This window comes from Geomonas edaphica (assembly GCF_004917075.1).
Taxonomy (GTDB): Bacteria; Desulfobacterota; Desulfuromonadia; order Geobacterales; family Geobacteraceae; genus Geomonas; species Geomonas edaphica.
Map to the genome: position 1 here is coordinate 1 of NZ_SSYB01000007.1, position 56333 is coordinate 56333.

Below are 56333 nucleotides of genomic sequence, written 5' to 3' on the forward strand. Positions count from 1 at the left end.
CAGGAAAGGTAGCTTTCCTGCTGGGAATAAACTGGGGGATGCGACCCGCATCCCCCTCAACTCACGACCCAAAATTCCATAGGTAGAGTGGATCAGTCTTGGGTGCCGCTTTCTCCTTCTTTAGAGTCGGCATTTTCTGCCATCCGGGCTGCGGCTGCTGCCTTTACCCTGGAGCCACCTCTTCTCTCCTTGATCATGTCGAAGCCGGAGGCGAGGAGGATCTCCGGATCGCGCACGGCAGCCATTTCCAGAAAAGATACGATCTGATCCAAAAGCGTGACGAGCTGTGCCTGGAGTATGTCCCGTTGCGAGATCACCAGTCTGCTGCCGTACTTGGCCTCGTGGTACACGGCATCATGCTTATCGGATACCGTGAAATACGCTTGGATCAGCCCCAGTTTCTCCCCCCAGAACGTGTCGGGAAATCTGGTTTTGTCCGCCAAGGCGGTCCTTGTCCTCTGGTTGGCCTCGTGAAATCTTGTCGGCGCTTGGTTGCGGTAGTTTCGCTGTATTCGGGGACTCTGACTTGTCACATCGCACCTCCTTTCTTCCGTGGACTAAGATTTGACTGTGGTGGTTTTTGTTAATGTGCCGAAATTAACAATACTGTGGGGTGCACGGAAATCAAGCGGGAGAAATTGGTATGTGACGCGGGGGGGGGAGGGTGAAGCTGCCGCATGAACAGCGGTTCGGCGAGCCTTGACGACGCGAACTGCGACCGGAGGCGCGCCTCTGGAGAGACGCGCCCTGATCTGATGCTTCCGGAAATTACTGCAGAAAGGTTTCCTCGATGAAGTCGGCGACGGCGCTGGGGTCGTTCAGGTCCAATACCGGCACATCGAGCGCCAAATCGGCGTCGCTTGCGACCGCCACGAGGGTGGGGTCGTGATTTTCGCCGCGGCAGAGCAGTTCCGTGCTTCTCTCTTGACGGTTCACCTCGATCTTGGGCATGCCGCTCTTCTTGAACCCTTCAGTCAGGACGATGTCCAGGTCCGCAAAGTAGGTCTCGATCAGCTCCTCGATGGGGGGGGACTGGGTGTGTTTCTTCACGATGGCAAGCTTCTCCGGCGACGAGATCAGCATGGTGTCGGCGCCAGCCGCGGTGAGGCGGTAGCTGTCCTTGCCGGGATGGTCGATGTCGAAGCGGTGCGCGTCATGCTTTATGACCCCCACCTTGTAACCGCGCTCTTTCAGGTGGGCGATGACCTTTTCCAGCAGGGTGGTCTTTCCGGTGTTCGATTTTGCCACGAAGGATACTGCCTTTACTGTCATTGGGTCTCTCCTGTCTTTTCTATGTCTTCCGGCGTGTTCAGATTGATGAAGGCGATCCCGGCAGGATCGAGTGCGGCGATCTCTTCGGGGCCCACTTCCCTGACCCTCACCTTGGGATACCAGGCGTAGGCGCAGCAATCGCCGCTTTGCAACAGCTCGTCGATCGGCTGCAGGCAGCGGCGCGAGTAAAGCGCGAAGAGCGGTTCATAGCCGTGTTCGGTTCTGGGGACGACGGCGTCGCATCCTTCCGAGAGCGAGCAGAGATGATGCAGGACCGCTCGGCTCGGGAAGGGTAGGTCGCACGACGCCACGAAAACCCACTCGGTCTGCACGGAGGCGAGCGCCGTGTAGATCCCGCCTAGCGAGCTGCCGGGGGCGAGGTCGGGAAGGACGTGAACCCCGTACCCTTCAAAGCGCTCCCCCTGGTTCCCAACAAGCACGACCTGCGGAAACGACTCCCGGAAGAGATCAAGAACGCGCTCGAAGAGCGGCCTGCCGCGAAACTCCAGGAGCGCCTTGTCGCGCCCCATTCGGCGACTCTTTCCGCCGACGAGGATCGCCCCCGTAATATCCAAAGCCCCGGTCTCCGGCATCGTCCTTCCCCTGCATTCCTTATCGTTCTCGTCGATCATTACCAAAGTACATCCGTTTATACCATAAGTACCCTCCGGCTCGACCACAAATTAAATCCCGTCCCGCTGCTTGCTAAAAATAAATTTATGCTAATCTTTTGCCTTGTCGCGGGCAGGGGATCCGAAATCATCCTTGCCCCATCCTACTGGCGCGGGGTGGCCTATGCACAAGTACAACCTGGTCATCGCGGTAATGGCTGGCTGTCTTACCGCCGCGTGTTCACCGCAGGTGCGGGGAGAGGGGGAGGGTAGCGGAAGCACGATGATCCGCCTCAGGGTGAATGCGGACCCGCAGTTGAACCGCTACGAAAAGACCAGCCACGCCCTGATGCTATGCCTCTACCAGCTAAGGGAGCCGGAGGGATTCAGGCAGCTTGTCCAGGCACGAGACGGCTTGCCGAGGCTCCTTGAGTGCGGCCGTTTCGACGCATCGGTGATCAGTGCGCGCCAGATTGTAGTGCAACCCGGACAGACGGTGTCCCAGAATTGCGACAAGGTGGAGGGAGCCCGTTACCTGGGCCTTGCCACCGGCTATTACCACCAGGGGAAGAAGGCGACGGAGCTTGTGCCCCTGCCGACCGAATCAAGGGGCGGGCGACTCCGCGTCGATCTGGGCGCGCTGGAGATCGCCGGGGCGAGGGTGGAATGACCATGCCACACGGACCTGTCTTCTGGCACCAGGGTATGTTCCTGCAGCCGCAGCATTTCCAGCTCGCCGAACGGAGCGCGGAACTCCGCTTCACTCCCTTCCGTCAATGGACCACGCCGCATCTTTGGGGCGTCTGCCGGGCCGACGTCGAGCTTGCCGCGTCAGGCATGCGTTCGCTTTCCGTTACCGCCGGAGAATTCCTCTTCCCTGACGGAACCTTCCTCAAATTTCCGGGAAACGCCGTGATCGAACCGCGGCTGCTGCCGGAAACCATGGAGGCGGCCGGCGGTGCGCTGATCGCCTATCTCGGGCTGAGGAAGTGGCAGGAGCAGGGTGAGAACGTGACGGTCGTCGAGCAAGGGGAGCCGCTCGGACGGCTGGCGAGTCGTTTCGTGACGGATGAGGTGGGGATGAGCCGTCCGGACCTATACGGTGCAGGCCCGGCAGCGGAGGTCCGACAGTTGAGCCACCTTGCGAGGATCTTCTGGGAAGACGAGCTCGACCTCCTGGGCGACTACCTGCTCATCCCCTTTGCAAGGCTGGAACTGCGCAACGAAACGGTCGAGCTCTCCCGTGATTTCATTCCTCCTTCGGTGAGCATCGCGTCCTCACAGCCCCTCTTGGCGGTGGTGCGTGAAATACGGGATCTGGTTTCCGCGCGTTGCCGTGCTCTCGAGGCGGGCAAGAAGCAGCGCGGCGTTCAGGACGCCGAGTTCGGCTCCAAGGATCTCGTCTATCTTCTCGCTCTTAGAACGCTGAACCGTCACCTGGCGCAGCTCGATCACCTGTTGGCGGGAGAGGCCCACCCGTGGCTGGTCTACGGGGCGCTGGCGCAGCTAGCCGCGGAACTTTCCTCCTTTTCCGAAACCGTTTCATATGCAGGGGAAGAGCGTCTTCTGCCTGAATACCGCCATCTTGACCTGGCACGATGCTTCTCCCAGGCTCACGACCTCATCCTCACGCTCCTGCAGCAGATCACCGCAGGCCCCGATTACTCCCTCTCCATGACCTATGACGGCAACTATTTCAGCTCCGAGCTGGCGCCCTCCCACTTCCAGGGGCGGGGCCGCTTCTTCCTGGTTCTTTCCACGGACGAAGAGGCCGAGTCCGTGCTCGTTTCCCTGTCCGGGGTCGCGAAGTTGAGTGCCCGCGAACGGCTTCCGCTTCTGATCTCCCAGGCGCTGCCCGGCATCCCACTGCACCACCTCCCGACTCCTCCCCAGGAACTGCCGCGGCGCACCCGTTCCATCTACTTCGCCATCGACAGCCGTAGCGACCAATGGGAACAGGTGCAGAAGTGGAACAACCTCGCGCTCTTTTGGGACCAGGCCCCTGCCGACCTCACGGCCGAAATCATGATAGTGAGCAGACCATGAGAGTGATCGACTGCTTCATGCCTCTTATCGCCCGGATCGTCGATTTCCGCGACGCATTGCCTGCGTGCCCCCCGTATGAACAGGTGAAAGGTGAGATCCGACAGCTCCTGGCGCAGTCGGAGACGATGAGCAGGGGAGGCGCCCTCGACCCGGAACAGTACGACGCGGCCCGCTTCATCGTGTGCGCCTGGGTGGACGAGACCCTGCTCGGTTCGCAGTGGTGCGACACGCACCGTTGGCAGCATGAGCAGTTGCAGCGTCACTTCTACCAGACCACCGACGCAGGTGTGGAGGCCTTCGAGCGGTTGCAGGCCTTGGGGCAGAAACAGCAGGCGCGCGAGGTCTTCTGCCTTTGCCTCGCCCTCGGTTTCAGGGGGCGCTACCTCGGCCCGGAAGGAGAGCTCCAACTGGAGCAGGTCAGAAGCGCGCAACGGAAGCTTCTCTTCGACGCCCCGCAGGGAGTTCCCGATATCGACGGGATGGAGTTATTCCCCGGCGCCCTCGTGCCCGACTGCCAGCCTCGTGCGGCGGAAAAGGTGACATGGTTCCCGCTGCGACCGCTCCCCGCGATGCTGATCACATCCCCGTTCATCCTGTTTGCCGTTTTGTACCTCGTCTATCGCTACGTGTTAAGCGGGCTGGTCCTTCCGGACCCCTAGCCTGGGAGGTGCATCGTGAAGATGTACACCTTGCTCAACTGCTGCAAGTACGTGCTTTTCATCGCGGCGCTGCTGCCGATGACGGTGATCGTTCTCGTGATGTTCCCGGTCCTCACCTGGCCATGGCGCATCGCCATCCTCATGCCGTTCATCGCACTTTTCCTGTGGGGTGTGCTCGAAGCGATCAGGAAGGTGCTGCAAAAGAAATCCGAGGAGGCTCCAAAGGAGCCGCCGCACACTCTGCCGGGCGAACTGACCCAGGCGGGGAGGGACCGCTTCTGGGGGCTGCAGCAGAACTGGCGGAGCGCCATCGGCGTGCTTAAAAGCTCGAGCCTCAAGCAGGAGGGGGACCCGCTGCACGTTCTCCCCTGGTATCTCGTCCTCGGCGAGAGCGGTTCCGGAAAGACAAGCGCCGTGCGTTCCGCGCACCTCTTCTCACCTTTCACAGAAGCCCAGGGGGAAGACGCCGCGACGGCGAACTGCACATGGCATTTCTACGACCAGGGGATCGTCGTCGACACGGCGGGGCGCTATGCTGTGCCGCTCGATACGGCGGACCGCGAAGAGTGGCTGGCATTTCTCGCTCTTTTGAAAAAGTACCGTCGTGCCGAGGCGGTGAACGGCGTCATCATCACCGTTGCGGCTGACAAACTTGCGGCAGGGGCCGGCGACGACCTGGAGGACCAGGGGCGCGAGCTGCGTTGCCGCTTGGACGAGATGATCCGTCTGCTGGGTATCACCTTCCCCGTCTACCTACTCATCACCAGGTGCGACCTCATCGACGGCATGAGCGAGTTCTGCGGAAAGCTCCCGGACGCGAGCCTGTTCCAGCCGATGGGGCTTGCGAAGCTCAATCCGGGAGAAGAACCTTCCGCCTTCGTCGACCGGCTTCTCGTAACGCTGGATGAACGCCTGCGTGCGTTGCGCCTGCTGCTTTTACAGGGCGGCAGCGCGTCAGGCTGGAACGGGCGACAGCTCCTGTTCCCGGACCGGTTGCGCGGTCTCCGTTCCGGGCTCGACATCTTCATGCGCGCTGCCTTCGCGAGCAACCACTACCAGGAGACCCCCCGCTTGCGTGGCATCTACCTGTGCAGCGCGCGGCATGGCGCGGACGGTGCCGGTGTCTTGCCGTCTGCGGCAGGCGACGCGCAAGGGGGCTACTCCGGGTGTCGGCGAGGGTTCTTCCTGCGCGACTTTTTCGAAAAGGTTCTCCCGCGGGACCGTGGCCTTTGGGCGCCTAGTGCGCGGAGCGCGAAGTGGCGCCATACCTCGGACAACCTGGTTCTTGCCTGCTGCCTCGTTTTCGGCGTTTCCCTCTGTCTGCTGCTGACCGGCTCCTTCATGAAAAACCTGACCGTACTGCGAAACGCCGCGCCCCTTGCCGTCACCGCGCCACAATTACGGGGCGAACCTGCTGCGGACAGCGCCGTCCTGGAGAGAATGCGCCGCGCCATCGTCGAGGTGGAGCAGGAGAACCGTGGGTGGTGGGTACCCCGCTTCGGTCTCACCCGCAGCCTCGACGCGGAACAAACCCTCAAAAGCCTTTATTGCCGCAGCTTCCGCGATCACATCCTGAACGGCGCCGATGCGGGGCTGGTCGCCGCCGTCGCGAGCCTCTCACCAAATACCCCGGATGAGGTCGTCGGGACCTGCATCATCCACCTATGCCGACGTTGCAACCTTCTGAAGGAGCGTCTGGAGAGCGAGGAGGACGAAACTGCGGATGTTGCGTCGCAGCGCCCGCCCCTGGCATGGCCGCAGCGCTTTGCGCCACCGGATGCCGAGAAGCTCTACCTCGCCTACGTCGCGTGGCGCACCGACCAGGGCGGCATTACCCATGAACGGCAGTGGCTGCAGCAGCTGTTGAAGCAGGCGGCTATCGCGAGGAACAACGAATTCTCCTGGCTCTTGGACTACGTGAACCGGGAGGAGGCGGGGGCGGCGCTTTCGCTCAAGGAGTTCTGGCACGGATCGCGGACGGCGGCAGGGGAGCCGGGCATCATGCCTGTCTTCACCCGTCGCGGGAGTGAAACGCTCCGCCGCCTCCTGGACGAGATCTGCACCGCGTATCCGGATGCCGGGGCGCTCGACGCGATGCGTACCGATTTCCTGCACCGTCACCGCCAGGCTTCCTTCCAGGCCTGGCAGGACTTCGCCGTTTCACTTCCTTTGGGAGAACAGCGCCTGCTCGCCCCGGGCGAGTGGCAGAGCACCGCGGCGGTCATGGCGGGGGAGCAGGGACCGTATTTCAGTTTCATGCGCAGGGTGCTGAACGAAATCGAGCCGCTCGGCAACGAGGCGCTGCCGTCATGGGTCACAGAGCTGTACCGATTCCAGGCACTTCGTTCGGCAGGCCCTGCCGGGGTCGCCTCCTTCACCGGGCAGGTGAGCCGGGTGGCTGGCGCCATGGGCCGCTCCGGGGATAAGATCAGTGGCTTCTCCGGCAATAACGAAGGGGTGAACCTCGCGAAGGAGTATCTGAACGCGGTGGCACAGGTCGCACCGGTGGCAAAATCACGGGCGCTCGCCCACAAGATGGCGCTGCAGGCCTTCACCGACGCTTCGGAAACGGGAAAATCACCATTATTTCAGGCAGCGGACGCGGCGCAGAAATTAAACAGGCTGCTGATGCAGGGAGGCGACGACGACACCTTCTACCGGCTTCTTTTCGGCCCGATCACCTTCTACGGCACTTACATAAGGATGGAGACCGCCTGCGTGCTGCAGTCGCAGTGGGAGCAGACGGTGTTGAAGGAAGTGCAGGGGAGCGCGGGCGCACAGACCCTGCAGTACCTGCTCGGAAAGGACGGGCCGGTATGGAAGTATGTCGGCGATTACGCCAACCCCTTCATCGGCTGGAGCCCGGCGCGCGGCTACTATCCGAAGTCGGCCCTCGGCGGATCCATCCCGTTTCGGCCCGAGTTCTATTCCTTCCTGGCGAGAGGAGGGAAGGTCAGGCTCGCCTCCATCGCCCCCCCGCCGAAAGCGGTCTACCAGGTCACCATCAAGGGGCTCCCCACCGATGCGAATCCCGAAGCACGCATAAAACCGCAGGGAACCAGGCTGGAGCTTAACTGCGCCACCGGCTCCCAGGTCATTTCCAATATGAATTACCCCGTGAGCAAGCCCTTCATCTGGACTCCGGAAGCCTGCGGCGAAGTCGTTTTCCAGATCGAGGTGGGAGACACCGTTCTCACCAGGAGGTATCCGGGAAGCGATGGTTTCGCAGCGTTTCTTCGGGACTTCCCCGGGGGCAGGCACACCTTCCGTCCACGCGATTTCCCGCACGATAAGGCGGCACTGGAACGGATGGGGATACGGTTCATCCGCGTGAACTACCGTTTATTCGGGGCCGACGGCATCGCATCGCCTAAGGAGGACTCGCTGCCGGCCAGAGTTCCGGCAAGGATCGCGGAATGCTGGGATTAGGGGAGGCACCATGACGCAAGGAATAGTCATCGACGAGCTGCTATTGCCCATATCCGGGACGGACCCGGCAGGAACAGACCTGCGCTACACGACCTGCTACGAGGAGATCATGGAGGCGAGGCGCTGCGAGGATGACATCTCCATGGGGGACTGGCGGCATTCGGTGAAGACGGCGAACTGGGAGAAGGCGGTTTCCCTCACCGTATCGGCGCTGAGCACGCGGAGCAAGGACCTGCAAATTGCCGTCTGGCTTGCCGAGGCCCTCACCGTGCTGCACGGCTTCCGCGGCCTTGAACAGGGGGTGCGGCTGGTTGTGGGGCTCGTGGAGCGCTTCTGGGAAGGAATCTACCCCCAGCCCGAAGGCGGCGACCTGGAGTACCGTGCAGCCCCGTTTCAGTTCCTGAACGAAAAGGTCGCGCTGCACGTAAGGCACATACCTCTCACCGACCCCGAGGTCACGCACGGATACTCATGGCTCAAGTGGCAGCAGTCCCGCCAGGTCGGCAGTGAGGCGGAGACGAAGAACCGTTACGGCGAGATCGACGAGGAGAAAAAGAACAGGCGGGAGGCGCTCCTCGCCGAGGATGCTGTGAGTGCCGAGGCGTTCGATGCCGCCGCCGAGCAGTCGAAGGGGCGCTTTGCCAGGGAGACCCGCGCACAGCTCTCCGGCTGCCGCGAGAGCCTCGAGCGACTCGTGCTCCTTCTTGAAGAGAAGTTCGGCGGCGCTGCGCCCAGCCTGTCCGATCTGATCGGGGTGATCGACGCCTGCAGCGCACTCCTCGACCGGGTTTACGGTGGAGCTCCCGCCGCTCATGCGGACCCGGTCGCCCCGGTGCTCGAGTCGGCAGTGCACCGTGAACAGAACCCCGCCGGAGGCACCGCCCATGCGCCGGTAGCCGCCGTATCCGAGGTTGTAACTGCCGCGCCCGCCGCCGATGCGCTCTGGGAAGAGGCTCTAGTCATGCTGGTGGCGGGACGCTTTCAGGAAGCGCTCGCCATGCTCTTGTACGCGGGCAACGCAGCCGGTTCGGTACGCGACAGAAACCGCGTGCGGCTCATGATTGGGCGGCTTTGCCTGGAAGCCGGACGCCCGGACCTCGCGCGCCCGATCGTCGAGGAGTTGCACGGCATCATCGAAGAGCTGCACCTGGAGCGCTGGGAGTCGCCGCTTTGGATCGCCGAGGTGCTGGAAACCTACTACCGCTGTCTCCTGGCCGGAGGACCGCGGGAGAGCGATCTGGACCTCGCGCAACTGCTTTTGCGACGTATCTGCTCGTTCGACGTGACGAAGGCAATGCAGTACCGCATCTGATCGAAAAGGAAAAGGGAGGAACCATGGTCACTTCGGAAAGTCTGCAGCACAAGCTGGAGCGTGTGAGGGCACCGCGGGTCCGCATCACCTACGACGTAGAGCTGGGAGACGGGGTCGAGGTGAAGGAAATCCCGTTCGTGGTGGGAGTCCTCGCCGACCTGTCGGGAGCGCCGCTCGCGCCCCTTCCGAGGCTGAAGGAGAGGAGGTTCGTGGAACTCGACAGGGACAATTTCAACCACGTGATGGAAGGGATGAAGCCGAGGCTCGCCTTCCGGGTCGCCAACACGCTCTGCGGCGACGGTTCTGAGTTCGGCGTACAGCTTCGCTTTGGAGCCCTCGAAGACTTCCGTCCTGAACGCGTGGCGCAGCAGGTCGAGCCGCTGCGGAAGCTGGTTGAGGCAAGGCGCAGGCTCGCGGACCTGTTGAACCGGCTGGACGGCAACGACCGCCTGGAGGAACTGCTGCGGGAGCTGCTGGAGAGCGGCGATGCCCTGAAGGCGATCTGTCACCGCCCCGGTGAGGGCGAACTCGGGAACGGGGACGGTGCCTGATAAAGGAGGATGGCATGGAAGAACAAGAGAGAGAAGTGGTGCAGTGCGCCGTGCCGCGGCCAGGCGGCCCGTTGTTCGACCTGATCGTGAGCGAAGGGCGTCTTGCGCGTTGCGAAGAGCAGAAGGAATACGCGCACGAGATGCTGACCGAGCTGGTGCGGCAGGTCGTCGATGGAGAGATCGCGGTCACCGGGGACACCTCCCGGATGATTCACGCGAGGATCGCCCAGATCGACCGGCTGATCAGCGACCAGGTGAACGAGATCATGCACCATCAGGAATTCCAGAAGCTGGAGGCTTCGTGGCGCGGGCTCTGGTCCCTCGTGAGTCGGAGCGAGACGGGGAGCAACCTTAAGGTTCGCGTCCTGAACGCTTCCAAGCGGGAACTCGCCGGCGACATGGAGAAGGCGGCGGAGTTTGACCAGTCGACCCTTTTCAAAAAGGTGTACGAGGAGGAATTCGGCAGCTTCGGCGGCTCATCCTACGGCTGCCTCGTGGGAGACTACGAGTTCGGCAACACACCCCAGGACCTGACCCTTCTGACGCGCATGTCCGAGGTGGCGGCAGCGGCGCACGCACCGCTTCTCACTTCCGCCTCTTCCACCATGTTCGGGCTGGACAGCTTCACGGATATGGACGCCCCGCGCGATCTGGCGAAGATCTTCCAGGGGGCCGAGTACACCAGGTGGCGCTCCTTCCGGATGTCCGAGGACGCGAAGTACGTGGCGCTTTGTCTGCCGCACGTGCTGATGCGGCTTCCCTACACGCCGGAAAGCGACGCGGCGGAATCGTTCCAGTTCGAGGAGGAGACGGCCGATCACGGCAGCTATCTCTGGGGTAACGCTGCCTACTGCCTCGCCGGGCGCGTCACCGACGCCTTTTCCCGCTACGGCTGGACCGCCGCCATACGCGGTGTCGAGGGGGGCGGAGCGGTTGCCGACCTTCCCATCCACACCTTCGACACCGGCGAGGGTGAGCTGGCCGCGAAGTGTCCGACCGAGACCTCCATCACGGACCGGCGCGAAAAGGAGCTTGCCGATCTGGGGTTCGTTCCGCTCGTGCACTGCAAGGGAACCGACACGGCCGCCTTCTTCAGCGTGCAGAGCGCGCACAAACCGAAACTCTACGACACCGACCTCGCCAATGCTAACGCCAGACTCTCCGGACAGTTGCCGTACATCCTCGCGGTGTCGCGCTTCGCTCACTACCTGAAGGCGATGATGCGCGACAAGGTCGGGAGCTTCGAGACCAGGAAGAACGTCGAGGATTACCTGAACCGTTGGATCTCCCGGTACGTGCTTCTCGACGACGATGCCGGGCAGGAGATGAAGGCGCGCTTTCCGCTCCGGGAGGCACGTGTGGAGGTGTACGACCAGCCGGGGCGGCCGGGATGCTACCGCGCCGTCGCCTTCCTGAAACCCCATTACCAGCTCGACGAACTCACCATCTCTCTGAGGCTCGTCGCCAACCTCCCTTCGCCCCAAAACGGCTGAAGGGTGAACGCGCAAAGGAGGACGCACCATGGCCTTTGATGCCTTCCTAAAGATAGAAGGGATCCCCGGGGAGAGCAGCGACGACAAGCACAGGGACTGGATCGAGGTGCTCTCGTACAACTTCTCCGTCACCCAGCCCACTTCCGGCACCGCAAGCAGCGCAGGAGGAGCGTCGGCGGAGCGGGCGAGCTTTTCCGACTTCAGCGTCGTGAAGGTACTGGACAAGTCGAGCCCCAAGCTCTTCGAGGCCTGCGCCAACGGGAAACACATCCCGAGCGTGACTCTGGAGATCTGCCGCGCCGGCGGGGACAAGCTGAAGTACATGGAGTACAAACTCTCCAACGTCATTATCAGCCTGGACCGCCCCGGCGGCAGCGCCCACGCAGGCGAGGCCATCCCGGTTGAGGAGATCGCCTTCAACTTCGGCAAGATCGAAATCGCCTACACCCAGCAGATGCGCGCCGATGGCTCCGGCGGCGGACAGGTTGCGGCGGGGTGGAACCTCGAGACGAACAAGAAGGTGTAGCGGGACAGGCATCCAGATCGGGAGGGACAATGCGATACCAGCCGGAACCGGCAAAGTCGTTACTGGACAGGCTCATGGACCAACAGCCGGAAAGCCCCGATGAGCCTGTCCAGTGTTCACGCACCGGCATCAACGCGCAGGTCTCGTCGGTACTGCGCGACTTGGAGAACCTCTTCAACACCAGGTCATGCACGGGCCTCACCTCGAACCTCGGACTCGCTCCGCACGTCATCAACTCAATCCTCACCTACGGCAGCCGCGATTTCAGTCTGGAGAACCCGCGTTCGCAGGCGGTGCGACAGGCGATACGCCTCGAGATCATCAGGCTCCTGTCTTCCTTCGAGCCACGGCTTAAAGACGTGACGGTCCGCTTTGCTCCGGCGCCGGAGGAGCGCACCCTGAGTTTCCGAATCGAGGCCGTGCTGCACATCGAACCGGTGGCACTTCCCATGGCCTTCGATACCCACCTCGACATCAACAGCGGCTCCTACACCATTCTCTCGTGACCTGCCATGCCCGATGACATCCTCGACTACTTCGAAAGAGAACTGAGCTTCCTACGCGATATGGGGAGCGACTTCGCCAGGAAATATCCCAAAATCGCTGGTAGGCTCCTGCTCGAGCCGGGCAAGTGCGAGGACCCGCACACCGAGCGCCTCATCGAGGCATGCGCCTTCCTGTGCGGACGCATTCAGCGCAAGATCGATGACGGCCTGCCGGAGATCACCCAGTCGCTGTTGGAGGTTCTCTACCCGCAACTGACCGCTCCGATCCCGTCGCTCTCCGTGGTGCGCTTCGCACCGCTTTTCAGGAACGTTCCAGAGGCGGGTTATCATGTCGCAAGCGGGACAGAGCTCTTCTCCAGACCGATTGACGGCACTTCCTGCCGGTTCAGGACGGCATATCCCGTTACCCTCTGGCCCATAGAGGTGACCGACGCACGCCTGGAGGCACCGGGAAAATTGGTCAAGGGTGCGCAGCGGATGGTGAGGATCAGGTTGTCCTTTCACAACGGCCTCGACTTTTCCCGCTTCCAGGGCGATACCCTGCGCTTTTATCTGGACGGACAGTCACAGGTCGTCTTCCCGCTGTACCAGTTGCTCATGAACCACGTCTGCGCCGTGGAATGTGCATCTGCAGACACCCAGTCCGCTGCCTCGCTGCAACTTGTACCTGGCTGCCTGCGTCCCGTGGGCTTTGCCGCGGACGAGGGGCTTTTCCCGTACCCTGAGCGCTCCTTCCCGGGCTACCGGCTGCTCCTTGAATACTTCGCATTTCCTCAGAAGTTCCTCTTCTTCGAAATCACTGGACTGTCTGTACTGAGAAATAGCGCGTTCGGCCGCGTCCTGGATCTGCTGTGCTACCTCGATACCGCTGTGCCGGAACCTCTTACCGTTGGACCGGAGACTTTCTGCCTCTACGCGACCCCTGTCGTGAACGCGTTCCAAAGGGTAGCCGAGCCGATCATGCTGGATCACCGGAAGAGTGATTACCGCGTGGTCCCGGACCTGAGACGGGAGGGGGCGATGGAGGTGCTCACCGTGGACGAGGTGACTTCCACCGCGTCCACCGCACCCGGTCAGGTGAAGCACTACCGCCCGGTCTTTCCGGACTGCAACGGGGAAGATGGTGAAGGTGCCGGCCTGTGGCAGTTGCAGCGACGGTCGGCCTCGCGCCCGCACGACGGCGGCACCGAGGTCTTCCTTTCCTTTTGCGACTTTGCTGAGGACGGGACCGCGCCGACCGACGAAACGGTAATGGTCCGCGTCACATGCTCCAACCGCGATCTTCCAGCGAAACTCTCCATCGGCGCTCCCGCCTGTGCATTCGAAACCGAGTCTGCCGCGCCTTTAACGGCGATCACTTGCCTCGTCAAGCCGACCATGTCGTTGCGCCCCCCACTCGACGGCGCCAGGCAGCGGCGTCTGGTCTCCCACCTTTCCCTAAACTATCTTTCTCTCGTCGATGGAGGTGCGGGAGCTCTGAGGGAACTACTGTCGCTGTACGATTTCGCGGCATCGCCTGCCACCCGGCAGCAGATCAGCGGCGTCGTCTCGGTAAGCTCGTGCCCCGTCACCAGAAGGGTGGGAGAGGGCTTCTGCCGGGGGAGTGAAGTCACCGTCGTTCTAGATGAGGAGAAGTACGTAGGCAGCGGCGTTTATCTCTTCTCCTCGATTCTGGAGAGGTTCCTCGCGCAGTACGTGTCGGTGAATTCCTTCGTGCAGGTCGTTGCCAGGGATGCAAGCCGCGACACCGTGATCAAGGTTTGGCCTCCCCGAAGCGGCGACAGGGTGCTGCTGTGAAAAGGAACGCGCTGAAGGACGCTCGATTTTTTCAGGTCGTCCAACTGCTGGAGCGGATGCATCCGGGCGTCGTGGGAGTTGGTGAGGCAATCTCGCCCGGCACGGAGCGAATCCGCTTCAAGGCCCGGAAAGGCTTTGCCTTCCCCGCAGGCGACGTTGCCGGTGTGAGCTGCGGTGCCGACGGCGTCGTCCAGGTCGAGGTTGCCCACATGGGCCTCGTCGGTCCATCAGGCATGCTGCCGCATTGGTATCACGAACTGGTCCTCGCGCGGGAGACGGCGAAGGATCACGCCATGGGCGACTTCTACGACCTCTTTCATCACCGTCTTGTCTCCCTCTTTTACCGCGCCTGGAAACGAAACGCGCTGTTGCCGCAGAAAAAGCGTGACCACAGCGATGTCTTCTCCAGCCACCTCTTCAGCTTTCTCGGACTCGGTACGGGCGGACTGCGGGAACACCTCGCCGCATCGGAGGCGGCACTGCTGCACTTTTGCGGTGAAGCGAGCCGGCAGGGAGCGTCGGCCAAAACGATCGCGCGCATGGTCACAGCTGTTTTCGGGGTGAAGACGGATGTCGAACCATTCGTGCCGCGCGTCGTTTCACTGGAAAAGTCAGATCAGGCAACGCTGGGACAGGCGAACTGCAGGCTCGGTGAGGATGCAGTCTGCGGCTCTGAAACCTGCGATGTCCAATCGACCTTCCGAATTTGCCTGGGACCCATGCGATATGAGGAGTTCGTCGACCTGTCGGGAGTGCGGAAACTGAGGCATCTGGTCTCACTGGTGCGTTTCCTTGCGGGGATCCAATACGAAATCGAGATTCGACTCGTGCTGAAGAAAGATGAAGTCCCTGTGTGCAGGCTTGGTTGCACATCCCCAAACGCACCAAGGCTCGGCCATTCCACCTGGATGAAGGCCCCTGCATTCACACTCGATGAGGACCCGTTCGTGACGATCCATCCAGACGAAATCGCCAAGCAGGCAGCGTCCGAAGTGGGGTAGCCATGTTCGCAGACACGATAAAGAGGGCGCTGGCGCCGGAGTTGGCGCGCAAGAAGTCGCAGGAGCTTCAGGAAGCAGCGGCTCGGAAGACCGACGCCATGCGTCGGCACGAGTACATGGTGGCGCGTCGTTCCATACTGGGTGAGCTTTCCGCGATGCCGGTCACCGCCAGCCAGGAATGCATCACGAATGCGAAGGCTGCGCGGCGTCGCGAACGGATGGATTTGGTGAACAGTGAAGTCGTCGCCTGTCCGAGGCACGCCGCGCAAGCGGCGCGTCTGCGCAGGAACATGGATGAGGTCGAGAACATGCGCTGCGCCAAGCATGTGTATCTGGCGAACGATCCAGACGCTCCCCCCGAATTGCGAGACAACCCACCGCCTGGGTTTCTCAAGCCGACGGCTGAGCAGCTTGAGAAGATGGGTTTAAACGAAAAAATGTTGAAGCCAGATGATAGCCATTTCAGGGCTGCTGTTTACGTCAAAGATCCCGCAGTGTGGGGGCTGGACCCGAGGCCGCCTGCTGTGTTGGCGTTCCGAGGCTCTACTACGGCTGAAGATGATTGGGAGAACAACTTCAATCAAGATGCGAATGAAGAGGCGCCCTATTATAAAAATGCCGTGGAAATTGGAAACCGTTTAGCTGCTAGGGGGACGGACATGCACGTTGTGGGGCATTCGTTAGGTGGAGGATTAGCTAGTGCAGCCCAAGGCGGCAGTGGTCTTACAGCTTCAACGTACAACGCTGCAGGACTGCATCCGGCAACTGTAGCCCGATACTCAACAGACTTAAATCACATGGCTGCAGAGGCTGAAAAAATCACAGCGATTCGGGTCAAGGGGGAAGTCCTTACATCTACTCAAGAGAACCTGTTCCAATCCTGGGGGCTCTCTCTTTTGGCCAACAAGGCCATCGGAACAAAGGAAGACATCCCCCCCTCGCACGACAAAGAATATATTGACCAACTTAAACAGGCAAAGAAGGTAGATGCTAAGGAAAAATATGGAACTTATTTACATGGGATGGATGAAGTAATTGATTCAACAGAAAAACAAAAAATGGAAATCGAGACAATATTGAAAGGTTGCATGAACGGTAGGAGGAAAAATGATCAGTCGCTTTTTGAACACACTAGGTGCCATCATCAAAACTATAGGAGTTATCGTCATGATGACTACAACAGCCGAAGCCGCACCCAGGTTCAAGTTGAGGGGTCCTTCATACTACTTTGCAGATAATGGCACGTTGACATTGCTCACTGCTGCGCTGGCAGGAGATGTGCGCGCGGCACAATTGGCTGTAGCTCAGGGGGCAGACCCAAACGCTGAAGGCCCCCTCGATAACAAGTACAATCGACTGAGGCCGCTTCATTATGCTATCGCAGCGAACAATAAGGATGCAGTCACAGTTCTAGTTTCGGTCGGTGCGGACCCGGAATTGCCTGCGTTAGGCTATGGGAGGTCTTTTTCCTTTGCAATGACATTGAAAAATCTAGAAATATTCTCTTTTTTATTAGATTTGAGACCAATTAACACGCTTTCGAAAGACACCATGGAATACATTATCTTCGGGGCAGCAAGAAAATCGTGCTGGAAATGTTTACAGGCATCTTTAGAGCGTGGTGCGCCCATTGATTTCCCAGATGGTGCAGGGTACACAGTGCTAATGACCGCCATGGATCTACAGGATTACGATATGGCCGAATGGCTGCTTCAAAAAGGTGCCTCTATACATATTGCCCCCCCCAGCGGTGTAACTCCCGCTTATTCAGTCGAGTTTCACCTAAAGAAGTACATCCCCGGCAGCCCCACCTATAACAAAGTGCTTCATCTGAAGGAAATGATGGCGGAGCGCGGTGCGGTTTTCCCGGCGCCTTCCCCCGCCGAGGTTCGGGCCAGAAGAGAACGGGCAAAAGCCTCTTCCCATTCCCGGGACTGAGGCATTCATGGCGTTCATCCAACACGACAGGCTTTTATCCATAAGCACGGTTCTAGGTGAGGACGTCCTGCTTTTGACCGAACTGAGCGGTGAAGAAGGGATATCGAGCAGCTTCAGGTTCGAGCTTTCTTTACTGTCTGAACAGCACGGGATCTCAGGTGATTCCTTGCTGGGAAGTAACGTGACCGTCTCGATCGCTCTTGCCGACGGCAACAAACGATACCTGAACGGCATCGTCTCGACCTTCTCGCAGGGACGGACCGCCGGCGAGGAAGGCGAAGATGCGAGATTCTCTTCATTTCGCTGTACCATGGTTCCCTGGTTCTGGTGTCTTAGCGAAAGCGCCAACATAAGGATATTCCAGAACCTGTCCACCCCCGAGATAGTGGAACGTGTCTTTGCGGATCACGGCCTCTCCTGGTACCGGCTCGAATTGCGCGGGAGCTATGAAAAAAGAGATTTCTGTGTGCAGTACAGAGAAACCGATTTCAACTTCGTGTCGCGCCTGCTCGAAGAGGAAGGCATCTTCTATTTCTTCAAACATGAAAAGGGGCGACACACCATGCTCCTCGCCGACTCCCCGGACGTGCATCTTCCTTGCCCTTTCCAGCAAAAAGGCTCCTGTCTGATCAGTGCCAATGGCACCCGCGAAGAAGATGTCATCACCTCTCTTGAAGTATCCCGACAACTTCGTTCTACAAGATATTCCCTCAACGATTACAACTTCATGGTCCCTCGTACCAGTCTGAAAGTGCAAAGCGACACTCCCGGCCACTCCGGCACAATTCGCGAGATTTACGATGTCCCCGGCGGCTATGAGCAACTGGCTGAGGGGGAACGGCTGGCGAAGATACGAATGGAGGAAGAAGAGGCACGATCGGTTACTGTCACAGGCGGGAGTGACTGCCGTGCGTTTGTCAGCGGCTACCGTTTCACCTTAACGGGGCACGGCAACGCGAACCTCGATGGTAAGGACCTGCTTCTCGTGTCGGTCCGTCATGATGCCAGGGAAGGGTACGGTACCGATGCGCTGTCGAGCTACCGAAACAGTTTCGACTGCATCCCGTACCATACTCCGTACCGTCCGCCGCGTCTGACGCCAAAGCCCGTTCTGCAGGGAGCCCAGACTGCGGTAGTAGTGGGACCGCCGGGCGAGGAAATCCACACGGACCAGTATGGCCGGGTGAAGGTTCAGTTTCACTGGGATCGCGAGGGAAAGCGTGACGACAAAAGTTCCTGCTGGATCAGGGTGAGCCAGCCCTGGGCGGGCAGCGGCTGGGGCGGCTTGTTCCTGCCGCGGGTAGGACAGGAGGTCGTCGTGGACTTCCTGGAAGGAGACCCGGACCGCCCCATCATCATCGGCCAGTTGCACAACGGTCAGAACCTGCCGCCGTACCAGCTGCCGCTCGAGAAAACGAGAAGCTGCATCAAGTCGTGTTCGAATCCCGAAGGGGGAGGGCACAACGAGCTGTGCTTCGAGGACAAGAAGGGAGAGGAGCAGTTGTACATCCACGCTCAACGGGAGCAGGTGACCCGGGTAGAGGAGGATTCACTGGAATGGGTAGGGCAGGACCGTCACCTGGTCGTGAACCGGGACCGGTTGGAGAAGGTGTCGCGCGACCAGCACCTCGAGGTGCTGGGAGATTGCAATGAAAAGATCGACGGAACCCTGTCCGTTTCAGTAGGCGCCGATCTCCAACTGAAGGTGGAGGCGACGTGCGCCCTGCAGGCGGGAGAACTGCTTCAGATAAAGGCTGCCAAGAACGTCGTAGTTGAATCTTCAACGCAACTGTCGCTGAAGGTGGGAGATAACTTCATCAATATAAGTGCTGCCGGGGTCACCATAGTAGGCAAGATGGTGCTGATCAACAGCGGCGGTTTGCCTGCGTTTTGCACCGGAGCATCCCCGGAACAGCCGAAGCCACCAAAAGAAGCCGGAGGGGCAGGTGCGGCGGGCACCGGCGCAACACAGGTGGCCGACATTTCACAGGCTAACCCTCAAACAAGGTCTTTTGAAAGAGCGAATGCGGTACATACACCATTATGCGACAGATGACCATGACCGTGAATCGGCTGGTCCGGCCGATCGTATGAGGGAAATGATGATTCAAAGCCTTGAAGGGCTGATCTTCTCAAGCGGGTGTAGCAGTCTTTTCAGTATCCTTGATGGCGCCATGGTGCCGGATCTCCCTGCGGCTTTGGCCTCTTTCGAGCCGGAGCACTTCTGCCTGCTGAGAGGCGAGTTGCCTCCCGATCTGGCGCAGGTAGCTCCCTACCTTGTATCGCTTCGGCAGGGCAGTCCTTTCACCAAGTGGTTACTGGCGAAAGGGTGGGGCAGGCATTGGGGGATCTACGGCGGGAGTGACGGCAAGATGATTGAGCTGCGCAAACATTTCCGACATTTGTTCCATGTGTCAGATGACGCCGGCAAATCATACTACTTCAGGTTCTACGATCCTTACGTCATACGGAACTATTTACCGAAGTGCACACTGAAGGAAGCGACGGAGTTTTTTGGACCTGTGCAATGGTACCTTACCGAGGACGGCATCCCGGGGATAGCTAGAAAGTTTTTCCTGATCGACAACGCGCTGCGCGATGACAGGATGGCAATCGCACAGCCTCACAAGAACGTTGAGGAGGCATCATGGAAATACGGACCGAACAGATGAACGACGCTGCACACGCTGCCTATCTGGAGCGTCTCGACGCTGCGTTCGAAAGCGACCTCGCCGACTACCACAGGATCGAACGTGAACAGCGCCTCAAATTTCTCGCCGCCGCTGTCGAGTTGGCAGAAAACAAAGGGTTCGCCTCTGAACAGGGGATAGCCTCCTATGTCCTGGCCCTTTGGTACCTGGACATCGACTTCGAGGACAAGAGCGACGAACTGGCGTCGTTGCTCTTGTCGTCTCTGCCCGAGGTGCGTCGCGTCCATGCCATGAATCAATGGGTGGAGGCGCTTTTGGGAGAGCCGGACAACATTGCGGCTGCGGACGAGGCTTTGAAAAGGGCGCTGCACCTCACAGAGCCCTGGGGCAACTGACATAACGGCATACGCCCCGGCCTCCAGCGCCAACAGAAGCCGGGGCGACAATCCCCGTTTCCTCATCACTTTTGACCACCGCTTCCTCGGTAGTATCCCGCAGATGCACTCACTCAAAATTTTAGCTGTTGACATCGGACCAATTCTTCTTTATAAAACTGATAACAGTTTTCATTATCGTAGAGCGGATTGAACCGAAAGGACGTGTGCCAGTGCGGTAAAGTGTTGAGAGATTATTGGAATTCTATGTGAGGAGCTGTGGAGGGGAGATGAAAGTTGCTGTTGCTGTGAAAGAGGATCTGTCAGCGGTGCAAGGTGTCGATGCGGCGGGTTCAATCCGGGGATCGCGGACTTCCTGGCAGGATTTTGCCGGGCTCTACCCGACGGAAGAGGAATGTCTTGCCTCCTTCCTGGCCCTCGAGCTTGCCGAGGTGCTGCAGGGCGCGAAACCAGCCAATCTCGTCTGTCTCACCAACAAGCACCGCTCCTGCGGCAGAAACCTTTACCTCCTCTGGAAAGAACACGGCGAGGTTCTTCTCGCGGAAAGCTGCCTCAAGGTGCGGGTGCTCGACGACCGCGGTTCATCGATCCTTCTCCTGCTCTACTCGCAGCAAGCGCTTAGCGAGCTCCTTTCGCAAAAGAGCGCGTCCATAATCCTACGCAAATCCGGTTACGGCAACCCGGATGATCTCGACGCCACCCTCGATGAACTGGAAAAACGGGTGACGGGGGAGGGGTTCCCGCACGAGATCGGCGTCTTCCTCGGCTATCCGCTGAAAGATGTGGTCGGCTTCATGGGATGGGCGCCGCTGGCCTTCACCTGCCAGGGACCCTGGAAGATCTTCGGCAACCCGGAGCAGAGTCTGCGCCTCGCCGAGTGCCACCGCGAGTGCCGCGGCAGGATGTCCGAAAAGCTCGCCGCCGGCTGCAGCCCCTTGCAGTGCTTAAGAAGCGTCGCAGATTCCTACAACGCAGTACCAACCGTTTTTTTGTCAGTGTCGTGAAAATGAATGTCAAAGCCCGCAAGCCGGGCAGGAGGGCGTTATGTGCATAGCTCTGATCGGAGGGATGGATCGCTTGGGTAAGCACTACCTGGAAGAGGCGCAACGTGCGGGGATGACGCTGCAATTCTTCAGCACCTCGGAAACCAACATAGCATCGAAACTCAAAAAGGCCGACGCCATGGTCATCTTCACCAACAAGGTGTCGCATCGTGTGAAGATCGAAGCGATGCAGGTGGCAAAGGCGAAGGACATACCGGTATTTATGCATCACGCCTGCGGCATCTGCACCTTCAGGAACTGCCTGGAGTGTCTGAAGCAGGGGCACTAGCCGTCGGCATAACGTATTTCATGTTGCACCGGACCTGTGCTACGTGTAGCCTTGTTTGACACTTCCGCCGTACAGGACCCGCATGACCGATACCAGCAACCAGACAATCAAAAGGATGATAACGACCGGAGTGCTCCTTGCCCCGGTCGTCGTCTTCTGCATCCTCTACCTCGACGTCCCCCTTGCACATTTCATCAGGGACTACCTCTACACCAACGCCCACTGGTCCAGAACTACCTCTGACCTTCCCGATCTGCTCTCGCTCGTGGTGCTCATATCCATGGCAGGATCGTTCGCGATCTACCTACGTCGCTCCCGACACGCCATCTATGACCGGCTCACCCTCTTCGCCAGGGAGGTGCTTTGGCTGGCCCCATCATCCTATCTGGCGAAGGCCCTGCTGAAAATCGTCTTCGGACGCAGCAACACGCGCTGCTGGTTGCGCGACCCAAGCATCTACGGCTTCCACTGGTTCCAGATGAAGGAGCACTGCGAAGGGTTCCCTTCGGGACACATGCTCGTGATCACCGCACTCCTCGCCGTTTTATGGCGTTTCTATCCCGGCAGCCGCATCTTGGTGACCTTCACCGGGGTACTGCTCGGGTTCGCCCTGATCGCCACGAACTACCATTTCCTGAGCGACGTCCTGGCCGGCGCCTACCTCGGCTTACTGCTGGAGATCGTCCTTTTCCGCTTGCTCTTCAGGAAGCAGGCCCCTGGCGGCGCCACATCCTAAATTAGCTTTCGTATACGGCCACTTCGCCCGCAGCGCCGCGTCAGGTGCGGCTTTTCCGCCTGCTTTTTCCCTTGCATCCGAAGCCGAAATCCCTTATATTTCAACGGCACATCAAGGAAATAGTTAACGTTAAACCAACGATACGTAGCAGATGGCGGGGCAGGAAGCACCGCACTCAGATAACGCATGGAAAGGGTTTAGCCGCCTCGGTTAAGCCCTTTTTGTTTGAGCATAAAAAGGTCAGGGAGGCCCAATGGAAAGAAGAACTTTAACGGCAGGAGATATGGTTGATTCGCAGTGCACGCGTTGCAAGGCGCTCTTGAACCACACCATCGTGGCGATGGTGGGGGGACAGGTGGTGCGAGTGAAATGCAACACCTGTGGCAGCGAGCACAACCATCGTCCCGCGAAAGAACCAAAGGCCGCCGCAGTGAAGGGAGTAAAGGCTGAAAAAGTGGCGAAGACGCCGCGCACCAGGGCGGCAAAGGCCCCGGCCGTCTCGGATGAGGCGATATGGGAAGCGATGATCGAACCGCTCGATCCGGACCTGGCTGTAACGTACAGCATGGACGGCAAGTTCAAACCGAACACGCTGATCGCCCATCCCGTTTTCGGCACCGGCGTCGTCGCTGCCTGCCAGTCCGGAAAAGTCGAGGTCGTCTTCAAGAGCGGTCGCAAGCTCCTGAGGAGCGCCTGCTGATACGAAAAGCACGCTGTTTATCAAAATGAGAAAGGGCTGTCGGAATTATTCCGGCAGCCCCTTTTTTTCTGTTCATCCGTGAATTACATAGGAACCAAGAGTGTATTCAAGCTGTCCACGAAGCGCTGCATGAGCCCAAGGGTTCCCCCCTTTGCGAAGGGGGGGCAGGGGGGATTTGCCTTTCGTTGGCACAGCTGCTCCCCCCCCCCTCAACATTGCTTCACTATTTTTTAACCCTGAACCCCGCCCGCTCCCAAGCCGATGCATCGTTGGTCGGTTTCTGCTCCCTTGCATTCGGCTGCCCCTTCGGCTGCTGTCCCTTCGGCGCCGCACCTTTTTGCTCCTTCTCCGGCTCGGCCTGCTTGATGGAGAGGGAGATGCGCTTGGTTTGCGGGTCGGCGGAGAGCACCTTCACCTTAACGATCTCACCGACCTTAACCGCCTCGTTGGGGTCCTTGCAGTAGCGGTGCGAGAGCTGGCTTACGTGCACGAGGCCGTCCTGGTGCACCCCGATGTCGACGAAGGCGCCGAAAGCGGCCACGTTGGTCACCACCCCCTGCAGGATCATCCCCTCTTTCAGGTCGGCTATGGTGACGACGTCTTCCCTGAAGGTCGCAGTCTGGAACTGCTCACGCGGGTCGCGCCCCGGCTTTTTCAACTCGGCCAGGATGTCCTTGAGGGTCGGAAGGCCGATGACCTCGGTGACGTAGCGCTCGAGCTTGATCCCGGCGCAAAGCCCGGCATCGGCGGCGAGCTGCGCCACGGTGGCCCCCATATCCGCCGCCATCTTTTCCACGACCGCGTAGTTCTCCGGGTGCACCGCGGTGTTGTCGAGCGGGTTGTCGCCGCCGCGGATGCGCAGAAAGCCCGCCGCCTGCTCGAACGCCTTCGGTCCGAAGCGCGGCACCTTGAGCAGCGCCTGCCTGGTCGGGAAGGCGCCGTTCTCGTCGCGGTACTTCACCATGGCGCGCCCCTGGCTCTCCGAGAGGCCCGCCACGTAGGATAAAAGCGCCCATGACGCGCTGTTCAGGTCGACGCCGACGTAGTTGACGCAGGACTCCACCACCGCGTCGAGCGCCTTCTTCAATAGCGACTGGTTCACGTCGTGCTGGTACTGCCCGACCCCTATGCTCTTCGGATCGATCTTCACCAGCTCCGCCAGCGGATCCTGCAGCCTGCGGCCGATGGAGATGGCGCCGCGGACGGTGAGGTCCAACTCCGGGAACTCCTCGCGCGCGATCTCCGATGCCGAGTAGATCGAGGCGCCCGCCTCGTTCACCATCACCGTTTCAGCCTTCACCCCGGCCGCGCGCAGCGTTTCGCGCACGAACACCTCGGTCTCGCGCCCGCCGGTGCCGTTGCCGATGGCAATCAGGCGCAGGTCGTGACGCTCGATGAGGCGCAGGAGTTCCGCCCCGGCGCTCTCCGCCTTCGGGCCGCCGGTATGCGGGTAGATGGTCGAATGTTCAAGGAAGGTCCCGGTCTCGCCGATGGCGGCGAGCTTGCAGCCGGTCCGCAGCCCCGGGTCGACGCCGAGGACGCGCCTTCCCCCGGCGGGGGGGAGCAGAAGGAGGTTTCTAAGGTTCTGCGCGAAGACGGCGATGGCCGCCTCGTCCGCCTTCGTCTTCGCCTCGAGCCTCAGCTCCACCTCGATGGAGGGGGCGATGAGCCTCTTGTAGGCGTCGAGTGCCACCGCTTCCAGCACTCCCTTGAAGACGCTCTCGCGTTTGACGAGCCCCCCCTTCAGGCGCGCAACGATCTCCTCCTCGGGCGCCAGGAGGTTGAGACGCAGGACCTCCTCCTTCTCGCCGCGGCGCATCGCCAGCATGCGGTGCGACGGGATCGTCTTGAGAGACTCCTGGTATTCGTAATACATCTTGAACTTGCCTTCGCGGTCCGCCCCCTCGCCCAGGAGTTGGGAAGAGAAGATCCCCTCCCCGCGGGTGAGGTCGCGCACCATGGCGCGCCGGTCGGCGTCCTCGGAAAGCTGTTCCGCGATGATGTGCGAGGCGCCTTCGAGCGCCGCGCTCGCGTCGGCCACACCGAGTTCGGCGTTCACAAAGGGGGCCGCAGCTTCGGCGGCAGTCCCGGTGGTGAGTTCCTGGGCGAGAACCAACTGGGCGAGCGGCTCCAAGCCGCGCTCGCGCGCGATGGTCGCCTTGGTGCGGCGCTTCGGCTTGTAGGGTAGGTAGAGATCCTCGAGTTCGGTCTTTTTCCGGCAGGTGGCGATGCGGGCGGAGAGCTCTGGGGTGAGCTTTCCCTGCTCCTCGATGCTTTTGAGCACCGTCGCCTTGCGCTCGGCCAGTTCGCGGTGGTAGGCGAGCAGGTCCTCGATCTCGCGGATCTGCACCTCGTCCAGCTCGCCGGTCTGCTCCTTGCGGTAACGCGCGATGAAGGGGACAGTGCCCCCTTCGTTCAAAAGAGCCACCGTGGCGAGCACGCCCTTACGCGGCAACCCGCTTTCTTCTACAACGATTTCAAAGAGTTCCTGTATGTCTGTCGCGTGCATGGTCAAAAGTAACCCTCCCGAAAAAAGAGGTACTTCTTACACTCTTTGGAGGCTGGGGGCAAGAACTTTCCCGCCGCGCGCTAGGCGAGGAAGCCCTGCTTTTCGTAGTCGGCGAGCTTTCTGTAGAGGGTGGCGACGCCTATGTTGAGCTCCGAGGCGGTGCGCGCCTTGTTGTTACCGGTGGCTCTGAGCGCCGCGAGGATGTATTCCCGCTCCACCTCATCGAGCGGGCGCACCGATTCGACGATCCCCGCGCGCGGCAGCGCCGACCTCAGCTCCTCGGGAAGGTCCTCCAGGTCCGCCCTGCTGTCCTCGCAAAGCGCCACGGCATGCTCCACGGCGTTCTGCAGTTCCCGCACGTTCCCGGGCCAGGTGTAGCGCAGGAGCTGGTCCGCCGCCTTCGGGGTGAAACCGGTCACCTTGCGTCCCGCGCGCCTTGAGGCCTGCTCCAGGAAGATGCGCGCGAGCGGTAGGATGTCCTCGTTGCGCTCGCGAAGCGGGGGGACGCGCACCTCGATCACGCGCAGTCGATAGTAGAGGTCGCGCCTGAAGTTGCCATTGCTCACCTCGTCCGAAAGGTTGCGGTTCGTGGCGGCGACGACCCGGATGTCCACCGGGCGCGAGACGTTTTCTCCCACACGCCGCACCTCGCGCTCCTGTAACACGCGCAGAAGCTTCACCTGCATCGCCGGGGAGACCTCCCCTATCTCGTCCAGAAATAGCGTCCCGCCGTGGGCCGCCTCGATCAGCCCCATCTTGTCGTGGTCCGCGCCGGTGAAGGCGCCCCTCACGTGCCCGAAAAGCTCGCTCTCAAGGAGCGTCTCGGTGAGGGCGCCGCAGTTCACCGCGACGAAGGGGCGTCCGGTGCGTGCCGACTCCTCGTGGATGAGGCGCGCGATGCGCTCCTTCCCCGCGCCGCTCTCGCCGGTCACTATGACCGAGGAGTCGACCCTCGCGATGCGGCGCGTCAATTCGACCACGCGGCGCATGGCGTTCGAGCGCGCCGTGATACAGCCGACCTCTTCTGTTGGCGCGCTCAGGCACGACATCTGGCGCCGCTGTTTTTTAAGGCGCTCCTCCGTTTCCCGCAGGGCCTTCGCCAGGTTCTGGAGCACCTCGTCACCGCTCTCCGACTCGAAGTAGGGGAGGTGCGGTTCGAGCGCCTCGCCCCACTGTTCCCTGGTGCGCCCCTCCACGTGACAGACCGCGTCCCCCTTGCCGCAACAGCGGTCCTCGATGAAATAGACCTTCTCCCCCGCCCAATAAGATACGTAGCCGCTTGCGAAACCGGTAAGGGTCCAGCAGACCGGCTCCTCCGAGAGCCCGAGATGCAAAAGATGCTGCTCCACCTCGTAGGAGTCGTACCAGTAGGACTGCACTTTAGGCTCCCCGTCCGCGCCGTCGCTGCGCTGGTTTTCCTCCACCCGGACCATCCCCTGCAGCATGTGCAGTTTCGGGCCGGTCCAGCTGTCGGCGAAGAGATCGGGAAATTCCATTTTGAGACTCTCCGCCGTCCTCATGCCGTGCGTGTAGCCGAACCGGGTCAGGATGCTCCTGGCCGCCGCCGTCCCGAGCGAGTCGATCAGCTCCTTGCGCAAAAGCCCGAGCGCGACGGCGTCGAAGAGGAGCGCCCTGCGCCCCATGAAGAACATCGTCCCCCCGTCAGGACGAAAAGAAAGTAGCTCGCGTAAATCCAGATCCGTCGATTGCATCCCCGCCTCCTCGAACGCCTATCACAATAATAAAAGACCTTATCATAATGATAGGCAATTTCCTGGTTGTATACGCATCAATATCGTAAGACACCGTTATTTCATCTGTTTATCCGTGGCACGTTCGCTGCTATTCCCACGTAACAAGCACGTTTTCTGCCAGATCGAGCAGGTTAAAGTTCATCCGGCCGCGAAGCGCTGCACGAGCCCCAGCGTCCCCACCTTTGCGAAGGGGGGACAGGGGAGATTTGCCTTGGTCAGACCGCATCGCAGGCAGCACCAGAAAATGACTGAACAACCGTGGTGGGTTCATCCAGGACGAAAGCAACCCCTGGAATCTAGTTCAGCCGACGGAAACTGAGGAACAAAAGCAAATCCCCCCCGGCCCCCCTTCGCAAAGGGGGGAGCGCGAGGTCACGTTCGGCGCTCCGTGGCATGAATCAGCTACCGGATGAGCCTTCGCAAAGGGGGGGCAGGCAGCAACTTTTTCGGGAGATAGCTCCGCAAAACCACAATAGGAGGTTCAAGTGAAGAAGAAAGTTCTCGTATCCCTGTCGCTTTTGGCGGCGCTCGGCGCGTGGGGAAATCTCGTGCCGGCGCAGGGGGCGACCATCAAGGGTAAGCACGCCTCGGAAGGACTGGGCTGCGCCGATTGCCACAAGACGGAGAAGCCGACGGCAGCTGCGGAAGTGGCGGCATGCCTCGAATGTCATGGCGGCTACGACAAGATGGCGGCGCGCACCAAGGCGATGCACAACAACCCGCACGACTCGCACCTCGGGCGGATGGCGTGCCTTAAGTGCCACAAGGTGCACGCCCCGTCGGAGTACCTCTGCCTCGAGTGCCACAGCGACTTCGAATTCAAAGACAAATAGCCCGGACCCCTAAAGTACGCGGCAACGCCGCGTCTCACCAACCCCGCAAGCGGGGCATTTAATGGAGGAATCGATGAGAAGAGTTCGTGGTATCGCGATGGTGTTCGTCGCCGTTCTCGCCTTCGCCGCACCGGCCCTGGCTGAGAAAGAGATGAACACCGACGTAGTTGTGGTGGGCGCCGGCACTTCCGGCCTGGCGGCCGCGGTCGAAGCGCTGCAGCTGGGCGCCAAGGTGGTCGTTCTCGAGAAGCAGGCAAAAGTAGGCGGCACCGGCAGCTTCTGTGAAGGGGTCTTCGCGGCGGAGAGCAAGCCGCAAAAGCGAATCGGCATCGACGTCAACAAGGACTTCGCCTTCAAGCTGATCATGAACTACAGCCACTGGAAGGCGAACGGCGCGCTCGCCAAGAACTTCGTGGACAAGTCCGCCGAGACCATCGACTGGCTTGACGACCTCGGCGTGAAGATCGAGTACGTCGGCGTCGGCGGCTTCGGCGGCCCGCTCACCTGGCACGTGATCGCCCCCGGCCCGGACTACCCGGATAAAAACCCGAGGGACTTCCACTGCCAGAGGATGATCAACGTGTTCGAGAAGTACGTGATCGATCACGGCGGGAAGATCCTCCTCGAAACCCCGGGCACCGAGCTGATCACCGACAACGGCAAGGTAGTCGGCGTGGTGGCCAAGGAGAAGTCGGGAGAAACGCTGAAGATCAGGTCCAAGGCGGTGATCGTCGCGACCGGCGGCTTCGCCAACAACAAGGAGATGATGAAGAAGTACGTCGAGTACCCGGAGGTGATCCCGGTCGGCAACATCGGCAAGGACGGCGACGGCATCCAGATGGCGCAGAAGGTCGGCGCCCAGCTCGAAGGTATGGGGACCGTCGAGGCGTACCGCCCGGGTCTTCCGGGCTTCCACCCGGCCGACCAGATGATCGCCCTCGCAGTACAGCCCTACTTCTGGGTCACCCCGCGCGGCGAGCGCTACGTAGACGAGTCGAGCGTCGAGTTCTGGCCCTACGCCGGCAACGCCATCACCAGGATCGGCGGCACCGCCTACTCCATCTTCGACGAGACGACCAGGAAACAGGCCGTCGAGAAGGGGATCGAAATGCCGCTGGGCGAGTGGGTCCTCCAGGGGACCAAGCTCGTGAAGTTCGACGAGTCCTTCAACAAGGAACTCGCGAGAAAGCGCGGCTTCGCCTTCAAGGCAAACACCATCGAGGACCTCGCGAAACAGCTCAACATGGATCCCAAGATCCTGAAGGCGAGCGTCGAGACGATGAACAAGTCCGCCGCCGTGCGTGAGGACAGCCAGTTCAACAAGAAGTCCAAGTACCTCCGCCCCATCGCAAACGGTCCCTTCTACGCCGTCAAACTGCTGCCGCGTCACCTTGGGACGCTGGGCGGCGTGAAGGTCAGCGGCAACACCGAAGCGCTCAACGCGAAGGGTGAGCCGATCCCGGGTCTCTACGCGGTCGGCACCGACTCCGGCGGGATGTACGGCGACAGCTACGACCTCCTCCTCGGTGGGGGCACCGCAGGCTACGCCATCAACTCGGGCCGCATCGCGGCTGAGAACGCACTGAAGTACGCAGGGATGAAGAAGTAACGAGGAGAGCCTGCCGTGGCGCACACCGCCGCGGCAGGCAGTGCAAAACGATCAACGACTACCAATCGTAAGGGGATCTGTACATGAAGAAAATGAATTTAGGCGCCATGGCACTGGCCGGCGTACTGACATGCTCCGCACCGGCACTGGCCGTCGACCTCAACGCCTACGGCAACATCAAACTCGGGACCTTCTGGACCCAGAACAACTTCTACAACGCCGCAGGCGACAAGAGGCACGACAGCGACTTCAGCCTCGACAACTTCGGCGACAGCTTCATCGGCGTGAAGGTGAAAGAAGGCGAGTACTCCGGCGTCGCCGAACTCGGTCTCTACAACCCGAAGGCGTACTCCAAGGGTGTGGAAGTTCGTCTCCTCTTCGCCGAGTGGGATTTCGGCGAGGGTAAACTGCGCATCGGTAAGACACCGAGCCCGTACGTGTTCCGCTCGCAGCAGGTCTGGGACAGCGATGGCGGCTTCAACGGCTACGGCTCGCTTTGGGACGGCCGCTACGCGAATATCAAGGTGACCATGAACAACGGCCTCTACGTCGCCGCCATGCAGCCGCGCGTCGGCAACCAGGCCAACAACACCACCAACGTCTCCCCCAACGCCGACGTGACCGCGGCCTACAGCCAGACTGGGAACAGCTACCAGACGACCTACACCGACTACGACACCATGCTCCCGAAGATGGTGGTCGGCTACGAAGGAAAGCTCGACAACTGGACCTACGGCGGCGGTGTTGCCGGCAACATGTACAAGGTCACCAGCTCGGTCAACGACTCGACCCCGATCAAGCACGACATCTACTCATACCTCGCCTTCTTCCACGGCAAGGTGGATCTCGCACCGCTCGAGTTCAGCTACAACGTCTTCGCCGGCCAGAACACCGGCGACCTCATGAGCACCGCGACCGGCAACGGCACCGGCAACACCCTCGCCAACCCCGGCCAGGCCAACGGCGCCTACTACGACGTGCTGCACGGCAAGAACTCGCACACCTACGGCGGCTTCGGGCAGTTAGGTTACCGCGTCACCGACCGTGCGACGCTCTACACCGGCGCCTCCTACGTGGTCGACGACAACTCGATCGCCCACGCCGACGCCCGCATGGCCTCGTTCGTCAACGTGAACTATGCAGTAGGCAAGCACTTCAACATCGTCCCGGAGATCGACTACATCAACGACTTCAAGAACTCCCTGGGGCAGAAGGAGCCGCGTTCCCTGATCGCCGGCGCCAAGTGGCAGATGAGTTTCTAGAAGGTGAAAGGACCGCGGGGGGAGTCTCTCCCCCCGCACTTTGAGGACACGCATGGAACGGAACAGCAACAGGTTCTCCCCGCAAAACGGTTGCCTCGGCGCCCTCGACGAGTGGGACAGCCGCCACCGCAGCATCATCGGTCGCCTGAACCGGATCGCGGAAAAGGCGCGCAGGCAGCCCGGCTGCGATCTGAGCGGCGAGCTGGACCAACTGGTGAACGAGACCCTGAGGCATATCGGGCCGGAGGAGAGCTTCATGGAACTGGTCGCCTTTCCCATGGTGCGTGAGCACAGCATCCGTCACCGCTCCATCAGCATCGATACCGCGAAACTCCGTTACCAGCTGCAAAAGAGGGAGGACGCCCTGCCCGATGCGCTGGACCGGATCCGCCTCATGTGGCTCGAACACATCGAGGTGCACGACCGCGCCTTCGAGCTCTTTCTCACCTCTCGGGGGTAAACCATGGGAGACCGCGCGCCGCTCAAGACCCTTTTCCTGGTCAACTTCGCCGTGACGCTCGGCTTCGGCATCGCCGACGCCTTTTTCCCGACCTACCTTTTCGGCCTCGGCGCCCGCGGCATCATGCTCGGGCTGCCGCTGGTCCTGTATTCCCTTTCCAAGATAATTTTCAGCCCGGTGCTTGGAGCGTGCGCCGACCGGATCGGCTACCGCAGGATTGTGCTTGCGAGCCTCTTTCTCTACCTCGCGGTCTCCGTCGGCTACCTCTGCACCCACGAGGTTCTTCAACTCATCTTGCTGCGCCTCGTCCAGGGGGTGAGCTGCGCGATGTTCCGCCCGGTCATCCTCGCCATGGTCGGGAGCGCCACCGGAAAAGAGGAGCGGGGGAGGGTGATGGCCACCTTCGACATCTCCTTCTACGCACCGCTCGGCCTCGGGCCGCTGCTCGGTGGGGCCTTGAAAGATGCCTGGGGCTATCCCGGCATCTTCGCCGCCGTGACACTTTTAAGCCTTGCCGCCTTCCTCTTTGCGTTACGGCGCCTGCCGCACGCTGCCGTCCGCGCGGGGCGCTCCGCGACGCCGGGAGGCGTTGTTCCGCTCTGGGGGCTGCAGCGCGGCAGCTACCGCGGCCTCCTTGCCTTCATCTTCGGACGCGCCTGCGGCATCTCGCTTTCCGGTTCCTTCCTCCCTATCCTGCTGAGCAGCAAGCTGGGGCTTTCCGGGCTGCGTTCGGGGCTCGTGCTCGCCTCGGGTACCGCCGCGATGACCCTTTTGCTGCGCCCGATGGGGATCCTGTCCGACCGGGCGCCGCGGCCGTTGCTGGTGCTTTTAGGCGGCGGCGCGGTTTCCCTTTTGTACCTGCTCGTTCCCGCCGCCACGGGATTCGGCTCCATGCTGGTGCTTGCGGTCGCCATCGGCGTTTTCAGCGTCGTCTCCCAACCGGCGAGCAGCGCGCTCCTCGTCGAGGAGGGGACGCGGTACGGCATGGGGGCGACCGTCGGGACTTTCAACGCCGTCTTGAACGCTGGGTTCGTGGCGGGCCCGCTTTTGGGCGCCCTCCTGCAGGGAACGCTCGGGCTTACCGCCGTATTTCACGCGGCCGCCGCGGTGGGACTTGCCGCCGTAGCCATGTTCGCCGCCGAGCTCTGGGGTCACGCGCCGCTCTCCGCCGCGGCCCCGCCTGAGCACGATGAAGTTGCCCTTGTCACGACGCGCGCCAGCGTCTCATGTGAAAGCGCTCCGCCATTCTCTCACGCCGCTTGACCGGGCTTCAGAAAACCGCTATTCTGGCCAAATTTCACATGAGAGGGGCTACTTATGGCACGTCCCAGCTGGGATGAATATTTCATCGAGATCACACGCCTGGTCGCCAAGCGTTCCACCTGTCTGAGAAGGCAGGTCGGCGCGGTACTGGTGAAGGACAAGAACATCCTCGCCACCGGCTACAACGGTGCGCCATCCGGGACTGCCCACTGCCTGGACATCGGCTGCCTGAGGGAACAGATGGGCATCCCGTCCGGCGAGCGCCACGAGCTCTGCCGCGGCCTGCACGCCGAGCAGAACGCCATCATCCAGGCGGCGAAGCACGGCACCTCCATCGAAGGGGCCACCCTGTACTGCAACACCATGCCCTGCATCATCTGCTCGAAGATGGTGATCAACTCGGGGATCAAGCGGGTGGTCTACCTTACCGGCTACCCGGACCAGTTGGCGGAGGAGATGATCCGCGAGTCCGGCGTCCTCGTCGAGAAGTACGAGGAGGCGCAGCCATGAAATGCCCCTTTTGCGGATTCAGCGACAGCAAGGTGATCGACTCCCGCCCGGACAAGGGCGGCGCCGCGATACGCCGCCGCCGCGAGTGCGAGTCGTGCGCCAAGCGTTTCACCACCCACGAGCGCGTCGAGGAAGTGCTGCCGCTCGTCACCAAGCGTGACGGCAGGCGCGAGCCCTTTGACCGGATGAAGCTCGTCGCCGGCATCCAGAAGGCGTGCGAGAAGCGGCCCGTCTCGGTGGACACCATCGAGAAGCTGGTGGATCGCCTCGAAACGAAGATGCAGGAGTCCGGTGAGCGGGAGATTCCGACCACCACTCTCGGCGAATGGATCATGTCCGAGCTGCACGCCGTCGACCAGGTAGCCTACGTCCGTTTCGCTTCCGTGTACCGCTCGTTCAAGGACATCAGTGAGTTCATGGTCGAGCTGCAGGACCTGCTTAAGAAATAGAAGCACGGCATGAGCACCACAGGTTCCCACTGTGCGAAGGTTCTTTAAGGACTTGGGAACGTCGAGTGCAACTGCCTACGAAGCGCCGCACGAGCCCCAGCGTCCCCCTCTTTGCGAAGGGGGGACAGGGGGGATTTGCCTTAGGACCTGCGATCCCTTCGACCTGTGCAGGCTGAATGCAGATACAGGCAGCAGCTGTTTTGACGTGCCAACCCAAAAGCAAATCCCCCCCAGCCCCCCTTCGCAAAGGGGGGAGTTTGAACAAGCGGGAAACGTGCGATCACGCGCCGCGCGGTGCGACTGAGACAGGAAAAACATGTCGGCAACCCACCCAAAAATGATGCGCATGGCGCTCGCCGAAGCGAGAAAAGGGGTGGGGAAAACCGCTCCCAATCCGGCGGTCGGGTGCGTCATCGTGAAGGACGGCGCCGTCGTCGGCAAGGGGTGGCACAAAAAGGCGGGGACGCCGCACGCCGAAGTCCATGCCCTGCGTGCCGCTGGTGAAAAGGCTGAAGGTTCCGATGTCTACGTGACCCTCGAGCCCTGCTCCCATTTCGGCAAGACCCCTCCCTGCGCAAAGGCGCTCATCGAGGCCCGCGTCGCGCGCGTTTTCGTTGCCATGGTCGACCCGAACCCGGTCGTTTCCGGCAACGGCATCCGGATGCTCGAAGAGGCGGGGATCGAGGTCGAGGTCGGGCTTTTGGAGACCGAGAGCCGTGAGTTGAATCTCGGCTTCATCAAGTGGATGCAGACGAAGCGCCCCTACGTGGTGCTGAAAAGCGCCATGACCTTGGACGGGAAGACCGCTACCGCCGGAGGCGATTCAAAGTGGATCACCGCCGACGCGGCGCGGCGCGAAGTGCACCGGCTGCGCGGGAAGCTAGACGCCATCATGGTCGGAGTCGGCACCGTCATCAAGGACGATCCGCTGCTCACCTGTCGCGTCCCCGGCGGGAAGGACCCTCTGCGGGTCATCGTCGATTCGACGCTCAGGGTGCCGCTGCATGCCGCCCTTTTCAGTTTGAAGTCCGAGGCGAAGACCGTGATCGCCACCTGCAGCGGGAACCTCGCGCGGATTGATGCGGTGCGGGCGCGCGGCGCCGAAGTGCTCGTCTGTCGGCAGAAGGAAGGTCGAGTCGATCTGGAGCATCTTTTCGAGCGTCTGGGAGAGCGCGGCGTGCAGTCCGTCCTGCTCGAAGGAGGCCATCATCTGGCCGGCGGCGCGCTGAGAGCAGGGCTCATCGACCGTTGCAAGTTCTTCCTGGCCCCGAAGCTCGTCGGCGGCGCCGGTACCGGTCTTTTCGCCGGCGAAGGAGTCTCCCTCATGGCCGATGCCATCAGGCTGGAAGGGATGACCGTAAAGCAAATAGGAGCCGACCTTCTGGTGGAAGGAAGGCCGGTGCAGCCCGGGAAGCCGCAATAGCAAGCAGCCGTCCGACAGTCCGACCAGTCCGACTAGTCTGACAGGTCCGACGATCCTAAAAAAGGAAATGCAATGTTCACAGGTCTAATAGAAACAATTGGCGAGCTGGTTTCCATCGAGCGTCGCGGCGCTTCGGGGAGCCTCACCGTCAAGACCGCGCTCCCGCTCGACGAGATCAGGATCGGCGACTCCATCGCCATTAACGGCGCCTGCCTCACCGTGGTCCGAAAGGGTGGCGGCGCGGTTACCTTCGACGTCTCCCCGGAGACCATCGACCGCACCGCCTTCAAGAACCTGAAAAGCGGCTCGCCGCTCAACATGGAACGCGCCATGCGCCTGTCCGACCGCCTGGACGGCCACCTCGTCTCCGGGCACATCGACTGCGTCGCCACCGTCACCGAGCGCCGCGAGGTCGCCGGTAACATCGTCTTTAGCTTCCGCCTCCCGGCCGAGTTCGCCAAATACATCGCCGCCAAGGGATCGGTGGCCATCGACGGCATCAGCCTCACCGTGAACAGCGTCGGACCGGACAGCTTCAGCGTCAACATCATCCCGCACACCGCCTCGAAAACCACCCTGCTGCAAAAGCGCGCGGGGGACGAGGTGAACATAGAAACCGACCTTCTCTGCCGCTACCTGGAGCGCCTGCTCGCGGGTAGGGAGGCAAGGGAAGGCGGCGTCACCCTGGACCTGTTGGCGAAAAACGGCTTTATGTAGCCGCTTTCGCTTCCACTTTCACCGTTTTTTTGTTATGGTCAACGACCTGCAAGGTTTGTTGTCCAACCAATCGGTCCGGGATATGACAGCCGTCATGAATTCCCGGCCGACACTGAACCAAGGAGAGGGTATAGAAATGTCTGTTTCAAGCATCGAGGAAGCCATTGAGGAGATCAGGGCCGGCAGGATGGTAATCCTGGTGGACGACGAGGACCGCGAGAACGAAGGCGACCTCACCATGGCGGCCCAGTGCGTGACTCCCGAGGCGATCAACTTCATGGCGCGCTTCGGCCGCGGCCTGATCTGCCTCACCATGACCACGGAACGTTGCGACCGCCTCGACCTGCCCCCCATGGTGCAGGACAACACCTCTTCTTTCGGCACCGCCTTCACCGTCTCCATCGAGGCGAAGAAGGGTGTCACCACCGGCATCTCCGCGGCCGACCGCGCCCACACCATCCTGACCGCGGTGGCGCCCGGCGCGCAGGCCTCCGACCTTGCCCGTCCCGGCCACATCTTCCCGCTGCGCGCCAAAAACGGCGGCGTTTTGGTCAGAAGCGGCCAGACCGAAGGTTCCGTCGACCTCGCCCGTCTTGCCGGGCTCGAGCCCTCCGGCGTGATCTGCGAGATCATGAACGAGGACGGCACCATGGCCCGCATGCCGGAGCTTAAGAAGTTCGCCAAGGAGCACGGCATCAAGGTCTGCACCATCGCCGACCTAGTCGCCTACCGCCTGAAGCACGAGTCTCTCGTGCGCCGCTCCGTCGACGTCGCGCTCCCGAGCTCCTTCGGCGAGTTCCGTGCCGTCGCCTTTGAAAACGACATCGACAAGCTCGAGCACCTGGCCCTCGTGAAGGGGGACATCAAGGGCGATGATCCGGTCCTCGTGCGCGTTCACTCCGAATGCCTCACCGGCGACGTCTTCGGCTCCGTGCGCTGCGACTGCGCCGAGCAGCTGCATGCCGCCATGGAGCAAATCGAGAAGGAAGGGAAGGGGATCATCCTCTACATGCGCCAGGAAGGACGCGGCATCGGGCTCACCAACAAGCTGAAGGCCTATGCCCTGCAGGACCAGGGGAAGGACACCGTCGAGGCGAACCTGGCCCTTGGCTTCAAGGCCGACCTGCGTGACTACGGCATTGGCGCACAGATCCTCGTGAACTTGGGCGTCAAGAAGATCCGCCTGATGACCAACAACCCGAAGAAGCTGGTCGGTCTGCAGGGTTACGGCATCGACATCGTGGAGCGGGTGCCCATAGAGATAAAGCCGAGCAAGAGCAACGAGAAATACCTGAAGACCAAGCGCGAGAAGATGGGGCACCTGCTGGAAAACATCTAGCCCCCTTCAGCTAAACGTTGGTTGTCTGCAGAAAATACGGGTTGCGGTTAGGTCGGCTTATTATCGACCTTAACCGCAACCTCAACCTGTTTCTAAGGAGTTCATATCATGCCTAAATATGTAGAGGGAAAACTGACCGCAGATGGGCTCAGGTTCGGCATCGTTGTCGGCCGCTTCAACAGCTTCATCGGCGAGAGACTGCTTGAGGGTGCCCTGGACGCACTGGTGCGTCACGGCGCCGACGACCAGCAGATCACCGTGGCGCGCGTGCCCGGCGCCTTCGAGATCCCGCTCACCGCGAAGAAGATGGCCGAAACCGGCAAATACGACGCCCTTATCTGCCTGGGCGCCGTGATCCGCGGCTCCACCCCCCATTTTGACTACGTCTGCGCCGAGGTTTCCAAGGGTGTTGCCCACGTATCCCTTGACGCCGGGATTCCCGTCGCCTTCGGCGTGCTGACCACCGACACCATCGAGCAGGCGATCGAGCGCGCCGGTACCAAGGCCGGTAACAAGGGCTTCGACGCCGCCATGACGGTCATCGAGACCGCCAATCTGTACAGGGAGATGAAATAATTGACCACGCGTAGAGAAGGCAGGGAACTCGCCCTGCAGGCGCTTTATTCCAAGGACCTGGTGTCCCAGGATCCGAACCACACGCTGAAGAGGATCATCGAGAGCTTCGGCGAGGGAGAGGAGCCGACCCTTTTGGCCAACTCCAAGGCTTACGCCTTCGCCAGCGAGATCGTGAGCGGCGTGTCCGCGCACCTGGCCGAGATCGACGCCCGCATCGCGGAGAAGTCGAAGCACTGGAGCATGACCCGCATGGCGCGCGTCGATCTTAACATCCTGCGCCTTGCCGTGTTCGAGCTTTTGTACCGTCCGGACATCCCGAAGAACGTAACGATGAACGAGGCGATCGAGGTGGCCAAAAAGTTCGGTTCCGACGATTCCGCCTCCTTCGTCAACGGCATCCTCGACGAGATCGCCTCCACCGTGACGGACAAGGAATAAACGTGAGGGTCCATCCGGGAAGGCAAGTGTTTGTTCCAACGAAGCAGTAAGCATGGCCCGACGTTCCCCCCTTTGCGAAGGGGGGACAGGGGGGATTTAGACTACGTCGCTCGCCTGATGCCGTGGCCACTTCGGTAAAAATCCCCCCTTGCCCCCCTTCGCAAAGGGGGGTAAAGGCAGCAACCTTTTGTGATGATGATTCCGTTTTTTAACCCATGAAATGATCAAAGAGGGAGTATGGAAGAGATAAAAGTAGGCCTACTTGGTTTCGGTACCATCGGTGCCGGCGTCGTGAAGCTGCTCAAACAGAACTCCGCCCTCCTCACGGAGAAGACCGGCACCCGGATCTCCCTGAAGACCATCGTCGACCTCGACATCACCACCGACCGCGGCGTGGACACCGAGGGGATCACCCTCACCAGGAACGCTGACGACGTGCTCACCGACCCGGAGATCTCCGTCATCATCGAGCTGATCGGCGGCTACGAGCCGGCGCGCAGCTTTGCGCTCAAGGCGATCGCCCACGGCAAGCACCTGGTCACCGCCAACAAGGCGCTTCTCGCGGTGCACGGCGAAGAGATTTACGCCGCCGCCAAAGAGAACGGCGTCGAGGTCCTCTTCGAGGCCGCGGTAGGCGGGGGTATCCCAGTTCTCTCCGCGATCAAGGGGAACATGGCGGGTAACCGTTTCTCCACCGTGCTCGGCATCGTGAACGGCACCTGTAACTACATCCTCACCCGTATGACCCAGGAAGGGGCCGACTTCGCCGAGGTGCTGAAGAGCGCTCAGGAGATGGGTTACGCCGAAGCCGATCCCACCTTCGACATCGAAGGGGTCGACACCGCGCACAAGCTCTGCCTGCTCCTCTCCCTCTGCTTCGGCACGAGGATCGACCTGAAGGACGTCTACTCCGAGGGGATCACCTCGATCACCTCCGAGGACGTCGACTTCGCCGAGACCTTCGGCTACCGCATCAAGCTTCTGGCGATCGGCAAGATGGACGGCGGCAAGATCGAGGCGCGCGTGCACCCGACCATGATCCCGATCGACTATCCGCTAGCCGACGTGCACGGCGTCTTCAACGCGGTCCGTCTCACCGGCGACTTCGTGGGCCCGGTCATGTTCTACGGCCGCGGCGCCGGCATGGAAGCGACGGCGAGCGCCGTTGTCGGTGACATCGTCGACCTCTCCCGCAGCATGTGCGCCGGGATCACCCGTCGTTGCGCCCCGCTCGGGTACCTGGACGGCAACGTGACCACCCTCCCCATCAAGCCGATGGGCGAGATCGTCAGCAAGTACTACATCCGTTTCCAGGCCCTTGACCGTCCGGGCGTGCTGGCCCGCATCGCAGGAGCGCTCGGCGCGCGCGGCATCAGCATCGCCTCCATGCTGCAGAGCGCAAGGAGCGCCGCGGACGAAGTACCCATCGTCATCATGACCCACGAAGCCCGTGAAGACGACATGAGAAAGGCCCTGGGCGAGATCGACACCTTCGAGGTGATCCGCGCCAGAAGCACCTTCATCAGGATCGAGGACAACCTCGAGTAAAAAGGGTGCTAACAGAACGCAAAAAGGGCGGGAGTCATTTGACCCCGCCCTTTTTTTATAACCCGAAGCCCGGAACACAGAGGACCCGGAGGTCCACAGAGGACACAGAGGAAAGGCTACTGCCGGGGGGAAAGCAAACCTTTCGCTTACCTCGGTGTCCGCCTTCAGGTTTTTACGTAGAACGTAGAACGTAGAACGTAGAACGTTTTTTAGCCTTCGTACTTTTCCACCACGCTGCGGTAATGCTCCTCCAGCCCCTTAACTGCCTTCTCCTCCGCCGCCTGGTACTTCGCCACGATCTCCGGGCGCACCCCTTCCGGGAGAACCCTTTCCGCGAGCGGGTAGAGGATGTCGTCTTCCTTACCGATGTGCTCGCGTAAAAGCTCCAGGTAACCCCTCGCGTTTGAGACGATCGCCTCTTCCTGCCCGGCCTCGCCGTTAAGCGCCCTGGTCGCCGCCTCTTCCATACCCTTCACGAAGGCCCGACCGAGATCGTGCTCCATCAACATGGCCGCTACCGGGCTGTTCGCCCTCGGCATGCCGTTCGCTACCAGCGCTTCGAACAGGACATCCTCCTCCTTGGCGTGGTGAAAACGGTCGGCGTAGTTCCTGATGAAATCCACACCGTCCAGGTAGAACTGGTAATCCTTGAAGGTACCTTCCTCGGTGAGCCGCGCGTTTTTCTCCAAAAGGGCGAGCATACGCAGGATTAACTGGTGCTCGTCCTTGAGCCTCTGGGTGATGTCCTGTTTCATCGCTAGTTTCTCCTCTCGCCGTTGATGCCGATCACCGCGGTCTCCAGCGGGATCTCCTTGCCGGACTGTGCCAGCGCCTGACGTACCATCATATCAAGCCCGCGGCAGCAGGGTACTTCCATGATCGCCACGGTGATGCTCTTCACGTCGTTTTCGGCGAAGATCCGTGCCAGCTTCTCAACGTACGGGGTGCTGTCGTCAAGCTTCGGGCAGGCGATGGCGAGCGCTTTCCCCTTCAGGAGGTCGCTGTGGAAGCTCCCCAGGGCGAACGCCACGCAGTCAGCGGCGATCAGTATGTCGCTGTCCTGGAACCAGGGGGCGGTGGGGGGGACCAGGTGCAGCTGCACCGGCCACTGCCTCAATTCGCTCGCCTGCTTCACGGTGGTTGCCTGCTCGTTCTCTTCGTTCCTCTCGATAACCCTTGCCATGCTGCCCGGGCAGCCGCATCCTGCATGTGCCATTGTCTTTTCTCCTTAAGTTATATGTGTTGGTTCGTTGGTTGTGGCGTGTGCCGTTTATCGTCTAAGCGACCTTGAGGTCGTCTTCCTTCGTTGTCAGGTACTCGTTTATTTCCTTCTCCACCGCTGCTTCCTGCTCCGGCGACAGACCGTGGATGGATACGACGTCCTTGAGGAGGCAGATGCCGACCTTGCAGGTGACGCAGCCGATCTCGTAGCGGTTCAGGATGTCCCCGATCTCCGGGTAGTTCGCAATCACGTTCTGGATCGCCGTATCTCCAAGGCCGTTTTTGAATTCCATCTGTTTTCTCCTCCTTTCGTGCGCTCTTGATGATGTGACAATAGCGCTTCGGAGCATATTTGTTTATGACATGGGTCAAAAATATGCGTTTCTCCGCATCTGTGGGAAAAATGGCAGAATTGCAGGGAAATATTGACCTTTTCCTCTTTCTGATTAAAATTGGGCCTGGCCGGACGAGCCTTGGAGGTGCCCCATGGAGCTGGACCTCAGATCACAAATCGAGCGTTTGGAGCAGTCGGAAAAAGTTTCCCCGGAGCTTAAGGCGCAGTTCGAGCGCGCCTACCAGGAGATCGGGCAGTCGGTAATCAGCGAGGGAGTGCCGAAGGCGGGAGATCAGGCGCCGGACTTCACGCTACCCAACGCCGTCGGGATTCCAGTGGCGCTTGCCGATGCGCTTATGCACGGCCCGGCCGTGGTCACCTTCTATCGGGGGATCTGGTGACCTTACTGCAGCCTTCAGTTGAGGGCCTACCAGAAGATCCTTCCCGAGATACTGGCGCGCGGCGCCTCGCTCATGGCGATTTCGCCGCAGAGTCCGGACAAGTCGCAGGCGACCCTGTTGAAGAACTTTTTACAGTACGAGGTGCTCAGTGACTTGGGGAACGTGGTGGCGCGGCGTTACGGGCTCGTCTACCGGTTCCCGGGGTGGGTGCGGGAGTTGTATATATCCTTGGGGGTGAATCTTCCCGAGTACAACGCCGACGAGTCGTGGGAGCTCCCGATGGCCGGCACCTTCGTGATCGGGGTGGACGGCAGGATCGTCACCGGCTACGCCGACAGCGATCCCCGTAACCGCCTCGAGCCGCAGGCGATACTCGATGCACTTCGGTAAAACCGGCTCACGCGAAGACGTAAAGACACAAACAAAAGACTTAAACCAACAGGGATGAATGGGATAAAAGGGATAAAGGCTAAAACCTCTTCACGCAAAGACGCAAAGAAAGCAGAAACAAAAAGATTTTGGTTTAACCCAAAAGCGTTTTGCTTTTTAAGGTTTTATCCCGTTCATCCCCTTCATCCCTGTTCAAAGGTTTGAGGTTTACTTTGCGCCTCTGCGTCTTTGCGTGAGATGGTTTAAAAACAAAAGCAAAACAAACCCTTTTTCACGCAAAGCCGCAAAGACGCAAAGAAAGCAGAAACAAAAGATTTTGGTTTAACCCAAAAGCATTTTGCTTTTTAAGGTTTATCCCGTTCATCCCCTTCATCCCTGTTAAATGGTTTGAAGGTTTACTTTGCGACTTTGCGTCTTTGCGTGAGATGCTTTTGAGTTTATCTTTGTGCTTTTGTGGTTCTGTTTTCAGATTTAGTTATTAGGAGGGGTTTGCATGACAACGAGAATAGGAATCCTGACCGGTGGCGGCGACTGCCCGGGACTTAATGCGGTCATCCGCGGTGTGGTGAAAGCGGCGGTCGGACGCGGCTGGGAAGTGATCGGCATCGAGGACGGCTTCGACGGCTTTCTGCACCACCACAAATGCCGCCCCCTCGGCCTCGAGGAAGTGCGCGGCATCCTACCGCGCGGCGGCACCATCCTCGGCACCTCCAACCGCGGCAACCCCTTCTCCTTCCCGATCATGCGCGAGGGAAAAGTGGAACTCGTCGACGTCTCCGAGGAGGTCCGCTCCCGCATCGAACAATTAGGCCTCACCGCCCTCGTCGTCGTAGGCGGCGACGGCTCCCTCAAAATCGCCCAGGAGATGATGCGCCGCGGCGTTCCCATCGTCGGCGTCCCAAAGACCATCGACAACGACCTCCTCGAGACCGACGTTACCTTCGGCTACAACACCGCGCTCGAAACGGCAACCGACGCCCTCGACAAGCTACACTCCACCGCGGAAAGCCACCACCGCGTCATGGTCCTCGAGGTGATGGGACGCTACGCGGGGTGGATCGCCCTCGAATCCGGCATCGCCGGAGGTGCCGACGTCATCCTCATTCCCGAGATCCCCTACGACATCGACAAGGTGCGGGAATCGATCATCGCGCGCTGCAAACGCGGCAGACGCTTCAGCGTCGTGGTCGTCGCGGAAGGCGCCTACCCGAGCGGGGGAAACCGCGTGGTCCTCGAGGCTGCCGGCGGGAAATCGGTCGTCGAACGCTTGGGGGGCGTGGGCGAAGCGCTCTCGCGCGAACTTGGCGGCGTCCTAGAGATGGACATCAGGGTCACCGTGCTCGGACACCTGCAGCGCGGCGGCTCCCCCTCGACCTTCGACCGCTGCATCGGGAGCAGGTTCGGCGTCAAGGCGGTCGAACTGATCGAGTCGCAATCCTTCGGCCAGATGGTCTGCCTCAAAGGGCGCAACATCACGTCGGTTCCCATCGAGGACGCGGTGCGGAGCCTGAACCTCATCGACCCGTCCGGGGAGATGGTGCGCCACGCCGAGGCGCTCGGCATCATGCTCGGGAGATAGGCAAGGATATCTTGACTTTAATTAATCTCTGAACTAGACTGCGGGTGATTTTTTCCGCCCGCACCTGCCTACACCCAATGCAACGAGGTGGCTTAAACATGAATAACCCGATCGCCGGAGCTAGCAGGAGCCAACTCTACGCGCTTGCCGGCTTTTTCCTCGGGATCACCGCCCCGCTCGGCTGGATGGTCCTCCGCCTGCTGCTCTTCTCCGACCCCAACCTCCCCCTTGCCTCGCAGTTCTTTTCCGAGATGACCCAAAGCGCGCAGGGGATGGCCCTCTACGTTTATATGGGAGTGGGAACGGCCCTGGTGATGGCGATCTTCGGCTTCTTCATCGGGCGCGCCATCGACGAGCTGCACCAGCGCGGCGAACGGCTCGACCAACTGGTGCAGGAGGTGGACGGCCAGAAGAAGCTTTTCGAGAACCGCTACAAGGTACTCGACAACAACATAAAGAACTTCCACAAGATCAATTCCCGCATCCAGAAGGCGGTGCGCAGGGACGACGTGCTTGCCCTCTGCGTCGAAGGTCTGCACGAGGTGCTGGGATACGAGCGCGTCAACGTGCTCATGGCGGACGCGGGGAGGAAGAACCTTTTCTTCGCGGCGAGCGCCGGCAACGAGAGCAAGGTGGGGTCTGAGGTCACCATCCCGATCGACGCCCGCTCCGGCGTCATCTACAAGTCCTTCGCCGAGCGGCAGGTCTACTTCATCGAGGGGATCTCCAAGTACCCTTCCGACTACCTGTTGCAGGCCCCCTTCGATACTATCGAACCGCTGCGTTCCTCCACCTTCATCCTCTGTCCCATCGTGGTGAAGGGTGAGACCGTCGGCGTCTTCGGCCTCGACAACAAGAAGAGCCACCGCGCCCTGAACGACACCGACGTCGACACCATCCGCCTTTTCGCCGATCAGGCCGCCGCCGCCTTCATGCGCATCGGCCTGCTCCAGTCCATCGACCGGCTCACCAACGAACTAGGCAGGACCTTCTCCGACCTTTCCACCCAGCGCGAGAACTTCTCCGCCAACCTCTACCGCCTGAGAAGCGCCGCCGAGTCGCTCTCCGGCAGCTCCATCAAGGTGGACGCCGCCGCTCATGGGGTCATGGAATCGGTGGACAGCGCGAGTGCCGCGGCTGCCGAGATCTCCGTCGCCACCGACCAGATCACGCACAACATGGACTCCCTCTCCGATTCGGTCTACAAGTCAGTCTCCGCGATGGAACAGATCACCACCACGCTGCGCCAGGTCGAAAAGAACACCGGCCATTCCCACAGCCTCTCCAGCCGCGTGAAAGAGCACGCCGAGCAGGGTGCCGGCATCGTGCGCGAGACGGTGGATGCGCTCGCCGAGATCCAGCGCTCCGTCGACCTCTCCTACGAGGGGATCAAGCGTCTGAGCGCCAACAGCGGCCGGATCGAAGGGTTCGTCAGCGTGATCAACGACATCACCAAGAGGACGAACCTCCTCGCGCTGAACGCCTCGATCATCGCAGCCCAGGCGGGCGAGTACGGCAAGAGCTTCGGCGTGGTCGCCGACGAGATCAGGAACCTCTCCCTGCAGACCGGGCTTTCCACGGGCGAGATCACCGGGATCATCGAAGAGATCATGTCCGAATCCCGTAACGCCGCCGACTACGTCACCGCCACCAAGGACCTGGTGAAAAAGGGTGTCAAACTGGGGCAGCAGACCGGCGTGTCGCTCTCAAGCATCCTGGACAGCTCGCAGAAGGCGCTGGACATGACCGAGCAGATCAAACTCGCCACGGAGGAGCAGGCAGCAAGCGTGCAGCTGGTGACCCGCTCCATCGAGGACGTAAGCTCCATGACCATGCAGATCTTCAAGGCATCCAAGGAGCAGGGCGTGGCGACCAAGAGCGTCGCGCGTTCGCTTGAGGACGTGAAGGACATGAGCCACGAGATGGTGAACGCCGCGGGACGCCAAAACGTCGATACCGGCGAGATCAAGGGGAGCATCGACTACGTCACCCGCATGGCAGACGCCATCTTCGACGGCATCGAGGAGCGTCAGCAGGAGAGCGGGCAGGTGGTCAAGGAGCTGGAGCAGATCAAGGCCAGCGCGGAGTAGTGAAGAAAACGCTGGACTTTGTCGCAACTGTTGTGGTACTTCCGTAACGGTGTTTGGCCCGCTATGATTGAGTGGAGCCGGAAAGGACACCAAAGAGTAAGAGACATACCGCCTGGATTCCAGATGGAACCGGTACGGGAAGCGATATGCTGGCCAGAGCTGCGCCCGAATAGGGCCCTAATTAGCTCTTTTTTACAGCGTCTTCCCCCGAAGGCGTTTTTTTTTGCCCGAAAACGCCCCGGAGAACGGTCAGGTAAGTCTCATAGATTACACGTTTTATCTAGCACCACGTTCTGTTCACCTGTATACGAAAATTTCATCCATCTCACAGGAGCAGGGTAGATGCAAAAAAAGAAGACCGTTCTCGACTTTCAGAAGATGAAAGCGGAAGGGGAGAAGATAGCGGTACTCACGAGCTACGACTTTCCCATGACCGGCCTCATCGACGGCGCCGGGATCGACATGATCCTCGTCGGCGATTCGTTGGGGGTCGTGGTGGCGGGGCATGACAATACGCTTCCTGTCACCATGGAAGACATGATCTACCACACAAAGGCCGTGATGCGCGCGCGTCCGAACGCCTTTGTCGTTGCCGACATGCCTTTTCTCTCCTACCAGACCGACCTGACGAGCGCGCGTTTGAACGCCGGGCTCCTGGTGAAGGACGGCGGCGCCGCCGCGGTCAAGATCGAGGGTGGCGTCAACGCCGCCGCGGCCATCGCCGCCATAACCGAGATGGACATCCCGGTCATGGGGCACATCGGCCTCACCCCGCAGTCGCTGCACCGCATGGGCGGTTACAAGGTGCAGGGCAAAGGTGACGCCCAGGCCGAGAAACTCCTCGAGGATGCCCGCGCCGTTGAGCGCGCCGGCGCCTTCGCCGTGGTCCTCGAAGGGATCCCGATGGGGCTCGCCGCGCGCATCACCGAAGAACTCACCATCCCGACCATCGGTATCGGGGCCGGCCCGCACTGCGACGGCCAGGTGCTGGTGATCCATGACATCCTGGGGCTTTGCAGCAAATACTCCCCGAAATTCGTGAAACGTTACGCGGAACTCGCGCCCATCATAGCCGAGGCCTGCGCCAACTACATAGCCGACGTAAAGGGCGGCACATTCCCGGAAGAAAGGCACTGCTTCAAATGATAGTCATCGAGTCAGTCGCGCAGATGCAGCAGTTTGCGCGCGAAAGGCGGGGCGAGATCGCCCTGGTCCCCACCATGGGTTACCTACACGAGGGACACGCTTCCCTCATGACCGAGGCGCGCCGTCGCGCCAAAACCGTCGTGGTCAGTATCTTCGTGAACCCCACCCAGTTCGGCGTCAACGAGGACCTGGACAGCTACCCCCGCGACCTCGAGCGCGACAAGAAAGTCGCCGCCGCGGCAGGCGTCGACGTCATCTTCGCGCCGAAGGCCGCCGACATGTACCCCGAGGGGTACCAGAGCTACCTGAACGTCGAAGAGCTCACCACGCATCTGTGCGGCGCGAGCCGCCCCGGCCACTTCCGCGGAGTCACCACCGTGGTCGCGAAGCTCTTCAACATCGTGATGCCGACCCTTGCCGTTTTTGGCAAGAAGGACTTCCAGCAGCTCGCCGTGATCAGGCGCATGGTGAAGGACTTCAACTTCGACATCGAGATCGTTGGGATGCCCATCGTGCGCGAAGCCGACGGCCTGGCGCTCAGCTCCAGGAACGCGCGTCTCACGCCCGAGCAGCGAAAGGAGGCCCTCTGCCTCTCCCGCGCCATAGCGGCGGTCCGCGACGCCTTCGGTAAAGGCGAGCGGAGCGTGGTGGCGCTCAAGGAAAAGGCCCTTGCCGTGATCGGCGCGGAGAAGGGTGCTGAAGTGGATTACCTGGAATTCAGGGATCAGGACAGCCTGCTCCCGCTGGATGAAGCGAATGATAGAACGCTGCTCGCACTTGCCGTGCGGGTCGGCTCGGTACGGTTGATCGACAACAGCGTATTAGGGGAGGAATAGGAAATATGGACAGGAAGATGCTTAAGAGCAAGATCCACAGGGCAACGGTAACCGGTGCAGACCTGCACTACGAAGGTAGCATCACCATCGACCTCGACCTCATGGAAGCGGCCGACATCATCCCGTACGAGGCCGTCTGCATTTGGGACGTCACCAACGGCAGCCGTTTCGAGACCTACGCCATCGAAGGCGAGCGTGGTTCCGGCGTCATTTGCATCAACGGCGCAGCCGCAAGGCTCGTGGCGCCGCAGGACCTGGTGATCATCGCAAGCTTCGTGAACATGTCCAACGCCGAAGCCATTGCCCACGAGCCGAAGCTTGTTTTTGTCGACGACAAGAACAAGATGCTCCCGACCCGCAAGGAAGAAGCCGGCCAGGCGACGCTCAAGAGCGTGCACTGGAAGAACTAGGTAATAAACAAACAGCAGTATCCGAGACGCTGACAGAAGAACATTCTGTCAGCGTTTTTTTATTTGCCAGTGAATAACAGGGAATCTAGTGGAATATTGCCATAAAGTACCGCACGCCCCCTAACGTCCCCCCCTTTGCGAAGGGGGGACAGGGGGGATTTGCCTCTATTTAACCCAGCAATGCCAGTACACCACGTTGGCTTTGATTCCAATAACCTGCTAAACTTATTCCCGTTGAGCTCATCACTCATCTATAGGTGCTATCAGAACATCTGTGACAAGTATCCACACCCATCGAGGTCGCCGCATGAGAATCTACGCCGCCGCAAACCTGCTTCCCATTTCCTCCCCGCCCATCGCAGGCGGCGCCCTCGCCGTGGAAGACGGCCGTATCGTCGCGGTTGGCACCCTGAACGAACTCCGCGCGCAGTTTTCCGCGCCGGTAACCGACCTGCGCGAATCGGTGATCATGCCCGGCCTGGTGAACGCGCACACCCATCTCGAGCTCACCCATTTCCCCGCCTGGAAGGTGCGCAAGGACCTCGACTACCTCCCCAAACGCTACGTCGAATGGATCCAGCAGGTGGTGAAAATAAAGCGCGCCTTAGAGCCGGGCGAAATCGAGCATTCCACGAAGGAAGGGATGCGCCTTTGCCTCGAGTCCGGCACCACCGCGGTCGGAGACATCCTGTCCGATTTTTCGCTCATTCCTCTCTACCGCGACACGCCGCTGACCGGCAGGCTCTTCCTCGAGGCGATTGGGCACGACCCGATCCTTTGCGACACGCTCATTGCCAGGCTGGAAACCGCGCTGCAGGGGATCGAGGGAGCGTTACTCCCCGGCGTTTCCCCGCACACGCCCCACACCGTTTCCGCTCATCTCTTCGCGTGCCTAAACGCGCTATCCGAAAAACTCGGCATCCCGAAGGCCGTGCACCTCTCCGAGACCACCGAAGAAGTGGCGTTCATGCACGACACCAGCGGGGCCTTTGCCGATATCCTTTACCCGATGGCGCACTGGGAGCAGTACCTGCCGCACCCGATGCGTACCACCTCGACCCGTTACCTGGACGATCTCGGCGTGCTCGATACCTCGACCATCGCCGTTCACGCCGTGCACGTAACCCCCAACGACGTAGCACTTCTTAAAGAACGCGGCGTAAGCATCGTGCTCTGCCCGCGTAGCAACGATCGGCTCTTCGTCGGCTGCGCCCCCCACAAACTCCTGAAGCAATCCGGCATCGCGCTGGCCCTCGGCACCGATTCCCTGGCCAGCAACGATTCGCTTTCCATGTGGGACGAGATGCGCTACCTGCAGCAGGCTGCCCCCGGCGTTTTCGAGCCGCGGGAACTGTTGGCCATGGCGACCCTGGGAGGCGCGCGGGCGCTGCGTATCGAAGACCGTGTCGGGACTCTTGAGCCGGGCAAGCGCGCCGACTTCCAGGTGCTCGCCTGCGGTTGCGGGAGCGACGCCTCTTCGATCGAGGCTGCCCTTATTGCCCGCGCAGAAGTGGAGCAGGTCTATATCGCAGGAACCCGCTATTTACAGTAACCATGGTGAGCTTTGATTTCTCCTTCCGGATCTGGGGGGAGAGGAGGGGAGGGCGATCATGCGGCAGATGAGCGTGCACCGTTTGGTAACCCGGTATTGCAGTAGACTACTGGTCTTGTCGGGCGTCCTGTTGTTCATCGGTTGTGGCGGTGGCGGCTCCTCTTCGTCTGATGTTCCTCCCAAAAAAGAGTGGGCCCAGGCAACCTCGGTATCAAGCTCCTCGACCGTTGCCAGCATCAGCGGGACCGCCTGGATTTCCGATTCCTATTACGCCAGCCATTGCGTCGGCTTTTCCTGCATCATAGATGACACGCGCACCGACGACTATCCCGGCGTTGACGTCACCTATATCAATCAGACCACCGGCGCCAGCGGCACCGCGAAAAGCTACTACGGGCCCGGAACCGACTGGGCGCACAAATGGTTCGCCGGAGTGCCGGTAGTTCCAGGAAGTAACGACATCGTGATCTCCGCCTATGACCCCGGCGGCAATGGGACCACCATCACGATTCAAGTCGTAGCCCCGCAGCCCTTGACGGTGCAGTCGACTGCCCCTGCGTCAGCTGCTACCGGAGTGCTGTTGAACGCAAGCATTTCCGCGCAGCTTAGCGGCGAGATTGACCCTTCGACGACCTACTTTGTCGCGGTCAATGGCCCCGATGGAGCGGTTGCCGGCACCAAGAGTGTAAGCGGATCGACCGTGACCTTCACCCCCGCCGCCAATCTTGCCTATGCCACCACCTACACCGTAACCATCCCCACCACGCTGCGCGCCGTTTCCGGCTCCTCCTTGACCTCCGAATACACCTGGACCTTCACCACGATGGACTACCCGCTTTTCCGCGTGGTTTCAACCTATCCCGCGGCCGGAGCGACCGGCGTTTCCACGTACGCAAGCGTTTCAGCTGACTTCAACGCGACGCTCGACTACTCCACCTTCGGCAGTTCGTCTTTCTACGTGAGAAACGCGAGCGGAGAGCTGTGGGGGCGCTACTATTCTGTGTTTGGCGCGGGCGGGTCGATAACCGACGGCGTTCCGCTGCAGGCGAACACCACCTATACCGCCACCCTCACCACCGCCATAAAAGACAACGCCGGAAACGCCATGCCCTTCGACTACGTCTGGAGTTTCAAGACCGGCGACTGATAGTTGCCGTCTCGTTACCGTTTTGTCTTTTCCCCGCCGGTTGATCATCCCCCCCGCCGCGCTATCCTTTTATCCCGAAATTCCACGGAGCAGTACACGTATCCACGACCTCTGTTATAGCGTCCCACGCAGCGCCGTACGCGCCCAGACGTCCCCCCCTTTGCGAAGGGGGGACAGGGGGGATTTGCTTTTAGTTCTTCGTCCTCAAACTCCCACCGTCTCCGCTTTTAAAACCTTCCGCACCATCTCCCTCCCCAAATTTTGCTTCTTGACATCACCGAGAAGAAAGAATACTGTACCGTACAGTACAGAATGTTGCGTAGCGCGAATGCAATCAGGTTAAGGCGAATTTGCCGCTAACTTTCGCCTTTTCCCCCGGCGAAACCTCTTGCAAACCCGCCCGTAACGCTTCAAAAGATGGGAGAGCTCCAAAAAATGATCGAAGATGCCCCACAACCCACATCATCCCCAAAACTGGTGGCGATCGCCATTGCTTTGCTTTCGGGAATAAGCCTCGGCGGCTGCGCCATGCTTCCCGAAACCGGTTCACTGAAAACCGTCAAAACCCCGGAACAGTATCAAAGCGCGGCCTCCTTCGCCGCGCCCTCCGGCAACTGGCCCGCCGAAAACTGGTGGCAAACTTACGGCGACCCGCAACTCGTCTCCCTCGTCGAGGAGGCCCTGCGCGATGCGCCTGATATCGCCGCCGTAGCAGCCCGCATGCGGCGCGCGGAAGCCTTCATAAAGGTGTCGCGGTCGGCACTGATGCCGCAGGTGAGTGCCAACGCCTCGATCGCGGAACAAAAGCTCAGCTACAACTACCTCACCCCGCGCAACATGACCCCGGACAGCTGGCAGGACTACGGGCAGGGCACCATCAACCTGAACTGGGAACTCGATTTCTGGGGAAAGAACCGGGCGGGATTGGCCGCCGCTTCCTCCGAGCTTGAGGCAAGGCGGGCGGAGGCGGCCTTGGTGCGCCTCAACATCGCCTCAGCCATCGCCACGAACTACTCCGAGCTCGCAAGACTCCACGCGCTGCGGGACACGGTAGCGCGCACCGTTGAGATCCGGAAAAAAACGGTCGAGCTTTTCGCCGAGCGTTTCGCAAACGGCATGGAAACAAAGGGGAGCGTAAGCGAAGCCCGGGCAAGACTCGCCGCGGCAAACGGGGAGCTCCTCTCCATCGACGAACAGATCGGACTCACCAAAAACCGCCTCGCTGCACTGGTCGGCGCCGGTCCGGACCGCGCCCTCTCCATAAAACGCCCGACGGTGAACCTTGCCGGGACCTTTTCCCTTCCCGCGCAACTGTCTGTGGATCTCTTGGGGCGACGCCCCGACGTCATCGTGGCGCGGCTGATGGCGGAAGCCCAGGCGCACCGCATCGACCAGAAAAAGGCGGAGTTCTACCCGAACGTCAACCTCTCCGCCTTCATCGGCGTGCAATCGCACGGCCTCAACATGCTCACCAAGTCGGGCTCCGACATCGGCGGCGTCGGCCCCGCCGTTTCCCTTCCCATCTTCACCGCGGGACGCCTGCAGGGGGAGCTGCGTGAAAAAGTTGCGGCCTACGACGAGATGGTTGCCAACTACGACGCCACGGTAGCGCACGCCCTCGAGGATGTCGCCGGTACCGCCCTAAGCATGAAGGCACTCGCCGCGCAGTTGGAGCAGGGTAGGGAGGCCGTTGCGGAAGCGGCCGAGGCGCACCGGGTCGCCCGCAACCGCTACGAAGGCGGCCTTGCCAACTTCATCGAAGTCCTTTACGCGGAAGATCTCCTGCTCAACAACCAGCGCGTGCTCACCGGCCTGCAGTCGAGGGCCTTCACCCTCGACGTCGCCCTGCAGCGCGCCCTCGGCGGCGGATACCAGCACAAAAATATCTAAAAGAGAAGGATGCCGAAATGTCTGACACAAAGAAAGCAACTCCCACGGATGTGACCAAATCGAACCGTCGCAAGAAGCTCCTCATCGCACTCGCCGCAGTCGTCGTCATTTCGGGCGCGACCGCCTCGGCTTACGCCCTTTTGTACGGCTCTAACTTCATCTCCACCGACAACGCCTACACCGCCGTCGAGGTGGCCCAGGTTACCCCGTCGGTCGGCGGCACGGTGAGCCGCGTACTCGTGACCGATACCCAGGCGGTGAAGAAAGGGGATGTCCTGGTCGAGATAGATCCGACCGACGCGAGACTCGCACTTGCCCAGGCCGAAGCCGACCTCGGACGGGCCGTCCGGCGCGTCCAGGGCTTCATGGCCAACGACGGCAGCCTGAACGCCCAGATCACGGCGCGCGATGCCGACGAGAATCGCGCGGCGGCGCAGCTTGCCTCGGCAGAGGCGGACTTTGAGCGGGCGCAGATCGACCTGAAACGGCGCGAAGCGTTGTCCGCCTCCGGCTCCGTTTCCGGCGATGAACTGACACGGGCCCAGAACGCCTTTGCCGCCGCCAAGGCGAACCTCGATGCGACCCGGGCTGCCATCGCGCAGGCCCGCGCGAACAGAAGCACCGCGGTCAGCTCGCGCGAGGCCAACGCCGTCCTCATCGCCGGGACCACCGTGGAAAGTAACCCCGAAGTGGCGCTCGCCCGCGCAAGGCGCGACCAGGCGGCCGTCGACCTCGAGCGCACCGTCGTCAAGGCGCCGGTGGACGGCATTGTCGCCAAACGCCAGGTACAGGTGGGCCAGCGCGTCCAGGCGGGGATGCCCCTCCTCGCCGTCGTCCCCGTGACCGAGATGCACGTCGACGCGAACTTCAAGGAGGTCCAGCTCAAAAAGGTGCGCGTCGGCCAGCCGGTCACCCTGCATGCCGACATCTACGGCAAGGGGGTCACCTATCACGGCGTCGTCGAAGGCTTCTCCGGCGGCTCGGGATCTGCCTTCTCGGCCATTCCGGCGCAAAACGCCACCGGCAACTGGATCAAGGTGGTGCAGCGTCTTCCGGTCCGCGTGAAACTCGACCCGGCGGAACTGGGCATCAGCCCGCTCAAGGTCGGCCTTTCCATGACCGCCGAGATCGACACCCGCAGCAAGCGCTAACAGGACCTGAACATGCACGAGCAGACTTCATCGCACGCGCCTTCCGGCGCTGAAACCCAGCTCTCCGGCGGGATGCTCTGGATCGCGGCGATCATCCTCGCCGCCGCCAACTTCATCGCCGTTCTCAACATGACCATCGCCAACGTGGCGGTCCCAAACATCGCCGGAAGCCTCGGCGCGACCCTGAGCCAGGGGACCTGGGTCATCACCTCCTATGCCGTGGGCGAGGCGATCACGGTGCCGCTCACCGGATGGCTCTCCGCCCGGTACGGCGCGGTGCGCGTCTTCGTCTGGGCCATGGTCATGTTCGGCGTTTTCTCCGCCGTTTCGGGACTCGCGAACTCCCTGGGGCTCCTGGTCGTCGCCCGTATCTTCCAGGGTTTTTCCGGCGGGCCGCTCATGCCGCTCTCGCAAACCTTGCTGATGCGGATCTTCCCGAAAGAAAAGACCGCCGCCGCCATCGGCTTGTGGTCCATGACGACGCTTGTGGCACCGGTCCTCGGCCCGATCCTCGGCGGCTACTTCTGCGACGAGTACAGCTGGTCCTGGATCTTCTATATCAACCTCCCCATCGCCTTCGCCGGCGGCTTTTTCGCCTGGCAGCTCTTGCAAAGCTACCGCGAGCCGTTGCAGCGTAACCCGATCGACCGGATCGGCCTCGTGCTCCTCATCGTCTGGGTCGCCTCGCTGCAGCTCATGCTGGACGAAGGAAAGGATCTCGACTGGTTCGCCTCCACGAAGATCGTCACCCTGGCCATCGTCGCCGCGATCGCCTTCGCGGCCTTCCTCATCTGGGAATTCCACGAGGACCATCCCATCGTCGACCTGAGGGTGTTCCGCCACCGCGGCTTCACCGCATGCGTGCTCACCATAAGCCTCGCCTTCGCAGCATTCTTCGGGGCGAGCGTGTTGACCCCACTCTGGCTGCAAAACCTCATGGGGTACACGGCGACGAAGGCGGGCATCGCCACCGCGGGAACCGGGCTTGCCGCCTTTTTCGTCGCGCCCCTGGTCGCCCAGCTTTCGACCAGGGTGGACGCGCGAAAACTCGTCTTTGGCGGCGTCATCTGGCTCGGCATCGATACCATGTGGCGCACCGTCGCCAACACCGACATGACCATGTGGAACGTCGCCCTGCCGCTCATATTCATGGGCTTTGGGCTGCCGTTCTTCTTCATCCCGACCACCGGACTCGCGCTTGCCAGCGTCGAAGATCGCGAGATGGACTCCGCCGCGGGGCTTATGAACTTCCTGCGCACCCTTTCCGGCGCGTTCGCCACCTCGGTCGTCACCACCACCTGGGGAAACCAGATCACGCGCAACCACGCCGAGCTGGTAGGTCTTGCCGACGGCGACCAAAGCGTAAGGGGCATGTTCGAGGCCTCCGGCGCCCCCGGCGACGCGGTGAACCAGGTCATCGACTACATGATCACCGGCCAAAGCGTCATGCTGGCGACGAACCAACTCATGCTCGCCATCGGTCTCGCCTTTTTCATCGCCGCCTCCGTCATCTGGCTTGCCCCGAAACCGACCCGCGTGGTGGACCCGTCCGCCGGGGGACACTAGGGTAGGGGGGCGCGAACCCTGGCGGCAAATAGTTCCCGTCGTCATAGAAAAAGGAAAGGAAAAACCATGTTCAAACACATCCTCGTACCAACCGATGGTTCGCCGCTCTCTGTCGACGCCGTCGTGCGTGCAGTCTCTTTCGCCCGTGAAGCCGGGGCACGCATAACCTTTTTCTGCGCCGTGCAGCCGTGGCCCAAGATGTACTACGGTGAGGGGGCGATCTTCGACCCGCATCTGCCGGCAAGCTTCCGCGAAGCGATGCAATGCACCGCCGAGGACGTCCTGCACGACGCGGAGCGGCGGGCCCGGGAAGCGGGCGTCGACTGCGACAAACTGACGCTGCTAAGCGAAGAGCCGTATCAGGCGATCATCGAGGCGGCCAAGCGAAGCGAATGCGACCTCATCTTCATGGCGTCGCACGGCAGAAGAGGCGTCAAGGCGCTGGTTTTGGGAAGCGAAACGCAGAAGGTGCTCACCCATTCCTGCATTCCGGTTCTCGTGCATAGAAGCGAAGCGTAGCAGGCGGCAAAGGCGGAAGGCATCGGTTCAGGTGGACAGCAATCGGTAGGGGAGTAATGGGGACTTCCATGGAAACAACGAGGCTTTGGTTTTACATCGTGATCGCCCTTGTCGTGCTCTCCATTTTCGATGTCATTGTCGTGGCCGGATCCGGGCAGGATCTCCTTGGGAACATCGTGCGCCTGCTCTTCAGGCATTGAGGCGGTATGCTGGCGAAGATCATCATACTGGGAAACGTCATTTCCTGGGCCGTACTGGTCCTCATCTGCTTTCTGCCGCGGAAGAAATGAATCATTTGGAGCCGGTCGTGAAATGTGCTATTGCTCATGCTAATAAAACCCGCGAGGAGAACCGACGATAGCATGGCCAAGAAGACGGACGCGAAAAGGCAGCATATCATGACGGTGGCGGCCCAGGCTTTCCAGGAACTTGGGTTCGGCCGGACCACTATGTCGG

At 61.0% G+C, this 56333-nt stretch carries 55 protein-coding genes (1 of these 55 running past the window's edge); 47 read left to right on the top strand and 8 right to left on the bottom strand.

Annotated elements, in window-relative coordinates; all coding sequences use genetic code 11:
• Window positions 1-92 precede the first annotated feature (92 nt).
• The 3 genes from E8K79_RS19585 to mobA all read right to left on the bottom strand — a co-directional run bounded on the left by E8K79_RS19585 (window position 93) and on the right by mobA (window position 1865).
• Window positions 93-443, bottom strand: a complete 351-nt coding sequence (locus E8K79_RS19585) for a hypothetical protein (RefSeq protein WP_246043904.1) — start codon at window positions 441-443, stop codon at window positions 93-95.
• 325 nt (window positions 444-768) lie between these two features.
• Window positions 769-1272, bottom strand: coding sequence for a molybdopterin-guanine dinucleotide biosynthesis protein B (gene mobB / locus E8K79_RS19590; RefSeq protein WP_135870897.1), 504 nt, complete (start codon window positions 1270-1272; stop codon window positions 769-771).
• On the bottom strand, window positions 1269-1865 hold the full coding sequence (mobA, locus tag E8K79_RS19595) for a molybdenum cofactor guanylyltransferase (RefSeq protein WP_136516235.1): 597 nt from the start codon (window positions 1863-1865) through the stop codon (window positions 1269-1271). The genes mobB and mobA overlap by 4 nt, the downstream gene beginning before the upstream one ends.
• A gap of 202 nt (window positions 1866-2067) precedes the next feature.
• Between mobA and tssJ the strand changes: the two genes are divergently transcribed.
• From tssJ to E8K79_RS19695, 20 genes are all read left to right on the top strand, one after another.
• On the top strand, window positions 2068-2553 hold the full coding sequence (gene tssJ, locus E8K79_RS19600) for a type VI secretion system lipoprotein TssJ (protein ID WP_136516236.1): 486 nt from the start codon (window positions 2068-2070) through the stop codon (window positions 2551-2553).
• Window positions 2554-2555: 2 nt separating this feature from the next.
• Window positions 2556-3929, top strand: coding sequence for a type VI secretion system baseplate subunit TssK (gene tssK, locus E8K79_RS19605; protein WP_246043906.1), 1374 nt, complete (start codon window positions 2556-2558; stop codon window positions 3927-3929).
• Window positions 3926-4588, top strand: a complete 663-nt coding sequence (locus E8K79_RS19610) for a DotU family type IV/VI secretion system protein (protein ID WP_136516238.1) — start codon at window positions 3926-3928, stop codon at window positions 4586-4588. The genes tssK and E8K79_RS19610 overlap by 4 nt, the downstream gene beginning before the upstream one ends.
• A gap of 21 nt (window positions 4589-4609) precedes the next feature.
• On the top strand, window positions 4610-8017 hold the full coding sequence (locus E8K79_RS19615) for a type VI secretion protein IcmF/TssM N-terminal domain-containing protein (protein WP_136516284.1): 3408 nt from the start codon (window positions 4610-4612) through the stop codon (window positions 8015-8017).
• 10 nt (window positions 8018-8027) lie between these two features.
• Entirely contained in the window at window positions 8028-9329 is a 1302-nt protein-coding gene (tssA, locus tag E8K79_RS19620; RefSeq protein ID WP_136516239.1) for a type VI secretion system protein TssA, read from the top strand.
• Between the two features lie 23 nt (window positions 9330-9352).
• Window positions 9353-9880 (top strand): type VI secretion system contractile sheath small subunit, encoded by a 528-nt coding sequence (gene tssB / locus E8K79_RS19625; RefSeq protein ID WP_136516240.1) that lies wholly within the window; start codon window positions 9353-9355, stop codon window positions 9878-9880.
• A gap of 14 nt (window positions 9881-9894) precedes the next feature.
• Window positions 9895-11373 (top strand): type VI secretion system contractile sheath large subunit, encoded by a 1479-nt coding sequence (gene tssC / locus E8K79_RS19630; protein ID WP_136516241.1) that lies wholly within the window; start codon window positions 9895-9897, stop codon window positions 11371-11373.
• A gap of 28 nt (window positions 11374-11401) precedes the next feature.
• Window positions 11402-11899, top strand: coding sequence for an Hcp family type VI secretion system effector (locus E8K79_RS19635; protein WP_135870913.1), 498 nt, complete (start codon window positions 11402-11404; stop codon window positions 11897-11899).
• A 29-nt stretch (window positions 11900-11928) separates the two neighbouring features.
• Window positions 11929-12405: a type VI secretion system baseplate subunit TssE gene (tssE, locus tag E8K79_RS19640; protein WP_136516242.1), complete on the top strand. Its 477-nt coding sequence runs from the start codon at window positions 11929-11931 to the stop codon at window positions 12403-12405.
• 6 nt (window positions 12406-12411) lie between these two features.
• Window positions 12412-14202, top strand: a complete 1791-nt coding sequence (gene tssF / locus E8K79_RS19645; RefSeq protein ID WP_136516243.1) for a type VI secretion system baseplate subunit TssF — start codon at window positions 12412-12414, stop codon at window positions 14200-14202.
• Window positions 14199-15203 (top strand): type VI secretion system baseplate subunit TssG, encoded by a 1005-nt coding sequence (tssG, locus tag E8K79_RS19650; protein ID WP_246043908.1) that lies wholly within the window; start codon window positions 14199-14201, stop codon window positions 15201-15203. The genes tssF and tssG overlap by 4 nt, the downstream gene beginning before the upstream one ends.
• Window positions 15204-15205: 2 nt before the next feature.
• The gene (locus E8K79_RS19655; protein ID WP_246043910.1) at window positions 15206-16441 is read left to right on the top strand and encodes a hypothetical protein; all 1236 of its coding nucleotides are present in this window, start codon (window positions 15206-15208) and stop codon (window positions 16439-16441) included.
• Complete coding sequence (locus E8K79_RS19660; RefSeq protein WP_246043911.1) at window positions 16371-17141, top strand: ankyrin repeat domain-containing protein; 771 nt, start codon at window positions 16371-16373, stop codon at window positions 17139-17141. The genes E8K79_RS19655 and E8K79_RS19660 overlap by 71 nt, the downstream gene beginning before the upstream one ends.
• A gap of 7 nt (window positions 17142-17148) precedes the next feature.
• Window positions 17149-19197 (top strand): type VI secretion system Vgr family protein, encoded by a 2049-nt coding sequence (locus E8K79_RS19665; protein WP_136516245.1) that lies wholly within the window; start codon window positions 17149-17151, stop codon window positions 19195-19197.
• A 46-nt stretch (window positions 19198-19243) separates the two neighbouring features.
• A complete protein-coding gene (locus tag E8K79_RS19670) occupies window positions 19244-19813 on the top strand; it encodes a DUF4123 domain-containing protein (RefSeq protein ID WP_162604735.1) in 570 nt (189 codons plus the stop codon).
• Window positions 19789-20187 (top strand): hypothetical protein, encoded by a 399-nt coding sequence (locus E8K79_RS19675; protein ID WP_136516247.1) that lies wholly within the window; start codon window positions 19789-19791, stop codon window positions 20185-20187. The genes E8K79_RS19670 and E8K79_RS19675 overlap by 25 nt, the downstream gene beginning before the upstream one ends.
• A 269-nt stretch (window positions 20188-20456) precedes the next feature.
• Complete coding sequence (locus tag E8K79_RS19680; RefSeq protein ID WP_136516248.1) at window positions 20457-21191, top strand: DUF3793 family protein; 735 nt, start codon at window positions 20457-20459, stop codon at window positions 21189-21191.
• Between the two features lie 40 nt (window positions 21192-21231).
• Window positions 21232-21519 (top strand): DUF2325 domain-containing protein, encoded by a 288-nt coding sequence (locus E8K79_RS19685; RefSeq protein WP_135870924.1) that lies wholly within the window; start codon window positions 21232-21234, stop codon window positions 21517-21519.
• Between the two features lie 82 nt (window positions 21520-21601).
• Window positions 21602-22255, top strand: coding sequence for a phosphatase PAP2 family protein (locus tag E8K79_RS19690; RefSeq protein ID WP_136516249.1), 654 nt, complete (start codon window positions 21602-21604; stop codon window positions 22253-22255).
• A gap of 253 nt (window positions 22256-22508) precedes the next feature.
• On the top strand, window positions 22509-22955 hold the full coding sequence (locus E8K79_RS19695) for a hypothetical protein (RefSeq protein ID WP_135870929.1): 447 nt from the start codon (window positions 22509-22511) through the stop codon (window positions 22953-22955).
• Between the two features lie 223 nt (window positions 22956-23178).
• On the opposite strand, the gene E8K79_RS19700 is transcribed toward E8K79_RS19695, so the two are convergent.
• Together E8K79_RS19700 and E8K79_RS19705 are read right to left on the bottom strand one after the other, a co-directional pair.
• Entirely contained in the window at window positions 23179-25464 is a 2286-nt protein-coding gene (locus E8K79_RS19700) for a Tex family protein (protein ID WP_136516250.1), read from the bottom strand.
• Window positions 25465-25544: 80 nt separating this feature from the next.
• Complete coding sequence (locus E8K79_RS19705) at window positions 25545-27176, bottom strand: sigma-54-dependent Fis family transcriptional regulator (protein ID WP_136516251.1); 1632 nt, start codon at window positions 27174-27176, stop codon at window positions 25545-25547.
• 527 nt (window positions 27177-27703) lie between these two features.
• Between E8K79_RS19705 and E8K79_RS19710 the strand changes: the two genes are divergently transcribed.
• From E8K79_RS19710 to E8K79_RS19770, 13 genes are all read left to right on the top strand, one after another.
• Entirely contained in the window at window positions 27704-28051 is a 348-nt protein-coding gene (locus E8K79_RS19710) for a cytochrome c3 family protein (protein WP_136516252.1), read from the top strand.
• A 73-nt stretch (window positions 28052-28124) separates the two neighbouring features.
• Window positions 28125-29660 (top strand): FAD-dependent oxidoreductase, encoded by a 1536-nt coding sequence (locus E8K79_RS19715; protein ID WP_246043913.1) that lies wholly within the window; start codon window positions 28125-28127, stop codon window positions 29658-29660.
• Between the two features lie 83 nt (window positions 29661-29743).
• Window positions 29744-30922 carry a hypothetical protein gene (locus tag E8K79_RS19720; RefSeq protein WP_135870936.1) on the top strand — a complete coding sequence of 393 codons (1179 nt, stop codon included), beginning with the start codon at window positions 29744-29746 and terminating at the stop codon, window positions 30920-30922.
• Window positions 30923-30974: 52 nt separating this feature from the next.
• Complete coding sequence (locus E8K79_RS19725) at window positions 30975-31382, top strand: hemerythrin domain-containing protein (RefSeq protein ID WP_136516253.1); 408 nt, start codon at window positions 30975-30977, stop codon at window positions 31380-31382.
• Between the two features lie 3 nt (window positions 31383-31385).
• Window positions 31386-32645 carry an MFS transporter gene (locus E8K79_RS19730; RefSeq protein ID WP_136516254.1) on the top strand — a complete coding sequence of 420 codons (1260 nt, stop codon included), beginning with the start codon at window positions 31386-31388 and terminating at the stop codon, window positions 32643-32645.
• 54 nt (window positions 32646-32699) lie between these two features.
• Entirely contained in the window at window positions 32700-33155 is a 456-nt protein-coding gene (locus tag E8K79_RS19735; RefSeq protein WP_135870942.1) for a deoxycytidylate deaminase, read from the top strand.
• Entirely contained in the window at window positions 33152-33604 is a 453-nt protein-coding gene (nrdR, locus tag E8K79_RS19740) for a transcriptional regulator NrdR (protein WP_135870944.1), read from the top strand. Before E8K79_RS19735 ends, nrdR begins: the two co-directional genes overlap by 4 nt.
• A gap of 316 nt (window positions 33605-33920) precedes the next feature.
• Window positions 33921-35027, top strand: coding sequence for a bifunctional diaminohydroxyphosphoribosylaminopyrimidine deaminase/5-amino-6-(5-phosphoribosylamino)uracil reductase RibD (ribD, locus tag E8K79_RS19745; protein ID WP_136516255.1), 1107 nt, complete (start codon window positions 33921-33923; stop codon window positions 35025-35027).
• 72 nt (window positions 35028-35099) lie between these two features.
• A complete protein-coding gene (locus tag E8K79_RS19750; protein WP_136516256.1) occupies window positions 35100-35744 on the top strand; it encodes a riboflavin synthase in 645 nt (214 codons plus the stop codon).
• 136 nt (window positions 35745-35880) lie between these two features.
• Window positions 35881-37083, top strand: coding sequence for a bifunctional 3,4-dihydroxy-2-butanone-4-phosphate synthase/GTP cyclohydrolase II (locus tag E8K79_RS19755; protein ID WP_136516257.1), 1203 nt, complete (start codon window positions 35881-35883; stop codon window positions 37081-37083).
• A gap of 108 nt (window positions 37084-37191) precedes the next feature.
• On the top strand, window positions 37192-37659 hold the full coding sequence (gene ribH, locus E8K79_RS19760) for a 6,7-dimethyl-8-ribityllumazine synthase (protein ID WP_135870952.1): 468 nt from the start codon (window positions 37192-37194) through the stop codon (window positions 37657-37659).
• On the top strand, window positions 37660-38097 hold the full coding sequence (gene nusB / locus E8K79_RS19765; RefSeq protein WP_135870954.1) for a transcription antitermination factor NusB: 438 nt from the start codon (window positions 37660-37662) through the stop codon (window positions 38095-38097).
• A 237-nt stretch (window positions 38098-38334) separates the two neighbouring features.
• Window positions 38335-39645 (top strand): homoserine dehydrogenase, encoded by a 1311-nt coding sequence (locus E8K79_RS19770; protein WP_136516258.1) that lies wholly within the window; start codon window positions 38335-38337, stop codon window positions 39643-39645.
• Between the two features lie 209 nt (window positions 39646-39854).
• Here E8K79_RS19770 and E8K79_RS19775 read toward each other — a convergent pair whose 3' ends face one another.
• The 3 genes from E8K79_RS19775 to E8K79_RS19785 form a co-directional block, all read right to left on the bottom strand.
• Window positions 39855-40400 carry a hemerythrin domain-containing protein gene (locus E8K79_RS19775; RefSeq protein WP_136516259.1) on the bottom strand — a complete coding sequence of 182 codons (546 nt, stop codon included), beginning with the start codon at window positions 40398-40400 and terminating at the stop codon, window positions 39855-39857.
• 2 nt (window positions 40401-40402) lie between these two features.
• Window positions 40403-40861 carry an iron-sulfur cluster-binding oxidoreductase gene (locus E8K79_RS19780; RefSeq protein ID WP_135870958.1) on the bottom strand — a complete coding sequence of 153 codons (459 nt, stop codon included), beginning with the start codon at window positions 40859-40861 and terminating at the stop codon, window positions 40403-40405.
• A gap of 61 nt (window positions 40862-40922) precedes the next feature.
• The gene (locus tag E8K79_RS19785; protein WP_136516260.1) at window positions 40923-41159 is read right to left on the bottom strand and encodes a hypothetical protein; all 237 of its coding nucleotides are present in this window, start codon (window positions 41157-41159) and stop codon (window positions 40923-40925) included.
• 193 nt (window positions 41160-41352) lie between these two features.
• Between E8K79_RS19785 and E8K79_RS19790 the strand changes: the two genes are divergently transcribed.
• The 14 genes from E8K79_RS19790 to E8K79_RS19850 all read left to right on the top strand — a co-directional run.
• Complete coding sequence (locus E8K79_RS19790; protein ID WP_136516261.1) at window positions 41353-41991, top strand: peroxiredoxin-like family protein; 639 nt, start codon at window positions 41353-41355, stop codon at window positions 41989-41991.
• 493 nt (window positions 41992-42484) lie between these two features.
• Complete coding sequence (locus E8K79_RS19795; protein ID WP_136516262.1) at window positions 42485-43570, top strand: 6-phosphofructokinase; 1086 nt, start codon at window positions 42485-42487, stop codon at window positions 43568-43570.
• A gap of 98 nt (window positions 43571-43668) precedes the next feature.
• Complete coding sequence (locus tag E8K79_RS19800) at window positions 43669-45660, top strand: methyl-accepting chemotaxis protein (RefSeq protein ID WP_136516263.1); 1992 nt, start codon at window positions 43669-43671, stop codon at window positions 45658-45660.
• 342 nt (window positions 45661-46002) lie between these two features.
• Window positions 46003-46806, top strand: a complete 804-nt coding sequence (gene panB, locus E8K79_RS19805) for a 3-methyl-2-oxobutanoate hydroxymethyltransferase (protein ID WP_136516264.1) — start codon at window positions 46003-46005, stop codon at window positions 46804-46806.
• The gene (panC, locus tag E8K79_RS19810) at window positions 46803-47642 is read left to right on the top strand and encodes a pantoate--beta-alanine ligase (protein ID WP_136516265.1); all 840 of its coding nucleotides are present in this window, start codon (window positions 46803-46805) and stop codon (window positions 47640-47642) included. Before panB ends, panC begins: the two co-directional genes overlap by 4 nt.
• 5 nt (window positions 47643-47647) lie before the next feature.
• Window positions 47648-48052 (top strand): aspartate 1-decarboxylase, encoded by a 405-nt coding sequence (gene panD / locus E8K79_RS19815; protein WP_136516266.1) that lies wholly within the window; start codon window positions 47648-47650, stop codon window positions 48050-48052.
• Window positions 48053-48359: 307 nt separating this feature from the next.
• Complete coding sequence (locus tag E8K79_RS19820) at window positions 48360-49604, top strand: amidohydrolase family protein (RefSeq protein WP_136516267.1); 1245 nt, start codon at window positions 48360-48362, stop codon at window positions 49602-49604.
• Window positions 49605-49662: 58 nt separating this feature from the next.
• Entirely contained in the window at window positions 49663-50751 is a 1089-nt protein-coding gene (locus E8K79_RS19825; RefSeq protein WP_136516268.1) for an Ig-like domain-containing protein, read from the top strand.
• Window positions 50752-51186: 435 nt separating this feature from the next.
• Window positions 51187-52641, top strand: coding sequence for an efflux transporter outer membrane subunit (locus tag E8K79_RS19830; protein ID WP_136516269.1), 1455 nt, complete (start codon window positions 51187-51189; stop codon window positions 52639-52641).
• 17 nt (window positions 52642-52658) lie between these two features.
• Window positions 52659-53792, top strand: coding sequence for an HlyD family efflux transporter periplasmic adaptor subunit (locus E8K79_RS19835; RefSeq protein WP_136516270.1), 1134 nt, complete (start codon window positions 52659-52661; stop codon window positions 53790-53792).
• A gap of 12 nt (window positions 53793-53804) precedes the next feature.
• Window positions 53805-55358, top strand: a complete 1554-nt coding sequence (locus tag E8K79_RS19840; protein WP_198419857.1) for a DHA2 family efflux MFS transporter permease subunit — start codon at window positions 53805-53807, stop codon at window positions 55356-55358.
• 66 nt (window positions 55359-55424) lie between these two features.
• Window positions 55425-55877, top strand: coding sequence for a universal stress protein (locus E8K79_RS19845; protein WP_136516271.1), 453 nt, complete (start codon window positions 55425-55427; stop codon window positions 55875-55877).
• Between the two features lie 68 nt (window positions 55878-55945).
• Entirely contained in the window at window positions 55946-56077 is a 132-nt protein-coding gene (locus E8K79_RS21640) for a hypothetical protein (protein WP_281276114.1), read from the top strand.
• 162 nt (window positions 56078-56239) lie between these two features.
• On the top strand, window positions 56240-56333 hold the 5' end (the start) of the coding sequence (locus E8K79_RS19850) for a TetR/AcrR family transcriptional regulator (RefSeq protein ID WP_136516272.1). Its footprint extends 527 nt past the window's final position; 94 of the gene's 621 nt are visible here — the first part of the coding sequence; it begins with the start codon at window positions 56240-56242; its stop codon lies off the right edge, out of view.

Excerpts from the sequence above, each read along its gene's own strand:
- mobB (WP_135870897.1), bottom strand. The coding sequence starts at position 1,272 with ATGACAGTAAAGGCAGTATCCTTCGTGGCAAAATCGAACACCGGAAAG.
- mobA (WP_136516235.1), bottom strand. The coding sequence starts at position 1,865 with ATGCCGGAGACCGGGGCTTTGGATATTACGGGGGCGATCCTCGTCGGC.
- tssJ (WP_136516236.1), top strand. The coding sequence starts at position 2,068 with ATGCACAAGTACAACCTGGTCATCGCGGTAATGGCTGGCTGTCTTACC.
- tssK (WP_246043906.1), top strand. The coding sequence starts at position 2,556 with ATGCCACACGGACCTGTCTTCTGGCACCAGGGTATGTTCCTGCAGCCG.
- E8K79_RS19610 (WP_136516238.1), top strand. The coding sequence starts at position 3,926 with ATGAGAGTGATCGACTGCTTCATGCCTCTTATCGCCCGGATCGTCGAT.
- E8K79_RS19615 (WP_136516284.1), top strand. The coding sequence starts at position 4,610 with ATGTACACCTTGCTCAACTGCTGCAAGTACGTGCTTTTCATCGCGGCG.
- tssA (WP_136516239.1), top strand. The coding sequence starts at position 8,028 with ATGACGCAAGGAATAGTCATCGACGAGCTGCTATTGCCCATATCCGGG.
- tssB (WP_136516240.1), top strand. The coding sequence starts at position 9,353 with ATGGTCACTTCGGAAAGTCTGCAGCACAAGCTGGAGCGTGTGAGGGCA.
- tssC (WP_136516241.1), top strand. The coding sequence starts at position 9,895 with ATGGAAGAACAAGAGAGAGAAGTGGTGCAGTGCGCCGTGCCGCGGCCA.
- E8K79_RS19635 (WP_135870913.1), top strand. The coding sequence starts at position 11,402 with ATGGCCTTTGATGCCTTCCTAAAGATAGAAGGGATCCCCGGGGAGAGC.
- tssE (WP_136516242.1), top strand. The coding sequence starts at position 11,929 with ATGCGATACCAGCCGGAACCGGCAAAGTCGTTACTGGACAGGCTCATG.
- tssF (WP_136516243.1), top strand. The coding sequence starts at position 12,412 with ATGCCCGATGACATCCTCGACTACTTCGAAAGAGAACTGAGCTTCCTA.
- E8K79_RS19655 (WP_246043910.1), top strand. The coding sequence starts at position 15,206 with ATGTTCGCAGACACGATAAAGAGGGCGCTGGCGCCGGAGTTGGCGCGC.
- E8K79_RS19660 (WP_246043911.1), top strand. The coding sequence starts at position 16,371 with ATGATGACTACAACAGCCGAAGCCGCACCCAGGTTCAAGTTGAGGGGT.
- E8K79_RS19665 (WP_136516245.1), top strand. The coding sequence starts at position 17,149 with ATGGCGTTCATCCAACACGACAGGCTTTTATCCATAAGCACGGTTCTA.
- E8K79_RS19670 (WP_162604735.1), top strand. The coding sequence starts at position 19,244 with ATGATTCAAAGCCTTGAAGGGCTGATCTTCTCAAGCGGGTGTAGCAGT.
- E8K79_RS19675 (WP_136516247.1), top strand. The coding sequence starts at position 19,789 with ATGGAAATACGGACCGAACAGATGAACGACGCTGCACACGCTGCCTAT.
- E8K79_RS19680 (WP_136516248.1), top strand. The coding sequence starts at position 20,457 with ATGAAAGTTGCTGTTGCTGTGAAAGAGGATCTGTCAGCGGTGCAAGGT.
- E8K79_RS19685 (WP_135870924.1), top strand. The coding sequence starts at position 21,232 with ATGTGCATAGCTCTGATCGGAGGGATGGATCGCTTGGGTAAGCACTAC.
- E8K79_RS19690 (WP_136516249.1), top strand. The coding sequence starts at position 21,602 with ATGACCGATACCAGCAACCAGACAATCAAAAGGATGATAACGACCGGA.
- E8K79_RS19695 (WP_135870929.1), top strand. The coding sequence starts at position 22,509 with ATGGAAAGAAGAACTTTAACGGCAGGAGATATGGTTGATTCGCAGTGC.
- E8K79_RS19700 (WP_136516250.1), bottom strand. The coding sequence starts at position 25,464 with ATGCACGCGACAGACATACAGGAACTCTTTGAAATCGTTGTAGAAGAA.
- E8K79_RS19705 (WP_136516251.1), bottom strand. The coding sequence starts at position 27,176 with ATGCAATCGACGGATCTGGATTTACGCGAGCTACTTTCTTTTCGTCCT.
- E8K79_RS19715 (WP_246043913.1), top strand. The coding sequence starts at position 28,125 with ATGAGAAGAGTTCGTGGTATCGCGATGGTGTTCGTCGCCGTTCTCGCC.
- E8K79_RS19720 (WP_135870936.1), top strand. The coding sequence starts at position 29,744 with ATGAAGAAAATGAATTTAGGCGCCATGGCACTGGCCGGCGTACTGACA.
- E8K79_RS19725 (WP_136516253.1), top strand. The coding sequence starts at position 30,975 with ATGGAACGGAACAGCAACAGGTTCTCCCCGCAAAACGGTTGCCTCGGC.
- E8K79_RS19730 (WP_136516254.1), top strand. The coding sequence starts at position 31,386 with ATGGGAGACCGCGCGCCGCTCAAGACCCTTTTCCTGGTCAACTTCGCC.
- E8K79_RS19735 (WP_135870942.1), top strand. The coding sequence starts at position 32,700 with ATGGCACGTCCCAGCTGGGATGAATATTTCATCGAGATCACACGCCTG.
- nrdR (WP_135870944.1), top strand. The coding sequence starts at position 33,152 with ATGAAATGCCCCTTTTGCGGATTCAGCGACAGCAAGGTGATCGACTCC.
- ribD (WP_136516255.1), top strand. The coding sequence starts at position 33,921 with ATGTCGGCAACCCACCCAAAAATGATGCGCATGGCGCTCGCCGAAGCG.
- E8K79_RS19750 (WP_136516256.1), top strand. The coding sequence starts at position 35,100 with ATGTTCACAGGTCTAATAGAAACAATTGGCGAGCTGGTTTCCATCGAG.
- E8K79_RS19755 (WP_136516257.1), top strand. The coding sequence starts at position 35,881 with ATGTCTGTTTCAAGCATCGAGGAAGCCATTGAGGAGATCAGGGCCGGC.
- ribH (WP_135870952.1), top strand. The coding sequence starts at position 37,192 with ATGCCTAAATATGTAGAGGGAAAACTGACCGCAGATGGGCTCAGGTTC.
- E8K79_RS19770 (WP_136516258.1), top strand. The coding sequence starts at position 38,335 with ATGGAAGAGATAAAAGTAGGCCTACTTGGTTTCGGTACCATCGGTGCC.
- E8K79_RS19775 (WP_136516259.1), bottom strand. The coding sequence starts at position 40,400 with ATGAAACAGGACATCACCCAGAGGCTCAAGGACGAGCACCAGTTAATC.
- E8K79_RS19780 (WP_135870958.1), bottom strand. The coding sequence starts at position 40,861 with ATGGCACATGCAGGATGCGGCTGCCCGGGCAGCATGGCAAGGGTTATC.
- E8K79_RS19785 (WP_136516260.1), bottom strand. The coding sequence starts at position 41,159 with ATGGAATTCAAAAACGGCCTTGGAGATACGGCGATCCAGAACGTGATT.
- E8K79_RS19795 (WP_136516262.1), top strand. The coding sequence starts at position 42,485 with ATGACAACGAGAATAGGAATCCTGACCGGTGGCGGCGACTGCCCGGGA.
- E8K79_RS19800 (WP_136516263.1), top strand. The coding sequence starts at position 43,669 with ATGAATAACCCGATCGCCGGAGCTAGCAGGAGCCAACTCTACGCGCTT.
- panB (WP_136516264.1), top strand. The coding sequence starts at position 46,003 with ATGCAAAAAAAGAAGACCGTTCTCGACTTTCAGAAGATGAAAGCGGAA.
- panC (WP_136516265.1), top strand. The coding sequence starts at position 46,803 with ATGATAGTCATCGAGTCAGTCGCGCAGATGCAGCAGTTTGCGCGCGAA.
- panD (WP_136516266.1), top strand. The coding sequence starts at position 47,648 with ATGGACAGGAAGATGCTTAAGAGCAAGATCCACAGGGCAACGGTAACC.
- E8K79_RS19820 (WP_136516267.1), top strand. The coding sequence starts at position 48,360 with ATGAGAATCTACGCCGCCGCAAACCTGCTTCCCATTTCCTCCCCGCCC.
- E8K79_RS19825 (WP_136516268.1), top strand. The coding sequence starts at position 49,663 with ATGCGGCAGATGAGCGTGCACCGTTTGGTAACCCGGTATTGCAGTAGA.
- E8K79_RS19830 (WP_136516269.1), top strand. The coding sequence starts at position 51,187 with ATGATCGAAGATGCCCCACAACCCACATCATCCCCAAAACTGGTGGCG.
- E8K79_RS19835 (WP_136516270.1), top strand. The coding sequence starts at position 52,659 with ATGTCTGACACAAAGAAAGCAACTCCCACGGATGTGACCAAATCGAAC.
- E8K79_RS19840 (WP_198419857.1), top strand. The coding sequence starts at position 53,805 with ATGCACGAGCAGACTTCATCGCACGCGCCTTCCGGCGCTGAAACCCAG.
- E8K79_RS19845 (WP_136516271.1), top strand. The coding sequence starts at position 55,425 with ATGTTCAAACACATCCTCGTACCAACCGATGGTTCGCCGCTCTCTGTC.
- E8K79_RS21640 (WP_281276114.1), top strand. The coding sequence starts at position 55,946 with ATGGAAACAACGAGGCTTTGGTTTTACATCGTGATCGCCCTTGTCGTG.